The following is a 43,942-nucleotide window of genomic DNA, read 5'->3' as shown; positions in this document are numbered from 1 at the left end:
ATGGCTCCTTAAACAGTATTTTAATAGCTCCAATTGGCATAACCTCGCTAAAGCCACAAAGAAACAAAGAGAATACACTCTTATGAAAGTGTGCGATACTATAGGTCACATTTCATACCAAGCAATCGAAAAGAAACATATCATAGCCGGTGTTGAACGGCGCAAAGAAACACCAGCAATGGCTAGAGACTTTCTACAATCCCTAAATGGGCTTTTTAAATGGGCAATTGAACACGGACTTTTGGAAAGCAACCCTACTTTAGGTATCACAAGACCTCCTCTTAAAAATAAAGAGGGCTTTCCCGTTTGGACAGAAGAAGATGTTGAAAAATATTACCAACGCTGGTCACATGGTACCCATGAACGTGTTTGGATTGATGTTCTTTTATATACGGGTCTGCGTCGTGGTGATGCGGTCCGCATTGGCTGGAAAGACGTCAAAGATAATATCATTCACATCAAAACAGAAAAGAGCCAATTTAAAACAGATGTCTTTCTACCTATTTTACCGGAATTAGCCAAAACGCTTGAAGTTGGTCCTATTGGAGAAGAAACATTCATTTGTGGTAAACGCGGGAAAAAAATACCCAAAAAAAGCTTCGGAATTACATTTTATAATGCTTGTACCCAAGCAGGTATCAAAAAATCAGCGCATGGCTTAAGAAAATTAGCAGCAACACGCGCAGCTAACTCTGGTGCAACAGTATCACAATTGAAAGCACTCTTTGGCTGGACAAATGACAGTATGGCATCTCTTTATACCAAGAGCGCAGATCGCAAAAAACTCTCCCTTGAATCGATACAAAAGCTCCAAAAAAGTTAGGGATAGAGATAAAAAAACATAATAGAATCAATAAGCACCTAATCCCTTACTACAAATATAACTTTTTGATTTAATTATTATTTGTTACCGTTGCTAGAAATAACAATAAATCAAGGGATATAATTTGTTAATAGGCTTGGCGTTATGTCAAAATATCAGCGATGAGATTGCTTTTTGGTTGTTTTAGAAATGAAATAATGAGCTCAAATATTGATGAATGAAACGGGAGGTTTAAATTGAAAATATTAATTCCAGATGACTATCAAAAAGCCACCCTAACATTACAGTCTATTACAAAATTAATGACATCACATGAAGTGCTGGTTATAAATAATTTAGCTAAAGAATGTGATTTAGAAGATAAGCTCAAAGAGATAGATATTCTTATCTTAATCAGAGAGCGGACTATAGTTGATAGAAATCTTCTCCTGAAACTGCCAAATTTAAAATTAATCTGCCAAACAGGCCCTATAGGTTCACATATTGATATAGAAACTTGTAGAGACTTAGGAATTGAAATATTAGACGGTGGTGGAGATCCAACTTCTGCTGCTGAATTTGCGTGGCTCTTAATTATGTCTGCGCGTAGAAAACTCTGTAAATCTGTATCTGATATGAAAAAAGGACGATGGCAAACAACATTTGGCAACCAAATGAAAGGGGCTACTCTTGGAATATTCGGGTTTGGCCGTATTGGTAAAATGGTTGCTCAATATGCTCAAGCTTTTGGCATGTCCATTTTGGTTTATGGGAGCGAGCGTTCAACGCAAGAAGCAAAAAAATTAGGTTATCATTTTACGCATTCAAAAGATGAATTTTTTACACGTCCTGACGTTATATCCGTCCATTTACGTTTAAGCGATAAAACCAGAGAAATCATAAAATTAGATGATCTATTGAGCATGAAACCTCATGCTATTTTTGTCAACACAGCGCGTTCAGCTTTGGTTGAAAAAGGGGCGATAGAAAAAATACTAAGTTTGGAAAATTCAATTTACTTTGCACTGGATGTTTATGACAGCGAGCCAGTATATGAAAGCAAATTATTGCAATCAGATAGAGTTCTTTGCACACCGCATCTGGGCTATGTAACTGAAGAAAGCTTTGAGAATTATTTTGAAAAAGCTTGCCAAAATATAGCGTCTTTTATAAAGAGCACTTAATGTCGGCTGAGCCAATGTTTGTAAAATTTATCTTATATCGCTAGCAAATTTGCACTACATATAATAGCTTATTTCCTTAAATTAAGCATATTCCTTAGCTTTCATATTAATACCAATCGTATTGACAGATTTTTATGTAATCAGCATAAAATACCTGATTTATTGTTATAATCATTATTAAAAAAGGCTACTTCATTGGGATACACTTTAATTGGAGGGGGGCATAGTGGGCAATAATAAATTTATAGAAAAAAATTATTATAGATGGATTGTATTGCTTGTTGCCACGATCGCTCAAGCATCAGCCTGCTTCTTTGTTCAAGGGATTGGTCCTTTAGCTGAATTTTTTAAGAAGGATTTCTCGCTTAGTGACTCTCAGATAGGTTTGCTATCTTAAGCAGCGCAATTCCTACCTATTATTGGGTTACTTGTAGCTGGCGAATTACTAGACAAGTTTAACGAGCACTATATTATTGGAGTTGGCGCGATCGGCGTTTCTGTCGCTCTTTTGTTGGAAGCAATCGCAGATAACTATATTTCCCTTTTGGTTTGTTTGCTCATTGTAGGAGGATTTTATAGTTCTGCTCAACCCGGTGGCGCTAAATCTGTTTCTTCATGGTTTCCACAATCGCAGCGCGGATTTGCAATGGGAATAAGGCAGGCAGGCCTACCATTAGGTGGGGCATTAGCTGGGATAGTTCTTCCTGCTAGTGCGCTTGTCTATGGCATACAAGGTGCGTTTTTGGTCGGTGCCATCGTTTCTTTTTTAGGTGGATGTATATTTATTATTTTTATCACTCACCAGCAAAAGTTATCACTATCGTTCCAGAAAGCAAGGCAAAAGTTTCGTTCTATGCAAATGTAAGGTCACGTCTTGCGATGTGGCTGCGCCGCATATGAAGAATAATATTTTTTCAAACGTTTCACTTGTGATCGTTTAATATGTTTTAACCATTTTTATAACGATTTATTTTTATAGAATCTATCACCTGTCTCTAGATAAAAGTGCTTATTTATTTTTTGTTTCACAGGCTTCTGGTGCCTTAGGAAGAATTATTTTAGCAGCGTGGAGTGATCATTGTAGAAAAGGACGATTTTTTCCTGTCTTGTTTTGCATGATTGCAATCGTTTTTGGATTTTTAATATTAATTTTGAGCATGAGTGGATCGATAATTTATTTAACTATTTTATCTGCTTGGTTAGTTTTTGGAGGAATGGGATAGTATGGCCCTTGGGTTGCTTATATTGTAGACTCTTCGCCGAAAGAAAGCGTTGGCTTTTCTCTGGATTTAGGAATGTCTATAAATCAAATCGCAATCATTACTGCTCCACGATTATTTGGATTAATCCAAAATTTTACAGAAACTTATTTACTAACATGGCTGATTTTAATTATTGTTTTTTCACTTTTCTTAATAAGAAAGTAGGGAAATATAATTGGGGAGGAAATTATAATGATAAATGAAAATACTTTTGAGTTGAGCAATATCGAAAGAGACAAACTTTGGGAGGCTTTAGACCATGTTATTTATGATCCATACGGGTGGTATTGAATATTCGGTTGAGCTAAAAAATAGCATTTTCGCTGCTACCCCATAGAATATTAACAATTCTTATGAACCAAAAGGTGTCTATTACTCCCAGACCATATCTAATCTTTGAAAATCTTCCAATTGATAGACAAATTAATACGTCACCTAATCCTTATAATTTAGATGAGTCTTGTAAAAGTGGCTATATTAGCGAAAATTTAATTATGATGTTTTCTTTATTGATCGGAGAGCCTTATTCAATTAAGTTTGAAGGCGAACATATAGTAAATAACCTAGTTCCTTTAGAGGATAATAAAAAAGATTATACAGGATTAGGATCTGAAGTTGAATTAGATTTTTATACAGAAAATGCTGCACTAAAATTTATAACGAGTTTAAATTTATCTCCTAAAGGGGATAATTTTATCTGGTGTTCGCAATGGTGTTGATGGCCCGTTAACGAGAATATCTGATACACGTCTAGCTTTAAAACTTTTAAGTGAGGAGGATTTGAGGAGCTTAAGGGATAATTTATATATAATTAATGTTCCCTATAGATGGAGAAAAAATGGGGTAACCTCTACAAGTAAAGTGCCCCTAGTTCAAGGGGACGGTGAATTCCCAGATATCAGCGCTGTTTTTTATCCAGGCATGTTAGAGCCACAGTCAAAAAAGCCAAGAAAGCTTCAGATCATTTTTATGAAGCTATTAAGGCTGTATCTTTTGGAATTGATGTACAACCCATAAGATTATTATACATTGATAACAGAATGGCTCTACACTCTAGAGATAAATTTTATGGATCATTTGATCGTTATGAAAATCCAATGCGGTGGATTCAAAGAGTGTTTGTGTCTGCAGATTTATGGAATCATAGATATGTAGAACAAATAAAAGAAAGAGTATTTGATTTTCAATGCTAATGTCCTGATAATGATATAATGGTGAGTATTATTCTGATTTATATATATTGACTACATATCTCATATGTATAGATTCCTCCCGCATAATCAGGTGAGGCTACTACCTGATTATAGGCTATGGTGGCCAATTGATTTTCTATGACTGCATTTGCTTTTTGTTATATTTGCCCTTCTTTTCAAGTCGCTAGGGGATTCTCCTATCAAGCCCTTGAAAGAGTGATTTGGAGTAATTTCATAATGCGAAACCAAAACATAGTGACAAACTTTTCTATTGTTTTCACAAATATGACGGTTTGCATGGTTGCACCCTTCAAGCAGTGTGGCTTTTTTTCTTGCACGATGAAATCATTCATATATGAGACAACATAATTAATTTATAACAGATAATTCAATGTATTATCTAAAAAATGCAACGAAATAGCTATTAATGTGAACATATGAATTAAAAAAACAAACATCGCGTACAAATAAATTCAAACATAATTGTGCACACGACTTATAACATTTTTTAGATGAACAAATAATAATACACCCCATGTCTTTAAACAAAGAATGAAAATCATAAAATGAGCTCTAAGGATAATAAGAACTCTCCACAAAGAAGTGACAGAGATGAAGACTCCAAAGACTTCATCATCACCATCCTTCAGCATTTTGTTAACATATTCATTTTATACAAGAATCTTTCCCGCGGAAGAAATAGCATTTGCAATAGCTTCTTCGCTTGCCTCATCGGGTAATAACATCTCATTATGAGCACATCCCGATGGGATCATAGGAAAACAGTTTTCTAAATGATAAACACGACAATCAAAAAGAACAGGCTTATCACAGTCAATCATCTGCTGAATTTTATCATCAAGTTCATCGGGTTTTGAACAATGAATTCCCACGGCTCCATAAGCTTGTGCCAATTTCACAAAGTCAGGCATAGATTCCGTATAAGAATGAGAAAGACGATTACCATGCAGCAATTGCTGCCACTGGCGGACCATTCCCATATACTGATTATTTAAAATGAAAATTTTCACCGGTGTGTCATGCTGAATAGCTGTTGCAAGCTCTTGAATATTCATCTGAATGGAGGCATCACCAGAAATACACACAACAAGCGCATCAGGATGCGCTATTTGAACACCTATAGCAGCAGGTAAACCATACCCCATCGTTCCAAGACCACCAGAAGTCATCCAATGTTTTGGTTCATCAAAATGATAATACTGCGCTGCCCACATCTGATGCTGCCCGACATCCGTTGTAATATAAGCATTCGCATCTTTGGTAAAAGCATACAGCCGTTCAAGAGCATATTGCGGCATAATGACATCTTTTTTCTCCGCATATGCCAATGAATTACGAGCCTTCCAACGGTTAATTTGCGTCCACCACGCCTCACGGACTTCACTGTTAAACGCTGGTTGCTGTATCTTTAAGAGTTGCGTCATATCTCCTAAAACACAAGCCACATCACCAATAATTGGAACTTCTGCTTTTACAATTTTATTGATAGAAGAAGGGTCAATATCAATATGAATAATACGCGCATGAGGTGCAAATGCATCAAGGCGCCCGGTGATACGATCATCAAATCGTGCTCCAACAGCTAACATGACATCACAATCATGCATGGCCATATTAGCCTCATAGGTTCCATGCATTCCAAGCATTCCAAGCCAATTTTTACCGGAAGCAGGATAAGCACCAAGTCCCATTAATGTTGAAGTAATCGGAAAATCCCCCAATTGAACCAAATTACGTAAAAGCTGTATAGCTTTCATCCCCGATGAAATAACACCACCACCAGAATAAATAATAGGGCGTTTTGCCTCAACTAAAAGAGAAACGGCAGATTCAATAGCCTTAGTATTCCCTTTCAACGATGGAAAAGAATGTAAAGACTCCTGAACTTGAGGTGCTCTATAAAATCCTGAAGCAAATTGAACATCCTTAGGAATATCAATCAAAACCGGCCCAGGACGACCTGATTGAGCAAGAAAAAAAGCTTCATGAATAATAGCCGCAAGATCATTGACATTTTTAACCAGCCAATTACGCTTCGTACAAGGCTTTGTAATTCCAACTGTATCAGCCTCTTGAAAAGCATTTGTTCCAATCACCGTTGTTGACACCTGCCCAGAAAAACAAATAAGAGGTATCGAATCCATAAGAGCATCTTGCAAAGGTGTAACAGCATTCGTTGCCCCTGGACCAGAAGTTACAAGCATAACCCCTACCTTCCCTGTGCTGCGTGCATAGCCTTCAGCTGCATGCCCTGCGGCTTGTTCATGGCGCACCAAAATATGCTGGAGTGTATCTTGGTGATAAAGAACATCAAAAATAGGCAAAACAGCCCCACCAGGATAACCAAAAATATGTTCAACGCCTTGATCTATAAGAGCTTGAACCACTATTTCAGCGCCCGACATTATTTTTCCATCTGCACTCTCTTGCTTTCTTGGATCATTTCTCATTTTTCCCACTCACCTACTTTATAGGACAATAAAAAAGCCCCTAACGGAGCCCATAAAAAAAGCCCCCAAAGGAGCCCATTACACAACACATACTGTATGATTACCCCCATTATTCCAACGTATAAAATATATAAAAAATTCCTTGTAGAGAGATTTCTAATTCCATTGATACCATTCGTCAATAAAAAATTATATTTTCTAAAAAATTTCTTTTTCACGAATTATCTTTTATCTTTCGATAAGTTTCTTTGCAAAGCTCTAACTCTTTTATCAAAAAGTAAGCATCCATTCTTCATCAAATTGATTACGAAACCATGTCATTTGTCTTTTTGCATATCTCCTCGTTTGTATTTTCACCGCTTCAAGAGCACTCTCAAAGCTTCTATATCCATCCAAATAAGCCATAAACTCAGGTATACCAATAGCCTTCATTGCTGGTAATGAAGGGGAAAGTTTAAGTTTTTTCATAGCCACCACTTCTTCTAAAGCTCCTCTTTCAATCATAGAATCCAAGCGTTTATGAATACGTTCATAAAGCAGAGGACGTGGTGGCATGAGAAGAATTTTTTCGGTCAAATTTGGCGCAATGAGAGGTGTTGTTTTTTGTTTCTGCCACCAACTGAGCGACTTACCGGTTGCATCATAAACTTCCAAAGCACGTACAATACGCTGCCTATCATGCGAAGAAATTTTTTCAGCAACAACAGCATCAATCTGCAACAACTGGCGATAAAGACTTTCAGGTCCCTCTTTATCAAGCAGCAAACGCCACTTCTGCCGCACAACATCTGGAACATGAGGGACTTCCGAAATCCCCTCTAAAAGAGCACGAAAATAAAGTCCTGTTCCACCAACAAAAATAACTGATCTTAAAGAAAAAGTAGCCAATAGCTTCTCGACATCACACAACCATTGCCCTACTGAATAGTTCAAAGTAGGACTCACATGACCATAAAGATAATGGGGAACAATCGCGGTGTCAGCCTCCCTCGGCCGTGCCGTTAAAATATTTAAAACATCATAAACCTGCATTGAATCAGTATTAATAATGAGAGCATTTTTTTCTTGAGCCATTTGCAAGGCAAGTTCTGACTTCCCACTTGCCGTTGGCCCTGCTATTAATGTAACTGTTCTCTGTGTCATGAATAGCAATTTCTCCCAATCAATAACTTATTGCAACATGCAGACACCCCCAAAGCCTTCCTGTATTTTCTCTCCATTATCATAGAGTAAATACTTCAAACAAAAATACGAACACAAATTCCCCTTAAGACAAAGCCCCTTATGAAACTTATAAAAAAGAAAAAATGGACTTAATAACAACACCAAAGGAATTTCCAAGCATTTTTTGCTATCATAATTCAATAACAAACCACAGCTATAATAATTCTGTCCGTTAAGGCCATTAAAAATATACTCTCTGTCATCATTTATGAAAATAATACTAAGTTTAATCTATACAATCAAATAGCTTTATTTTTTCCTATAAAAATAGCATGCTACGCCGGTTTATAATAAGAGCCTCATAAAGTATCATATCAATACCATTTACTTGCGCATCACAAGCAGAGATAAAAATGGACTTAAGAAAGGTGTACCAATATCTCTTATGCAGCATTTCAAAGTCTAGGCTGTTACAATATTGAGAACTGAAAAATACTATGATGACACCAATTTATACTTTGATATTCAGCATAAAGATATAATGATTTCCAATGGATTTTATATTGCACACCCCATACTCTCTATCGTGAAATGAGCTTGAGAAATATTGGACATCACATGGCTGACTTGCAAAATATCCCACACACTAAGGCTGATAAAAAACAAAAAATAATTTTTTAAGGATCAATCCATTAGGAGCGTTACGAACCGTAACTCTCCATCTGGACGCGCTACAATAAATAGAGCATTTTTGCGTCCAGCTTCACGTAATTTATGAATACGTTTTTTAGCCTCATCAATTGTTGTGATAGAACTCTGATTGATATCAACAATCACTTCACCAACGCGAATACGCTTTTTATCCGCTGCACTATTTTGTGCAACAGATGTCACCACTAGTCCTCGAAGTTTATCTGAAATTGAATAACGATGACGCAAATCCTCTGTCAGTTCAGATAACGTCATTCCCATAAATTGCATTGTCGCGTTTTTCGACAGATCTTGATTTTTTTTATCATCAACTTCTTCTGTATCTTCATTTGGATCTGTTTCAATCAAACGTCCAAGCTTAACTTTTACTGTTGCTTCTTGCCCATTGCGTAAAATAGTAACGTCCACCACTTTTCCTTCTGAACTTTCTGCAACTAAACGCGGCAAATCACGTGCATGCTTAATTTTGGAATTACCAAAGGAAAGAATAACATCTCCAGTTTGTAACTGGCTATTATCTACATTATTTTCTTCCGTCTGTTCTATTTTACCAGCTACCAATGCTCCCACAGCATTGTCCAATTTTAAACTTTTTGCAATATCCTCTGTTACCGGCTGAATACGAATAGCCAACCAACCACGCCTTATTTCTCCAAAATCACGCAATTGATTAATAACAGAAAGAGCCATATCCGATGGAATAGCAAATCCAATACCGATAGATCCTCCCGAAGGTGAAACAATTGCTGTATTAATGCCAATGACTTCACCATTTCTATCAAATAACGGCCCACCAGAATTTCCCCGATTAATTGCTGCATCTGTTTGAATAAAATTATCATAGGGACCAGCATTAAGATCACGGTTACGTGCAGAAATAATACCAACCGTCACACTTCCACCAAAACCATAAGGATTACCAATAGCCATAACCCAGTCACCAATACGTGCTTTTTCTGAGTCACCAAAACGCACAGCTTTTAATTTTTTACTTCCTGCATCGACTTGAAGCAACGCCAAATCAGTTTTGCTATCCTTTCCAAGAAGCTTTGCCTTTAGTTTTGTACCATCCGTAAAATTAACTTCAATATCATCAGCATCTACAATAACATGATAATTTGTAACAATAATCCCTTTTTGCGCATCAATCACAAAACCAGAGCCTAAAGAACGCACCTTTTGAAATTGACTATCTTTTTGACCATCCTTGGGTGTAAAAAAATCACTGAAATATTCCTCCAGCAATGAATCTTTTGGGATAACGGGTACCGAGGTGTTTGCATCCTGTTCTGTTCCTTCAACAGTCTGCGCCGTGGAAATATTCACAACTGTTTCCAAAAGCTCAGAAGCTAAATCAGGAATAGAAAGCAATGCCTTGCTTGTCTCGGCTCCCCAAGACAAACTCACTGATCCTGATAGAAACAAAGTCACACAAAAAACAACTCTTGTGATAAAAAACTTTAAAAACGTATTTTTACTCACGATACTTCTATCCATGACATGCCTTTAATCAAAGATGCAAAGAGCCCCACTAAATTTATCTACGTAAAACCAGCACGGCTCGATACTCTCTACCACTTTTACCATAAAAGAAAATGGTCACAGATCATTCTTTTCATGCAAAATCTCGTATCTGCAATCCATTATTTTATCTATTCTCTCCCGATTTTGGATCAGTTTTACTGAGGCCAGTATTCATTGTCGGTAAGAATGCTTTATTTGCCTGCGGCGGATTACGAAAATAGAAAAAGAAATCCTCATTTGGAGAAATTACCATCGGTGTTTTCTCTAAATTCTTGTATTGTTCCATCGCCAACCAAAAATCGTAAAAAGACGGATTAGCCTCCCTCGCATTCAATAAAAGACGAATACTTTCAGCTTGACCTTCACCACGGGTAATTTCAGCATCACGCTTTGCAGCTGCTACAATTTCTTCATATTCACGATTAGCTTCTGCCACAATACGATCTCGCTCCTGCTGACCACGAGCCCGGATATTTTCCGCAGCAGCTTCACGTTCAGCTGCCATTTGCCGATAGACATCTTCTGAAACAGCATCAGTCAAATCGGTTTTACGAATACGCACATCAACAATGGTAATACCCAACGAGCCTGCATCTACAGAAAATTGCTTCTGTACTTCAGCCATCATCGCGCCTCGTTCATCCGATAAGGCTGCTTTAAATTCTCGCTTACCATAAACAGCACGCAAAGCGTCAATAAACCGTGGTGCAAGGTTTTCACGTGCCGCAATTTGTGGACGCCCAGAAGCAATGCGCTGTAAAAACAACTTAGGATCTGTAATACGGTAAATAAAGAACGCATCCACCTCATAATACGCACCACCACGAACCTGTACAGATTGTGTAGGAACATCGTAACGCAATAACCGATTATCAACAATGATCATCTTATCGATAAAGGGCGCCTTGAAATAGATTCCAGGATTAGATTCTACCTGAACAATTTGTCCAAAACGCTTAATTGCTACTTGTTGACGAGGATAGACGATAAATACGGACATCCACAAAATCATCAAAACAAACACTATAGCACTAAAAACAAACAAAAAGCGAGATTGCTGCATAATTAATCTCCTCCAGAAATACGAGAATCTAAGAGTAACGCAGGACGCGCTGCTGTTGCCTTTACTTTTTCCGATGACTTGCTACGCAACAATTCATTCAAAGGTAAATAAGGCACCGCTGGAGAATTTGCCTGATCAAGAACCAGCTTATTTGGTGAAGAAAGAATCCGCCCCATCGTCTCCATATAGAGACGGTAGCGAGCAGCTTCTGGTGAAATCGCAGCCTCTCGAGCTATCGCCTGAAAACGTTCAGCACGCCCTGTTGCCTCTTCAACCATTTGTGCCTTTTCACCTTTTGCGATTTCCCGTGTGCGTGAAGCTTCACCATTTGCTAAACCAATTTTCGTAAAACGCACACGATTCCCCTCTTCAATCATTCTTCCACGTTCCTGCTCCGCCTGCTGAACAGAATTAAACGCAGCAGCAACCTTTGTCGGAGGAGCAGCTTCACTGATAGAAACACGGCTTATTTCGACACCAAGTTGATATTTATCCACAGTCAACTGGATAATCTTTCTAACGTCATTAGCAACTTCTTCTTTCTTGTCACGTAAAACATCATCAACCGGCCGCGAACCAATGACCTCACGCATTGCACTCTCAGCAACTTGGCGGACAGTTCCCTCTTGATCATTCACATTGAATAAAAACTGACTAGGGTATGAAATCCGATAATAAACGGAAAAATTAACATTAACGATATTTTGATCACTCGAAAGCATTAAACCATCACTTTGTTGCGCCTGACCGGGCTTCCCACCAATCGCGATTGTTTTTTCCGTTAAAGGGACTTTCATATAGGTCTCAATTGGCCAAAAATGAAAATGCAACCCATCACCAATAATGCCTTCTTTAGGGATGCCAAAGCGCAACTCTACCGCTTGTTCATTTTGCTGAACAATATAAATTGACTGGTATAGCCAAAAAAACACAATAAGCAGAAGGAATAAAACAGAAAAACTGCTTCTCCCGAATTGTTTAAACTGATCCTGCCCTTTGCGCAAAATTTCATTAAGATTAGGACCATTTTCGCCACCATTACCGCCACCAGAACCAAAGAGATTCTTAGCTGGTGTTTTTTTGTCACCACTGTTTTTATCGCCACTCCACGGGCCACCACCATTTTGATTTGTCCAGGGCATTATCACCTCTTTAACTGATTACCACTACTCGAACACCAACCATTTGCTTGATCTTATAGGGTGTCTCTTACCTCATTACAATACAACTGATAAACCCTTCCACTTCATATTACAAAAAATTATTTCCGCTCATAAACAACAAAACGTGTCGGATGACTATCTTTATCCCCTTTTGGAATATCTTGTGTTTGCACAATAGTCCACTTTTCTTTATCAAAAACAGGAAAAAAACTATCACCTTCTATAGAAGCTAAAACTTCTGTAAGAAATATTTTATCAGCCATATGCAACCCTTGTTGAAAAATTGCACCACCACCAATAATAAAAATTTCCTCTACATCATTTTGAGAAGCAACGCTTGTTGCAAGAGAACAAGCTTGCGATAAAGAGTGAGCAACAACAGCCCCCTCAGCACAAAAGGTACAATCACGCGTAATGACGATATTTGTACGCCCTGGTAAAGGTCTCCTAATAGAATCCCAAGTTTTTCTTCCCATAATAATGGGCTTACGCAACGTCAAAGCTTTAAAGCGTTGCAAATCCGTCGATAAATGCCACGGCATGGCACCTTCACGACCGATAACACCATTTTCTGCAACAGCAGCAATTAAACAAATGGAAATCGTCATATTGCTACCGGCGCTTTAATATGGGGTTGTGCTTCATAATTAAGCAACTCAAAATCCTCAAATTGAAAAGAAAAAAGATCTGTTACCGCTGGATTTATGCGCATACATGGCAAAGCATTTGGTATACGAGACAATTGATATTTTGCCTGTTCAAAATGATTAGAATAAAGATGAGCATCTCCCAGAGTATGAATAAAATCGCCTACTTTAAGACCGCTTACTTGCGCAATCATCATCGTTAGCAATGCGTAGGATGCAATATTGAATGGAACACCTAAGAAAATATCCGCCGAACGCTGATAAAGTTGACAAGATAATTTCCCCTCCGCAATGTAAAATTGAAAAAGACAATGACACGGAGGCAACGCCATTTCCTCTATTAATGCAGGATTCCAAGCTGATACAATCAAGCGACGAGAATCTGGCGTTTCCTTAATCATCGTTAAAAGATTGTTAATTTGATCAATATGGCGTCCATCAGGAGCGGGCCAAGAACGCCACTGATAACCATAAACAGGACCAAGATTTCCCTTTTCATCAGCCCACTCGTCCCAAATTGACACACCATGCTCTTTCAACCAAGCGATATTTGTATCGCCTTTAAGAAACCACAAAAGTTCATAAATAATTGAACGTAAGTGTAGTTTCTTTGTTGTCAACAACGGAAATCCTGCTTGTAAATCAAAGCGCATCTGATACCCAAAGATAGATCGCGTTCCAACACCCGTTCGATCTGTCCGATCAATACCCTGATTTAAAACATGAGATAAAAGAGCAAGATATGATTTCATGAGGGTATTATGTCCGATTCTTCTTATTATAGAAAATAAAAACTGTAAAATCCGTACAAACATAATTCAAATCTTTTTCCAAAAACATCTTACACAAGAAATTATCATGATCTGACTAAATTTTTGATGCAAAAGATAAAATACTATAGACAGCTTCTAAAAAAATGACATAAATGAACAAAGATGGATGAACATCAAATAAAGGGATCGACTATGGAAAAACAAGAAGCTTTAAAACCACATGATACAAGAAAACGTATCTGGGCTATCGTGTCCAGTGCATCAGGTAATCTAGTAGAATGGTATGACTTTTATGTTTATTCCTTTACATCTATTTATTTTGCATCACAATTCTTTCCCTCAGATGGCAATGACGTTACGCAACTTTTAAAAGCGGCGGGTGTTTTTGCTATTGGTTTTCTTATGCGCCCAATCGGCGGATGGCTTTTTGGCTTCATTGCCGATCGTTACGGACGCAAACGCTCAATGCTTATCTCTGTTTTTATGATGTGTGGTGGTTCGTTCTTAATCGCCCTACTTCCTACCTATGAAACCATTGGAATGGCAGCAGGAATTCTTTTACTTTTACTCAGAATGCTTCAGGGGCTTTCTGTCGGTGGTGAATATGGTACAACAGCAACTTATATGAGCGAAGTCGCCCTCAAAAATCGCCGCGGATTTTTTAGCTCTTTCCAATATACCACACTGATTGGAGGTCAACTTCTAGCCAGTCTCGTTATATTCATTTTAGCGCTTTATCTCACCGAAGATCAGCTAAAAGCGTGGGGCTGGCGTATTCCATTTGCCATTGGTGGATGCGGCGCAATTGTTGCGATTTATCTACGCCGCACACTCCATGAGACAACGACCAAAGAAAGTCGTTCTAGTGCACAAGCTGGTAGTATTAGGGGACTTCTGAGCAACCACCGAAAAGCTTTCTTTCTGGTTATTGGCTTTACAGCTGGAGGATCGCTCACATTCTACACCTATACGACTTACATGCAGAAATATCTGATCACAACCACTGGCTTTGATAAACATACAGCCACAACAATCATGACAGCTGCACTCTTTGTTTTCATGTTACTCCAACCCCTCTTTGGTGCTCTTGCAGATAAAATTGGAACAAGAACTTCACTCCTTATTTGGAGTGTCTTATCTATTATCTTTACCATTCCTGGACTTAATATGATTGGTAGTACTGATAGTACATGGATTGCTTTATCAGTCATTACTGGAATGCTCTGCATTATGAGCTTTTATACATCTATCTCTGGCATTGTAAAATCAGAAATGTTTCCCGCTTCAGTACGAGCAATAGGAGTTGGGCTCTCTTATGCTATTGCCAACGCACTGTTTGGCGGTTCTGCTGAATATGTCGCGCTTGGATTAAAAGATCTTGGATATGAATCTGTCTTCTATTTTTATATAACCGGCATGATGATTATTGCATTCATTGCTGTTCTCTTAATGCCAGATGCTCGCAAAAAAGGGTATTTACAAGGAGACGATATTCATTAACCTTTAATGTTAACAAACAAGGATTTTAATAAAAAAGCCCAGAGTACTGGGCTTTTTTATATCCTTTCCGATAGAAGTTTAAAGCTCACAATTTTTTATCCCTTCAAACACTCTAAAGAAGCAATGTTCCCTCCTGCACACGCCGCTTATAAAAATAAATGGCTTCATATTATTATGTAATAAATACTTCTTTAGCTGAATTTAATTCACTGAAGATAAAAAACGTTTGATTTATTTTAATATTCCCATGCCCACTCAAAATCGAAGAAAAGTGATTATCTTTCAAGAAATTTTATCAATAATAAAGATTACACTCATGATTTTGTTTAATACGTTCTTAATAGTACCCCCTCATGCAAAACAAATCCTTTCATGAAAAATAGAAAATACCATTTTATTATGAATTCGCACACTTTTTTGAGAAACATTTCTCAATGCACCCAACTCCATTTCACAACGGCACCCGTGAATGACATAACGTAAAAGCCCCGTAAAGTATAAACATGGGCATCACTCTCTTTACACTTAATAAAAGTGCAAGCCGCTATCATTATACTATTGAGGAATTCTTAATATTGTACTCCCCCTTAACACTTAAGATCATTCCTAAAAAGTATTTTAACTGATACACCAACCTCGCATGAAATAGTCAATAACATCATTTTACGAAACAACATCAAGCATATAAACTAAAGAGTATCATATCTTCATAAACACTCTGCATATGCAAATAATTCACAATCAAACAAAAAATAATATTTCCTTAAGGATAGTAAAAAGCGTATGATTTACGCAATGTAACAACACCATGAGCCCAAAACACCACTGATAGCTCTAGAAAAAATCTTTATGTTTCCCTAAAAAATTATCATGATACAATGGCGTTTTTATAATGCACATCGTAAATAGCTTTAAAAAGAAGAAAAGTTATAAATCTAAAAGGGGAATACTTCATGAATAATCAAACAACTTTAGATCCACATGATACAAGGAAACGTATTTTTGCTATCATATCCAGCGCATCAGGAAATCTGGTAGAATGGTACGACTTTTATGCTTACTCCTTTGCATCGGTTTATTTTGCATCACAATTTTTTCCTGAAGATGAAGATATTGTTACACAACTGTTAAAAACGGCAGGAATCTTTTTTATTGGCTTTCTTATGCGTCCAATTGGAGCATGGCTCTTTGGATACATTGCGGATCGTTATGGACGTAAACGCTCAATGCTTATTTCTGTTTTTATGATGTGTGGTGGCTCTTTTCTCATTGCCATACTTCCCACTTATAAAACCTTGGGAATAACAGCAGCATTTCTTCTCCTTTTAGTCCGTATGTTTCAAGGGCTTTCCGTTGGCGGTGAATATGGTACAGCAGCAACGTATATGAGTGAAGTTGCGCCCAAAAATCGTCGTGGTCTCTTTGCTTCTTTTCAATATGCAACAACGATCTCAGGTCAACTTCTGGCAAGTTTTATAATATTTATTTTAGCCATTTACCTTAACGAGGATCAGTTAAAAGCATGGGGATGGCGTATTCCCTTTGTCATTGGTGGCTTTGGAGCAATCGTTGCAATTTATCTGCGTAGCTTGCTTCATGAAACAACAACCCTCAAAAGCCGCTCTGAACAACACGCTGGTAGTCTTAAAGAACTTTTTCGTAATCATAAAAAAGCTTTCTTTTTGGTTGTTGGCTTTACAGCTGGTGGATCTCTCACATTTTATACATACACCACTTATATGCAAAAATATCTGATCACAACCACTGGTTTTGATAAACAAACCGCAACAACGATAATGACTGCCGCCCTCTTTGTTTTTGTGCTACTCCAACCCCTTTTTGGTTCCCTAGCCGATAAAATTGGAGCAAGAGCTTCACTCATTAGTTGGGGGGCATTATCCATTATCTGCACCATTCCTGTACTTAAAATGATCGGTAATGCCCATAATCCATGGACAGCACTCTTAATCATTATTGGAATACTCTGTGTTATGAGTTTTTATACGTCCATTGCTGGTATCATAAAAGCAGAATTGTTCCCTGCTTCAATCCGAGCAATTGGTGTTGGATTTGCTTTTGCCATTGGCAACGCACTCTTTGGCGGTTCTGCTGAATATGTAGCGCTTGGATTAAAAAATATGGGATACGAATCTGTTTTCTTTTTTTACATCGTTGGTATGATGGTCATTGCACTCATCTCTATTCTTCTTATGCCCGATATAGATAAAGGAGGATATCTCGATAAAGACGATAGACTTCATTAAACTTATTTTCTGGATAAAAAAAGCCCAAGAAATTGGGCTTTTTTTGATCTCCTCTCCACCCTAGTAAAGAACGAAAAGCCCGCCCCGCATTCGTCTTACAAACAACTCAGTTTCTTTTAAATTGTCTATAGTTACTGCCCTCTTTATGTAATTTACTTGATAAGATTCTATGGGCAGCCCTACCCTAAATATTTATCACGATATCTAAAAAACACCTCATACGGAAAACCTTATCTGAGGCTTACCTCACCCTCCTAAATGATGATGTGTTATGATACAATAAGATAATTAAGGACACAAAATCCCCTTTTACATTACTTAAGCTTTTTGAAATATTTTCAGTTTTGGGGCTTTCTGCTCATAAAGACCATCTCTTCTATAATCTTCCGGTATGCCAATAATTGCATTCTTCTCATAAAGTTTAAAGGTATCTTGATCTACTTTTCAATGTCCTCTCCCTTTAAATGCAACGTGATAACTTTTTATTCTATAACACAAGTAAAAATCTTAAAACGAATGACAACATAACTCTAATAAATCATCTTAAAGAGTTTCCCTAAGAAATTGTTATAATACCATTGAATTTTTCTGGAAATCATAAACAATTATGTTTAGAAAATATGAACTATAAATCCAAAAGGGGAACAATTCATGAAAAATGAAACAACTTCAGCATCACAGGATGCAAGAAAACGTGTTTTTGCTATTATAGCAAGCGCATCAGGAAATCTCGTAGAATGGTATGATTTTTACGTTTACTCATTTGCATCAATTTATTTTGCATCACAATTCTTTCCCTCCGATGGTGATACGATTACGCCACTGTTAAAAACCGCAGGTGTGTTTTTTATTGGCTTTCTTATGCGCCCTATTGGAGCTTGGTTTTTAGGGTTTGTCGCCGATCGTTATGGACGTAAACGCTCGATGCTTATATCCATTTTTATGATGTGTGGTGGCTCTTTTTTCATCGCCATACTTCCCACCTATGAAACCTTAGGAGTAACATCAGCAATCCTTTTACTTTTAGCTCGGATGATGCAAGGACTTTCAGCGGGTGGTGAATATGGTACAGCAGCCACTTATATGAGCGAAGTTGCTCTCAAAAAACATCGTGGGCTTTTTGCTTCTTTCCAATCAGCCACCCTTATTACAGGTCAACTTCTTGCCAGCTTCATTATATTTATTCTAGCATCTTATCTCTCTGAAGATCAGTTAAAAGCATGGGGATGGCGCATTCCTTTTGTGATTGGTGGTTTCGGGGCAGTGATTGCGATTTATCTGCGTCGTTCTCTCCACGAAACAACCACGAAAGAAAGCCGCTCTCACAAACACTCTGGCAGTCTTAAGGAACTTCTCACCAAGCATACAAAAGCCGTTGTCGTAATTGCATGCTTTGCATCAGGAGGATCACTCACATTTTACACCTTTACGACTTATATGCAAAAATATCTGATCACAACCACCGGCTTTGATAAACATACCGCAACAACGATTATGACAGCTGTACTATTTATTTTCATCCTATTCCAACCCATAGCTGGTATCATAGCCGATAAAATTGGAACAAAAACTTTACTTATCATTTGGAGTGTACTCTCTGTCATCTTTACATTTCCTGGACTCTGGATAATCGGTAATACGCATAGTATATGGGTTGCCTTTTCCGTCATTATTGGCTTGCTCTTCATTATGAGCATGTATACATCCATCTCTGGTGTCGTCAAATCAGCAATGTTTCCCTCTTCAATACGCGCATTAGGCGTTAGCATCTCTCATGCCATTGGCAACGCCTTATTTGGTGGTTCTGCTGAATACGTTGCGCTTGGATTAAAAAAGTACGGTCATGAATCTCTCTTTTATTTTTATATAACCGTCGTGATGATCATGGCATTCATTGCTCTTCTCTTTGTCCCGAGTATGCGTAAAGGAGGCTACCTCCAAGAGGATGAAAAACATTAACCCTTTTTATCAACGAAAAAGCCCAAGAAATTGGGCTTTTTTTTATCATTATCACAAATTTAATATTGTTTAAATTTTATGAAGTGCATTAAGGTGCTTAGCAACTAGATAATAAAAAGTCACACGACTTTTTCTACGCTCTCCAGACATCATCTCAGCCACTTTTGAAACAGCCATTTTAGCACTCTTCTCATCGGCTTCTAAAACATCTTGAACCCATTTTTCAACACGTTCTAACTCTTTTAGATCCGATGTAGCAACAAGCGCTGCATCCTGCTTTTTCATCACTAAAGCTAAACGACGGCTAAGTCGTTCTACTGCTGCTTCATCGGGATTTGAATCATATAGTTTAATATCTGCTAGATTATTTGTCATTTTGCATCATCTCCTCTCCAAAAATGAGCGGACTATACTTTACAGCCGCATCATATAGCTCCATAAATAATTAGAGGATTAAAAATATTAACAACCCCCCTTTTCCTAAGACTGTTCTTCATCTATATTTAGAGGGCTGGTTCACCAGCTATGGTAATAAATGGACGGTGAAATAAACCTATTGGACCCGGGGGCGGTACCCGGCGCCTCCACCAAAATATAAGAAACCAAAATTATATTTTGGTGGGGGCGAAATAGGATCGACAAGGGTGTAAAGATCGCTCTTTTACTCGGCATTGTACCACCGTTATCGGGCTAAATGAGTAGTTGCAAATGACAACTATGCGGAAGCACGTCTCGCCGCTTAAGGTGGTGTGAATGTTTCAATTTAAGTCTTAAACCGTCGCAGGTTTAAGCGGGGTTCGGAGGCACCTGGCAACAGAAGCCTTCACTTTTTTAAATGTTGTTGATTGATCTTTCAGACATTATCAGACATTATTTACCATAGAGTTTCGTATTTATTCGATTTATTGAGGTGCATCGTAGAAAAAATCTGCTAATTTAAAATATATTCTGTCACACAATATCAATACGCCCCATTCTGCTACGTGAAATAAAAGGAATAAACTTCGATGGTTAAAGATCAAATCCGTTACGATATTCTCGTTCAGGATGCGCTTCGTGGAGTTATCCGTAAAGTTTTATCGGAAGTTGCCAAAGCAGGTCTTCCGGGAAATCATCATTTTTTTATAACTTTTTTGACAAATGCCCCAGGCGTTAAAATTTCTCCTCGGCTAAAAAATCGCTATCCCGAGCAAATGACAATCGTCTTACAACATCAATTTAGAGATCTCAGTGTTTCAGAAACAGCTTTCGAAGTAACCCTCTCTTTCAGGGAAATAACCGAAAAGCTCGTGATTCCTTTTACTTCCATTCAGGTCTTTTATGATCCTGTAGCAGCATTTGAAGCAGCATTTGATCTGCCCTCAAATCTGACCTCTGGAGAAAGTGAAAATTCAGAAAATACCTCAACTACGCCTATTACCTTATCAAACAAACAAAAAAAAGAAAATACGCTTACAAAAGAACAAAATCTCAGTACAAATAAAGAACCTTCAAATAACGATGCAAAACAAAATCAAAGTGCTGATGTTGTCTCTTTAGATTCCTTTCGGAAAAAATAATTTTTCTCATGACTGAATTGATTAATCTTCGCCAATTTCGAAAACAAAAAAAACGTACAGAAAAATCTCTTTGTGCTGAGCAAAATCGTTATCGTTTTGGACGAACAAAAACTGAAAAAAATTTTGAGCAGCAAAAATCTTTAAAAATGCAAAAATTTCTTGATCAAAATCGTTTGCGAAACGACGAATAAAGGTGGAAAAATGCACGAAAATAATTCTATCGATTGGTCAAAAGTCATTCCACGAAAGATATCTGTTCGCGTTGATGGACACGCAACAAGCGTCTCTTTAGAACCACCATTTTTAGATATTCTAAAAGATATAGCCCGCAAAAAAGGACAATCTTTAGCCTTTATTATTACCGATATTGATAGCAAAAGACCACAACAAGTAAATCTTTCGGCTTCGTTACGCGTTTATGCCCTTCAAAGCGTTCTCACCCAAAGCCTTTAATGGTTGTGCTTATTTTTTACGTTCTCTTTCTGTCTGTTCAACTGAAACTGTTGTGACTTTTTAAGAGAAGTTTTTTTAATCTAGAACTTCAATAAAAAAAAGACTACAAAAGAGATATAATGAGTAATTTTTCTGATCATACCATACCTTTCTTTGAAGAAGATTCCCCTCCAGACCATGATAAGAAGAGCTCTGGTTTTTTCTCCCATACTCTAAAAGAACAAAAATCATATAACACAGACTATTTAGAACAACTCAATCCAGAACAGCAACAAGCTGTTATGAATACTGAAGGACCTCTTTTAGTTCTTGCAGGTGCTGGTACAGGAAAAACACGCGTTTTAACAACCCGTATTTCTCACATTTTACGCTCTGGACTCGCCTCACCTCAACAAATACTTGCTGTCACTTTCACCAACAAAGCAGCCCGTGAAATGAAAACACGTATTGGTGAACTTATTGGAGAAGTTGTTGAAGGTATGCCTTGGCTTGGAACCTTTCATTCCACTGGAGCTAAAATTTTACGCCGTCACGCAGAGCTTGTTGATTTAAAAAGAAACTTTACAATTCTCGATAGCGATGATGTTCTTCGACTTTTAAAACAACTTATTCAAGCTGAAGGATTAGACGATAAGCGTTGGCCCGCACGAAACCTTGCCATGATGATTGATTCTTGGAAAAATCAAGGACTTTCACCAACACATATCTCAAAAAGTGATGCTCATTCCTTTGGTAACGGCATGGGACGTGAACTTTATCACAGTTATCAAAATCGATTAAAAGATCTTAATGCTTGTGATTTTGGTGACCTTCTACTTCATTCTATCTCTATCTTCCAACATAATCCAGATATTCTTCGCGAATATCATTCTCAATTTCGTTATATTCTTGTCGATGAATATCAAGATACAAATACAGCACAATATCTTTGGCTTCGGCTTTTGGCCCAACATCCTCAAGGTCAACATGTTAATCTTTGTTGTGTTGGCGATGATGATCAATCCATTTATGGATGGCGTGGTGCAAAAGTCGAAAACATATTACGTTTTGAAAAAGATTTTCCTTCTGCTAAAATTATTCGTCTAGAACGCAATTATCGCTCAACATCTCATATTCTTAAAACCGCCTCCCATCTCATTGCTCATAATGAAGAAAGACTGGGAAAAGTCCTTTTTTCTGCTCACGTAAAGAGTGAGGAAGAAAAGGTAAAAATTCATTCAGCATGGGATTCGGCAGAAGAAGCACGAGCAATTGGAGAAGAAATCGAACGCGCACAACAAACCGGTCATGCATTAAATCATATGGCTATATTGGTACGCGCATCATTTCAAATGCGTGAATTTGAAGATCGCTTTGTAACGCTTGGCCTTAATTATCGCGTTATTGGTGGTCCTCGTTTTTATGAGCGGATGGAAATACGTGATGCCATGGCTTATTTACGCGTTGTTGTCCAACCCACTGATGATTTAGCTTTTGAGCGTGTTATTAATACACCGAAACGCGGCATAGGAGATGCAACCCTGCGCATTCTTTATGAGAGTGCACGTGCACGTGCTGTTCCTCTCTTTTCTGCTGCCGCTGACATCATTGAAACAGATGAATTAAAGCCTAAGGCACGCAGTGCGTTACGAAGCCTCATTGAAAACTTCCGCCGCTGGCAAAATATGCTTCAAGACACTCCTCATAGAGAACTTGCCGAGATCGTCCTTGATGATTCTGGTTATACAACCATGTGGTTAGAAGATCGCTCACCAGAGGCTCCTACAAGACTAGAAAATCTTAAAGAAATGATTCGTTCCATGGAACAATTTGAAAATCTTCAAAGTTTTTTGGAACATGTTGCACTCGTTATGGAAACGGAAAATAATGAAAATATGGATGCAGTCAACATCATGACACTTCATTCAGCCAAAGGGCTTGAATTTGAAACAATTTTTCTTCCAGGTTGGGAAGAAGGACTCTTTCCCCACCAGCGCTCATTAGATGAAGGTGGACGTTCAGGATTAGAAGAAGAACGGCGCCTTGCTTACGTAGGTCTAACAAGAGCAAAAAAACATTTGCATATATGGTTTGTATCGAATCGAAGAATTCATGGACTTTGGCAACCTGCTCTTCCCTCCCGTTTTCTAGATGAATTACCAGCAGAACATATAGAAGTTGTAGAAATGGAAACATCCTATGGTGGTTATGGAAAATCTTCCTTTCAACATCACGATTCCTTTTATACTGACTATGCAACAGCAAGACAAAAGCGTGCACAAAAAAACAAGAATATTGAAGGGAAAGTTATCTCTCAATCAATCTCTCATGCACCATCAGATTTTTCTGTCAATGATCGGATTTTTCACATAAAATTTGGCTATGGTCATATTACAGCAATAGACGATCATAAATTGACAATAATGTTCGAAAAAGCCGGAGAAAAGCGTGTACTAGACAATTTTGTAAACAAAGCTTAATTACAAGTAAACCACGATCAGTTTTTTCAAGAAACCACTTTGTTTTATTCTGACTATCATTTCCATTTGCGAACAAAGGCTTCAATGGGCAAATTTTGCATATCAGGCAATGCGTTGTGAATTTTATCAAGCGGCCAATCCCACCACGCCATATCTAAAAGGCATTCTATCACATGATTGGGAAAACGCATCCGCAATCGCTTAGCAGGCACCCCAACGACAATCGTATAAGGCATAACATCTTTCGTTATAACAGCGTTCGCGCCAATGATAGCGCCATGACCAATTGTCACTCCAGGCATAATAACCGCACCATGTCCAATCCACACATCATGCCCAATAATAACACGTTTTGCACAACGCCTTTCACGAAAACCACTATCTAATGCCATATAACGAAAATATTCGTTTGGACGATAGGTTATTTTATGCGTTGAAACGCGCTCCATAGGATGCTCCAACGCATTCATCCGTACATGAGATGCAATAGAACAAAAACGCCCAATATCGCTATAAATAGCCTCACTATTACGCTCTAAATAAGAAAAATCTCCAACGGTTACATCCCGTAAAATCACCCGCTCATTAATTTCCACATAGCGCCCTAATTTACAACCATGCAGCCGCGCTGTCGTATGGATACGAGGTTCACTTTCATGAAATCGAAGATCTTTCTCAATATTCATACATCTTTCACCAATGTTTTATCAATAGATATGGAAAGACATACCAATCAAGACAATAAAATCAACCATGAAACAAACATTGCAAAACAAACCTGCCGATGTTACAATTTCTCGATCTATCTAAGAGAGTCAAACTATGAAAAATGTAATACGCATCTTGGGGCTGACAATCATATTTCTTGCAGGTGTTTTTATTTATGATACGCTGACAAATAAGCCTTTAGGTGATAACTTTACTCTCACTGATTCTAATGGAAAAAATATTACTGAGGCTGATGTTCGAAGCAAGCCTTCAATAATTTTTTTCGGCTTCACTATGTGTCCTGAAAGCTGCCCTACCACACTGATGAATCTTGATCGATGGCTTACAGCCCTTGGGCCTGAAGCTGATAAATTAGGTATATGGTTTGTGACTGTTGATCCTGAACGTGACACACCAAAAGTACTCCATGATTATCTCAGTAATTTTAACAATAAAATTGTTGGCATTAGTGGAGATCCTGATAAGGTTCATAAAATGGTCAATTCTTTCAACATCGTTGCTGAAAAAGTTCCTGAAACAGATGGAAACTATACATATAACCATACAGCAGCAATTTTTTTACTTAAAAAAGGTGGAAAATTAGCTGGCGTTATCCGTTATGACACGAAAGAAAGCGATAGCGAATTAAAAGATGAAATCGCCATTGAACGGTTAAAAAAACTCGTCTTAAACTAAAAAAACCGATCAAAAGAAAGAACAGCATGTCGCAACAAATTCGCCTCTATTATACTGCTTCTAAAAATGAAGCAGAACGGTTCTATACCCTTATAGAAACAGCCTTTGACGAAGAAGGTTATCCTCTTGCTCTTACAGAGATAGATGAACAAAATGCTGTATATGAGCTTTCTCTATATGTCGATCAAGACAATCAAGAGAACGCATTAAAACATTTTGCAAGCGTTCTCTCTATAGATTTTGATAAAATTAATATGGAAGTTTTACCCAACATTGATTGGGTACAAAAAAGCCTAGAAGGACTAAAACCTGTGCAAGCTGGTCCTTTTTTCCTTCATGGAAGTCACAACCGAAACGCCATTCCAGCAAATGTTCTCCCTATTGAAATTGAAGCTAATCAAGCTTTTGGCACCGGACATCATGGAACAACAGCCGGTTGTTTAGAAATGATTGCCAAAGTCATGAAACACGAAAATCCAAAAAATGCCCTTGATCTTGGTACTGGGAGCGGTGTACTAGCCATTGGCATAGCAATGCTCAAACCAATTACTGTGCTTGCATCCGATATTGACCCAATTGCTGTTCAAGTTGCACAACACAATATCGAATTCAATGGTGTCAAGGAATATATTACAGCTATTACAGCAACAGATTTTGCCCATGATGCAATTGCATCACGAACCCCTTTTGATCTCATCGTTGCCAATATCCTTGCTAATCCGCTTATTGAACTTGCGCAAGAAGTGGTAAAGGCACTTCAAAAAGGGGGATCACTTATACTCTCTGGAATTCTTGAAGAACAACATGCCCATGTTTTGGAGACTTATATAAAACAAGGAATGAAGCATATCGAAACATACCACCGGCAAGGATGGGTTACGATACATCTGAAATAAAATAAAAGAAAAGGACGTCGTTATGTATCAATCTTTTGAGGCGACAACAAATCCTGCTTATGCAGCAGAACGCATTTCTTGCCTTCGTAAAGAACTCGATCACCTTGGACTCGATGGTTTTCTTGTTCCGCGGTGTGATGAGCATCAAGGAGAGTACGTCCCTCCTCATGCTCAACGCCTTAGCTGGTTAACCGGCTTTACTGGATCAGCTGGGATTGCACTGATTTTAAAAAACAAAGCCATCATATTTACAGATGGGCGATATAAGCTCCAAGTTTGCCAACAAACTGATCCTGATATTTTTAATTATGAAGATCTCATAACTTGTCCTCCCTCACAATGGCTTGAAAAAAATGGTCAAAAACTTTCTATTGGCTTTGATCCATGGCTCCACACGATTGCTGCCACTAATGCATTGAGAAATGCATTAGAAATGAAAGCAGGTGGAAAACTTGTAGAAGTTCAACATAATCCCATTGATTTGCTCTGGCATAATCAACCAAAATTACCACAATCTGCCTTATCAATTCACCCTCTCAAATATGCTGGGTGCGATACAGATGAAAAACTCGCTTTGATTTACAAAGATATACAGCAAACTCATGCAAATGCTTTTATTTTTACAGACCCCTCTTCCATTGCATGGACATTCAATATACGGGGCAATGATGTTTCCAACACGCCTTTTTCCCTTTGTTTTGCTCTCATTCCACTTAACGAAACACCAGCTTTATTCATTGACAGCAAAAAACTTGGTGTAGAACAGAAACAATATCTAGAACGTTATGCAAAATTATATGAACCAGAACAGCTTATTCCCAAGATCAAAGAGTATGTTCAAAAAGGGACAGTGTTTGCCTTAGATCCACAGCTAACATGCGAAAAATTACGAACTGTTATTGAAGAAAAAAATAGCTTTTTTATCACACTTACCGATCCTGCTGCTCTACCACGTGCCATTAAAAATGACACAGAACTCAATGGCGCACGCAAAGCGCATCTACGCGATGGTGTTGCCCTAACCCGTTTTTTTTCTTGGTTAGATAAACAAATACCAGGGTCAATAAGTGAAATTTCTGCTGCTCAAAAATTAGAAGAATTTCGCATAAATACAGCAAAAGAAATGGGAGAAAAACTTAAAGATCTTTCTTTTGATACAATTTCAGCAGCAGGAGAAAATGGTGCCATTATTCATTATCGTGTAACAACGCAAACAAATAAACAACTCAAAGCCGGTGAACTTTACCTCGTTGATTCAGGTGGACAATATCGTGATGGCACGACTGATGTCACACGCACCGTAGCAATTGGGAATATTGGAGAAGAAGAAAAACGCTGTTTTACGCTTGTCCTCAAAGGCATGATTGCTCTTTCAACTATCAGATTTCCAAAAGGCACACGAGGGCAAGACCTTGATGCTCTTGCACGCATTGCATTGTGGAAAGCTGGTTTTGATTATGCCCATGGCACCGGTCATGGTGTTGGATCTTATCTTTCTGTCCATGAAGGACCGCAAAATATTTCTCGCAAAGGGTGCCAAGAACTCATCTCCGGTATGATTCTTTCAAACGAGCCAGGCTATTACCGCGAAGGCGCTTTTGGTATCCGTCTTGAAAATTTGATGATTGTGAAACCAGCACAAAAAATTGATGGCGGAGATATAGAAATGCTCTCATTCGAAACACTCACACATTGCCCCATTGATCGACGGTTAATCCTTCCAGAGCTTTTGACACAAGAAGAACGACAATGGCTCAATGATTACCATGCGCGCGTTTATCAGATGAATGCACCTTACTTAAATGAAGAAGATAAAAAATGGGCAAAAGAAGCAACAATGCCCCTTTAAATGAAGCAACCTATAACTTTTACTCTTTCTACAAAACACAGGATTTTCTCTTTTTAAGGGAAAAATATTTATCTGCGTCAGGAAATATGAAAAATATTTCTACAAGATACTTCAAGTTTTTTGCTGGTATGGTAAACGCTAACCTAGGTGAAGCAAGATGAGATACACCTATACGTGGTAATACTTATCTTGGCGATCTCCATCTAGACATTATTATATCCCTATTTCCTTTATATGGAAACTTTCGTTATATTTTGTAATTTTCCGCGTTATATTTCTATTACGTCATTATAATTGGTTTATTACGGCATTTTGGATTAAATTATACATATTTATTTACAATTTTTACCTTGCTTCACAATGATAGTTTATAAATTTTACTAATAATAACCTTGTATATTCTTCATCATAATAGTTTAAGTTTAATATTTAAGCTCAACGTTAATTATTTTAAATAACGTAATAAATATTAAAATATATGGCGCTCTGTTTTTGCAAAAAACAGCCACTATTATCCCTCTTTTTGATTTCATCCCCCAAAAAATGTAAGAGAGATAATCATACAAACAGCATACGATCTTCTAGAAAACATCCTCTAAACATTATGTTTCTCAATCAGCTGTAGCCAAGCCTCTTCATCGATAACCTCAACACCTAATTCCTCAGCTTTAGCCAATTTGGAGCCCGCTCCAGGTCCTGCAACAAGAAGATCTGTTTTTTTAGAAAGTGAACCAGATGTTTTAGCCCCCAATCGCTCTGCCAATGCTTTTGCTTCATCACGTGACATATGCGCCAAAGTTCCTGTAAAAACAATGATCTTCTCCGCTATTGGTGAAGAATCTGCTATGATAGGCTCCTCATCAAGAGGAGTTACTTCTTCAAGCAAAACAGATAAAATCTCACGGTTATGCTCTTCTTGATAAAAATCAACAATTGCGCTCCCTACCTGTGGTCCAATTCCTTCGATATTGGTAAGCTCTATCCAAGCCTCATTTCCTTCTTCATTTTCCTTATCACATGGCATAAATGCTTCCATAGCCGCAGTCTCAAAAGCTGTATAATTTTTATAAGCACGTGCAAGGCGGCGTGCATTCACTTCGCCAACATGACGAATCCCCAATGCAAACAAAAAACGGCTCAAAGGAATTTCTCGGCGCGCATTAATGGCATCATACAATTTCCGCACTGAAACAGTACCAAAACCTTCCATATTTTCCAAACGTATCAAAGACTTTTCTTGGCGCCGTTGTAAAGTAAAAATATCGGCTGGTGTATGAATACAAAGCGCCTCATCTTGAACATGGAAAAAAAACTCTACCTGTTTTTTACCCAAGCCTTCAATATCAAAAGCATTGCGTGAAACAAAATGACGAATACGTTCAATTGCTTGTGCAGGACAAATAAGCCCCCCTGTACAGCGACGCACGGCTTCTCCCACTTCACGAACAGCATGACTCCCACAAGCTGGACACAAATGAGGAAAAATAAAAACAGCAGCATCTTTCGGGCGTTTTTCAATGATAACATCAATAACTTGAGGGATCACATCACCAGCACGTTGTACAATCACGCTATCACCTACACGGATATCACGTCCTTCACGAATGGGCTCTCCTTTATGACCAATTCCCTTAATATAATCCTCATTATGCAAACTAGCATTGGTCACCACCACTCCACCAACAGTAATAGGCGTAAGACGTGCAACAGGTGTCAAAGCTCCCGTGCGACCAACTTGAATGTCAATATCTTCCAAAAGCGCTATCGCTTTTTCTGCTGGAAATTTATGGGCGATAGCCCAACGCGGCGAACGAGAAACAAACCCCAAACGCTTTTGGAGCATCAAATCATTAACCTTATAAACAATACCATCAATATCATAGCTTAAAGAATGACGGCATTCTTCGATATCGTGATAATACGAAATAATTTCTTTTACTGTCTTAAAGACTTTTGTTAATGGATTGATAAAAAAGCCATATTCTTTTAGCTTTTTCATCATCTCCATTTGACTTTCTGCCAATATTTCACTCACCTCACCACAAGCATAAGCAAAAAATTGAAGTTTTCTGCTAGCGGTTATCCGTGAATCAAGCTGACGGAGTGAACCAGCCGCCGCATTTCGAGGATTGGCAAAGGTTAACTTGCCCTTCTCTTGTTGGCTGATATTCAGCGCTTGGAAATCTTCCCGCCCCATATAAACTTCACCACGCACCTCAATGATATCAGGAAAATCACCTTGCAAAACTTGTGGGATATCAGCAATTGTTCGGGCATTTGCCGTCACATTTTCACCGACAGTTCCATCCCCACGCGTTGCCGCACGCACAAGCCGCCCCTTTTCGTAGCGTAAAGACAAAGATAAACCATCAATTTTTGGCTCCGCTGTTATTTCCAACACTTGTGTTTCTGGAAGCCGTAAAAAACGACGAATACGCTCAACAAATTCAGTAACATCTTCAGAGCTAAACGCATTATCAAGTGAAAGCATAGGCTGTGCATGAACAGATTTTTCAAATTTTTCAGAAATTGGTGCTCCAATTTTATGTGAAGGAGAATCAATACGTATAAGCTCTGGAAAAAGAGCTTCAATTTCTGCATTACGACGACGTAAAGCATCATATTCTGCATCAGAAATTTCAGGCTGATCATCACGATTATAAAGCACATCATGACGTGCAATCTCTTTTGCCAACCACTCTAATTCACGTTCTGCTTCAACAGCTGTGAGATTTTTATATGCATCTTTGTTCATAAAATCTATTCCACATTACAAGCGCTGCCACAAGGGCCTCCCACGCCTCCTCATCAAGTGAATCTCAATAAATATAAGCTTTCTAGTATTTTTATCGCTGACTAATTACCTTTATGCTAGAAGCTTTTGAGCCGCTGCACGCGCTTCTTCAGTAATCTGTTCTCCAGCCAACATACGGGCAATTTCTTCTGCACGCTCATGTTCTTTCATTTTATGAATCGCAGTAACAAAGCGTCCTTTATCATGACTCTCAATTTTTGAAATAAGAAAATGACCATGCGCTTTCGATGCAACCTGTGGAGCATGCGTAATAGCAAAAACTTGGACATGTTCTGATAAGCGTTGCAACCGATGCCCAATAGCCGCTGCAACAGCCCCCCCAACGCCTGTATCAATTTCATCAAAAATCAGCGTCGGTGCTGATCCTCGATCAGATAAAACAACTTTTAATGCCAGCAAAAAACGAGATAATTCACCGCCAGAAGCCACACTAAGCATCGGCCCAGCACGTGTTCCAGGATTTGTTCGCACCCAATATTCAATACGATCACATCCCTCTGCACTCCGCTTTTCCATATCACTTTGCATTTCAACAATAAATTCAGCCCTCTCTAATTTCAATGCCGGCAACTCAGCCATAACACTTTCAGATAAATGCTTTGCTGTCTCCCGACGCTTTATTGTTAAGGCTTGCGCCAATGTATCATAATTTTTCTTTGCCTGCTCTGCCTCATCTTCAAAACATGTCAATATAGTCTGAGCCTCTTCAAAATCAGCGAGTTCTGCGTCCATTTTATCGCGTAACTGAATCAATTCATCCGCAGAAACTTGATATTTACGAGCAAAACCCCGAAGAGAAAAAAGACGCTCTTCTATCCGTTCCAATTCATCAGGTTCAAAATCTAATGCTCGTATTGCCGTCTCAATACCTTCTTGTGCTGTTGCAAGTGCATGCAATGCCTCATCAATAGATTTCACCACTGGTGCAATAAGTTCTTGCGCCTCAGGAATTTTCCGCTCCAAACGCCTCACCAAATTAGAAAGCACTGGGATTGGTGATTTTTGACCCGTTAAAAGATCATCCGCTTCTTTAATATCTGTCGCTATTTTTTCTAATTTAAGCATATCAGCACGACGAAGAGAAAGAGCTTCCTCTTCACCAACTTTAAAATCAAGCTTTTCAAGCTCTTCTACACACGCACGAAGATAATCAACCTCCCGTACAGCACTCTCTACTTTAAGACGCTGCCGTTGCAAACGCTCCTCAAATTCACGCCATGTGTGATAACACTGACGCAAATTTTCCACTTCATTTTCAAGACCACCAAAGGCATCTAATAATTGGCGATGTGTAGCAACATCAACAAGCGCACGATCATCATGTTGTCCATGGATTTCAACCAGCAAACGGCCAACACTCCGCATCAATGCAACACTAGACGCCTGATCATTGATAAAAACACGGCTACGTCCATCACTTGATTGCACACGTCGTAAAATAATATCACCCTCATCATCAAGACCATTCTCACGAATAAGTTGACGTGCAGGATGTGAAACAGACACATCAAAAACAGCTGTGACCTGCCCGCGGTCAGCCCCATGACGCACAAGCGAAGCATCACCCCGCCCCCCTAGAGCAAGTGATAAAGCATCAAGGAGAATAGACTTCCCCGCACCCGTTTCTCCAGTTAAAACCGTCAACCCCGCTGTAAAATGAATATCGAGCGTTTCGATCAAAACAATATTATGAATCGAAAGCTGCACCAACATAGAGAATCAACGTACCCTCTTCTTGTCACCACCTAAAGCATTTGAGATCCAAGAAGATTTATGCTCACGTGGTGATATTTTATTCTTCTGCAAGAGATTATAAGAAAATTTATACCACTCACTTTTGGGATAATTACGTCCTAAAATAGCTGCTGCCGTCTGTGCTTCCGACGTTAAGCCGAGAGCAAGATTAACCTCAGTCAAGCGGAAAAGTGCTTCTTCAATTTGATTTGTATCAGAATACTCTTCAACCACGGTACGAAACCGTCTACTTGCCGCAAGATAGCGCCGCCCCTCTTCATAATAACGGCCAATCTGCATTTCTTTACCAGCCAGTTGTTCGCGACCAAAACGGATTTTATCCTTAGCATCCTTGACATACTCAGAATTAGGATAACGCTCTATAAGAAGCTGCATAGCAGCAATAGCACGTTTCGTGTCACGTTGATCACGCGTAACATCAGGAATCCGACGGAAAGAAGAAAGACCAATAATATAGTATGCATAAGCCGAATCAGTCGACCCTGGATAAAGAGTAATATAGCGTTGAGCCATACTAATTGAATCATCATACTTTCCGAGTCGATAATTAGTAAAAGCACCCATGACCAAAGATTTACGTCCCCAGTCTGTATAAGCGTACTGTTTTTCAATCTTCAAAAACTTCTTCGATGCATCCCCAAGCCGCCCACTTTCAAGGCTAGCAAGCGCCTGATTATATAAAACATCTGGTGGCTCTATTTTCAAAACATAAGCAGATGGATCAAGGGTATTTTTCTCTTTAAAGAGGCATCCCGCTAACATACAGGTGCTTCCCAAAAGCACCACCCCCAATATCTTGCGTACAATGTTAGATTTTCTATATGTCATATTTCCAATGCACACATGAGATTTTTTCATAGTTTTTCCGGCCTCCACAGAATATCACCTTGTAGCAAAAACAATTTATCAAAGGTTTTATACCATATCACTTTAAAATCCACATAACCAATTTAGCAGTTTAGGTCAATCATCCCCTTAAAAATCAAATAAACGATAAAAAAATCTTGCCAATTTTTTTACTTTTTCTCTAAAAAGCTTTTTTCATAATATGATTCGTCTGCCAAAACAGCCTTCACCAATTGCGCATTAATTCTATGCCCACTACAATAAGAACGAAATAATCCAATAAAAGGTGCCCCAAGCAAAGCAGCATCACCAATCGCATCAAGCATCTTGTGCCGAACACATTCATTCTCCCAATAAGGACCATCGGGATTTAAAATTTTATCATTAAGGTCGATAACAAGAGAATTTTCCAAAGAAGCGCCTCTCGCCTTTCCAGAAAGCCTTAATTCTTCCACGTCTTTGATAAAACCAAAAGTGCGCGCACGTGACAAATCATCCCTAAACCCTCGAGTGGTAAGATCAAAACTGAAATGTTGCTTACCAATAGCAGAAGAAGGAAAAGAGATCGTTATATCAAAACGACGTCCATCGAATGGCAAAAGCTCTGCAACACCATGAGCTCCTTCAACCCGCACCGGCTTTTTTATAATGAAATAAGAACGCAACGCATTTTGCTTTACAATACCAACATCTTCAAAAGCTTGGCAATATAGCCACGCTGAACCATCCAAAATAGGAATCTCATTATGTGATACTTCAATAACAAGATTATCCAAATTATAAGCAGCAATTGCCGCCATCAAATGTTCAATTGTTTCAACCCTTACATCTCCATCTCCAAGTACTGTTGATAATTCAGTTTTTCCTGTTTGCGATGCATGGGCTTGAAATACTTTCTCTGTTCCGTCTAATCCACAACGCTTAAAAACAATACCACACCCAACATCCGCTGGACAAACCTTTACCACTGATAAACAGCCACTATGAACGCCAATCCCCTTAAATGTTACTGCTTTTTTAAGAGTAGACTGATATTTTGGTACTAAATTCATCATATCATTTTATTAAATTGCTTGTACATCTTTTAACAAAATTTATAAAACTATAAAAAATATTCATAGTAAATAATAAAAAAAAACCGCTTATTGTAAGCGGTCTTTTTAAAACAAAGTATTTTATCCAAAAAACAGTAATATATTTTACTGTATAATTTTTGACTGAGCATTAAAGAAATAATAAAATTTCTTACTTTACCTCATTTTTCATCAATTAATTTGCCTGACGACGTAAAAATGCTGGTATTTCCAACTGATCTTCTTCACTTATAAAAGTACGCTGATCTTGTGGTACCTGAGGATGCAGCTCACCAGAACGACGTGGAACATAAACAGAAGCATCTTGAGAAAGCGTCTGAGAATTTTTATTGTAAACATGAGAATCTTTCTGCTGAGACGATCTAACAGCAGGCTCCAGCCTCGCTTCTGGCTCAGCTTCTTCACGATGTGTCAAGCTCTGTTTCAAACGCTGCCAAAGATTACGAGGACCTTGATCAGTCACAAATGTTCTTTGACTTTGTCCATGAGCAACAGGTGGAAAATCCTTTAACTCAGGCATACGCATTGGAGCGCGCGCTTGCATTTGTTGCATTTGTTTTGGTTGCACTGGCTTTTCTTTTTGCTTCACAAGCCCTGTCATCTCATCAAGAACATGCGCTGTTGCCTCCATACTCACAGGAGCCGTCATCGCCTGTTGAGAACCACGGCTTACTTGCATACGAGGCACATTGGATCTCTGTTCCTGAACAGCATTTGAACCATACGCAACAGCATTCGTGGCACTTCGTGTCGTCATTGCTTCTGCAGGTTGTGCAAAAATTTGACTTTTGGGACGGAACTGTTCTCCGGTTGATTTACCCTTCTCTATTTCAAGTGATTCGATCACTTCTACCATTGACTCAGAACGCAGAGGCGATGATTGAACATGAAAAGAACTGTGTGACGTTCCAGGATCGCTCTTGCGTATTGAAGAAGCAGGCCTTTGAATCTGAGGATGAGAGGACTGAACCACATCACTAACTTCACGATCAATACCGGTGGCAACCACAGAAACACGAATAACACCTTCCAATGACTCATCATCAATAGCGCCAAAGATCACATTCGCATCAGCATCTACTTCTTCACGAATACGATTAGCAGCTTCATCAACCTCAAAGAGAGTCATATCACGACCACCCGTAATAGAAATCAATAAACCACGCGCCCCACGCATAGAGGTATCATCCAACAATGGATTTGCAATAGCAGCTTCAGCCGCAGCCAAAGCACGCCCATCACCAGATGCCTCACCCGTTCCCATCATGGCTCGACCCATTTCGTGCATAACAGAACGAACATCAGCAAAATCAAGGTTAATCAAACCCTCTTTAATCATCAAATCCGTAATGGAAGCAACACCAGAATAAAGCACTTGGTCAGCCATAGCAAAAGCATCAGCAAACGTTGTCTTATCATTTGCAATACGGAAAAGATTTTGATTGGGAATAACAATCAATGTATCGACAGACTTTTGTAATTCTTCAATACCTGCCTCTGCCGTTTTCATACGACGTGCGCCTTCAAACTGAAACGGCTTTGTCACAACACCAACAGTCAAAATACCTTTTTCACGCGCTGCGCGAGCAACAACGGGAGCAGCCCCTGTTCCAGTTCCTCCTCCCATACCAGCAGTAATGAAAACCATATGAGAGTCTGCAAGATGATCAATAATTTCATCAATACATTCCTCCGCCGCCGCTTGTCCAACTTCAGGCAAAGCCCCAGCACCCAAACCTTCTGTCACAGCTGCCCCAAGTTGGATAACACGTTCAGCCTTTGACATAGCCAAAGCCTGTGCATCCGTATTTGCAACAACAAAGTCAACTCCCTGAAGACCAGCATTTATCATATTATTCACGGCATTCCCGCCACCACCTCCAACACCAAAAACGGTAATGCGTGGCTTCAATTCCGCGATATCTGGCCGATGCAGATTAATCGTCATTTTCTTTTCCTTCTCATAAGACACCGCAAGCCAAAGCGATGAAATTTATCCAACTAGACTTAACTAAAAACTCTCACGCAACCACTGACCAACACGCTGAAAATATCCACGCGTGCCCATCGATAAATGATTTCCTGCCGCCTGCATTGTTTTTTCTTCAAAACCCACCAATTGCGGATAAATTAACAACCCAACAGCAGATGTAAACGCCGCCCCTTTTGCAAGAGAAGGAAGCCTCGAAATACCTAAAGGCCGCCCGATACGAACATTTCTTCCTAATATAGTACGTGCCATTTCTGGCAATCCTGTTAACTGGCTTGCTCCCCCAGTCAAAATAACACGTTTACCAATGATGTGACCAAAACCAGAACGATTTAAACAATCACGGACCATTTCTAAAATTTCTTCAACACGCGCACGAATGATACGCCCAAGAACCGCGCGAGGATATTGAGTTCCACGCTGTTCACTCCCAATTTCTGCTACATTAATCATTTGCCGCTCATCAGCACTTGTTAAAAGTGCTGAACCATAAACAACTTTTAAACGTTCCGCCTCTGTTAAAGACATAGAAAATCCGCGCGCAACATCAAGAGTGACATGATGCCCCCCAACAGCAAAAGCATCTGCATGAATAAATTTCCCCTCAAAAAACACTGAAAATGTTGTTGTTCCACCACCAAAATCAATACATGCAGCCCCTAAACGCGCCTCATCATTCATCAAGACAGCAAGACCACTTGCAAAGGGAGTAGCAACCATTGCTTCAACACTCAAATGTGCACGATTAATACAAGTTTCCAAATTACGCAAAGAGGCTGTTTCTGCTGTTACCACATGCACGTCGACACCAAATGTTTCCCCTGCCATGCCAATAGGATCAAAAATTCCTTTATCTCCATCCAATACATACGAAACTGGAACTGAGTGCATAACATGACGTTCAGCATCAAAGGCTTTACGCGAAACATCTGAAAAGGCCATACGCATATCACGCTTGGTGACTTCACGACCATTCAAATGAACCTTTCCATTAATCAAAGCACTTTGTAATCGACTTGAGGAAAAATTCACAATCACTGAATCCACCACCAAACCCGCCATTTTTTCTGCCGCATCAACAGCCAATCTTATTGATTGTTCTGCTGCAAACATATCCATGACAACACCAGATTTAATACCACGTGAACGCTGCACTCCAAAGCCTAGAATTTCCGTAGAATGTGTACGACCATGTAAATAGTGCGCATGCTTCAAAGGACGCAAACAAGCAATAAGACAAACAATCTTACTTGAACCGACATCAAGTACCGTTAAAAAACGTGTTTTACGCCCCTTCAAATGATGTGATCTGAGTAGCATCATAGGCTTCCTGCCTTTCGCGCTTTTAAAATACGTTCTTCTTCTGCTACAGTAGCATGATAACGCTCCAACGTTTCATCTGATAAAGAAACAGTAATTCGATCAGCAAGACGTAAATCAACACTGAGAATATCGCGAGATAAAAGATCTTGCATTATACCGGACGAAAAAAGAGAAGAAAGCCTTTCAAGAGCACCATTTTCAGGCAACATAACGCGCATTCCATTATTCAAAACAAGATCCCAACGTCTATCACCTACCCGCACAAAAGCACGAATACGATCATATACTTCCGGATAGACTGACAGCGCTTGAATAAACACTTTAGCAGCATTTTGTGCACCCTGCCCAACCACAAGAGGTAAATCCCGAACAATTTCTCCTTTAAAAGGCACAATGACACGACCTGTATTATCAACAATATCCATTATGCCATCATGTTGCCAAATGGCATAGGGTTCACGCTCCACGATGGAAATGCGCATTCTATTGGGATAAATTTTCTGAACATTAGCCGATTGCACCCAAGCCTGTTTTTCCAACAGAGAACGCGCTCTTTCAACATCAAAAGTGAATATAGAAGGCGCAACATCAAGTTTTAAAATTTTAAAAATATCCTGCTTTGCCAAGCGCTTATTACCGCTTATATCGACATGAGTGACCACAAAACTACTATCCAATATGATCGTATTTACGATCACAGCCATCTGACCACTTGATGAAAGTCCATAAAAAGCCGTAACAAAGAAAAACCACACAACAGCAAAAGAGCCGAAATGGCGTGGAATATGAATATTGACAAAAACAAACTCAAACATAAACCGAAGAAAACGACGATAAAGACGTGGCAAAGCCGGCACTGAAAGCACCTTCATCGGAACATTTGTTTTATTAACATTCAACGCATACATGATGCGTCCTCCACCATCCATTGAACAATATCGCCGTAAGTACGGCCGCTCGCTTTTGCAATATCAGGAAGAAGAGACGTCGAGGTCATACCTGGTTGCGTATTAATTTCAAGCCAAACCAATTCTCCCGTTTTTTCATCAAAACGAAAATCAGAACGGCTAACACCTCGACACCCTATCGCCTGATGGGCTGCTAAAGACATTCTTTGCACACTTTGGTAAATATTTAGTGAAAGTTGTGCAGGACAAATGTGAAGAGAACCACCCGTTTTATATTTTGAGTCATAATCGTAGAATGGAAAGTGTTTATCGGGAAGAATTTCACACACATCCAGCACTTCATTCCCCAAAACAGCACAAGTCAATTCACGACCAGGAATATATTTTTCAATCATCACCTCATCGGCATACCCCCACTCAGCTCCCCCAATATTATGCGGCGGTGCAGCTTCATTTCCTTGAACAATGACAACACCAAAACTTGATCCTTCACACACAGGTTTAATTACATAAGGAGGCTCCATGGGATGCGTTCGGCCCAAAGCAAAGCGGCTCATGATACGAGAAGGAGCAACACAAACCCCAACATTTGCAACGATAATTTTTGCACGTCCCTTATCCATTGCCAAAGCAGATGCCATCACGCCAGAATGAGTATAAGGAATTTTTAAATATTCAAGAATCCCCTGAATCCGACCATCTTCACCAAATGGACCATGCAATGCATTGAAGGCAATATCGGGCTGCAACTGTTCAAGAACAGAAGCAATATGAGCATCAACATCCACGCGGCTCACGCGATACCCCTGCACCTCTAAAACATCAGCACACGCCGCCCCTGAAGATAAACTTATAGACCGTTCAGAAGAAAAACCTCCCATTAACACAGCTATATGTTTATCTTTCATAATAAATCACCCTCTTTCGCATACTATATGTAGCCTATATAGAATACATCAGCACTACATACAGGAAAAACAAAGTTTATCCTTGCGAATCAATAACCTAGCATTTTGCATAATGAATCAGACTCAAAAGCCTGATGCAAGAGATTCTTTGTTAATTTATTGATTCTTAATAGAAATTTTTTATTATCTCTTTGAAATGACTCAATTTTTTATTTTCACTTTTTAGTGAACAATAAATCAATGAAATGGATCAAAAGGAGAAACACTTCGACCACGCTCAAATTGACCAATACGCTCTATTTCCCATTGTAAAAGGTGGGCTGAATTTGCAAAAACACGCGCACGCACTGTTTCTCCCAATGCTTCAAGATCATATCCTGTTGCTTGCCCTGTATTAATCATAAAATTACAGTGCATTTCACTCATTTGAGCGCCACCAATCTGTAAACCACGACACCCTGCTTCATCAATCACGCGCCACGCGGATGTATTCTCAGGATTTTTGAAAGTTGATCCCCCTGTTTTTTCGCGAATAGGTTGCACTGTTTCTCTGTGGAGGGCAACTTCATCCATAGCAGCACGAATATCATCTTTATTGCCGAGTTTTCCTTCTAATAAAGCAGCCGTAAAAATAAAATCTTTAGGAATATCACAATGGCGATAGGAATAATGCATATCTTTCACACTCAAGATATGACGTTGCCCTTTACGATCCAGCGCATAGACCTCGACAACACGCGCTGCGGTTTCAACACCATTCGCACCCGCATTCATTTTGAGAGCTCCCCCAAGACCTCCAGGAATACCATGATAAAAATGAAAACCTGCAATCTCAGCTTCTAAAGCGGCAGCAGCTAAATGTTTATCCGCCGTACCAGCACCAACTAAAAAGCCTTTTGGAGAAACTTGTTTCACTTGCCCAAATTTTTTTGGCGAAAGACGAATCACAACACCAGGAACCCCCCCATCACGCACCAGAAGATTAGAACCAATACCGACAATTGTTACAGGAACAAATTCAGGCAAATTTTGAAGAAAGAGAGCCAAATCTTCTTCATCAACAGGCTGATAAAAAAGCTCTGCCAACCCGCCCGTGCGAAACCACGTTACCTTACGCATCTCAACATTAGGTGTAAGCTTTCCTCTCACGCCACCCAACAGTGGTTGCAATTGCGCCAATAGCGCCTCACCATCAATGTGCTGAAAATTTATCATGACCATCCAATACCGCTAACTGATGAGGCAACGCACAAGCCCATTGTGTGATATTGCCAGCACCAAGAAAAACAACATAATCCTCTGCCTGAGCAAATTTTGAGACAAGAGACACAACATCTTCCAAACCATGTATCAAGCGCACATCACGATGACCCGCCATTTTAATATGCTCTACCAATTCTTGAGAACCAAATCCTACAATAGGCTCTTCACCAGCCGCATAAACGGGCGTAATCAACACTGTATCTGCATCATTAAAACAAGCAGCAAAATCATCAAATAAATGATACAAACGCGAATACCGATGGGGTTGTGCAATCGCAATAACACGCCCTTTTGCACTCTCACGTGCAGCACGCAAAACTGCCTTTATTTCAACAGGATGATGTCCATAATCATCAAATATTTCAATGCCACGCCAACTTCCTGTTCGCGTAAAACGCCGTTTTACTCCGCCAAATTCTGCTAAGCCCCTTTTTATAGCTTCATTTGAAATACCAAGTTCATGTGCAATAGCAATCGCCGCCGTTGCATTGGCAACATTATGCTGCCCTGCCATGGGCAAAAGCAAATTTTTCAACTCAATCTTTCTTCCTGTTTTGCGTGAGCGAACAAGAACATCAAAATGCGTTTTTTGACCATCCATCGAAAGATTAAGAAAACGAACATCCGCTTGTGGATTTGCACCATAAGTGATCACCCAACGATCATCAATACGGCCCGCCAATGACTGAACCTCTGGATGATCAAGACACAAAACAGCAAAACCATAAAAAGGAACATTTTCTATGAATTGCCGAAAAGCCTCACGCACAGCATCAAAACTTCCATAATGATCCAAATGCTCAGCGTCAATATTAGTAATAACAGCAATATCAGCAGGCAGCTTTAAAAATGTACCATCACTTTCATCAGCTTCAACAATCATCCAATCGCCATCTCCTGTACGAGAATTCGTACCATAAGCATTAATAATACCGCCATTAATCACCACTGGATCAAAATGACCAGCATCAAGAAGGGCTGCGACCATTGATGTGGTTGTTGTTTTACCATGTGTACCACCCACCGCAATTGCACGCCGAAACCGCATCAGCTCCGCCAGCATTTCTGCACGTCTGACAAGCGGCAAATGTCTTTCCTTTGCAGCAATATACTCAGGATTTGTTTTTTTAACGGCAGTAGAAAAAACAACAACCTCTGCATTCCCTAAGTTTTCAGCACAATGACCTATATGAACGTTAATTCCTTTTTTCCGCAAACGTTCAACATTTGCACTTTCAACTTGATCTGACCCTTGAACTTTATAGCCAAGATTATAAAAAACCTCCGCAATTCCACTCATACCGATCCCCCCGATTCCGATAAAATGGATAACGCCTATATCAAGTGGCATTTTCATTAAAAAGCTCCTCTTTTATATCTGACAACAATCGCCCTGCAATTAAGGATTCAGCCATATCAGCAAGGCGACGGGTTGCATGAGGTTGTCCAACTTTTTTTGCAGCAAGCGCTTGTTTTTCCAATAAATGGGGCGCACAACAAGCGTGCATTAAAAGAGAAGAAAGCTTTTGTGCATTTAAATCTTTTTCTGATATAATTTGCGCTCCCCCCACACGAGCAAGCAAAGCTGCATTGGCAGCCTGATCATGATCTAAAGCATGGGGATAGGGAACAAGCAGAGCAGGTCTACCAATCACCGCTATCTCACAAACGGACGAAGCCCCAGCGCGCGACAAAATAAAATGAGCATGTGCCATACGTTCAGCCATATCATCAAAGAAAGGAGCAACTTCTGCTTGTACCCCCATATCACGATAGATTTTGATCAACCTTCCTGCTTCACCGCGGACTTGCTGTACAATTCGTAAACGTTTACGGTTCTTATCATCAAATAAAGCAATAGCTTCTGGAACAATATGTGAAAAAGCAGAAGCCCCTTGGCTACCTCCAAAAATCAAAAAATTAAATGGCTTTTCTCCCTCTGAAGAATGATAAGGAATTTTGGCCGCCTTCAACACAGCCTCACGGACAGGATTCCCCGTCAAAAGTATTTTATGAGCATAAGCGCCATTTGGTGACAACAAACCACCAGCGATTGCACGCACAAAAATTGCCAACATCCGATTGGCACGCCCCATAACAGCATTTTGTTCATGAATAAATGTCACACGCCTCGTTAAAGCCGCAATAAAAAGAGGAGGAAAGCTCGGATACCCCCCAAATCCTCCAACAAGAACAGGACGTAATTTATAAAACAACGCCAACGATTGCCCCATACCCCTTAGCAAAGACCAAAACGTCTTTATCAGAGCAAAAGGATGGCGTCGTGTAAATGTTGCCGATGAAACGATATGAATATGCTCTTCATCAAAACACCGAACAAAAGAGCGTGCTCTTTCATCTGTTATTAAATGAACATCATATCCACGCTGCCTTAATTCAACAGAAAGGGCTTCAGCAGGAAAAAGATGTCCACCTGTACCACCAGCCACCAAAATAATAACTTTTTTATCATTCATAAGGGGTATCCAAGACAGAAGAGGAAGAAAAAGCTGAAAGGCGCGCTTCTGGCCAACGACGTGTTAAACTAAGCAAAATGCCCATTGAAAACGCAATCGCCACCATCGAAGAACCACCATAAGAAATAAAAGGCAATGTCATACCTTTTGGAGGAATTAAGTGAAGATTAACGGCCATATTAATAGCTGATTGAAAGCCAATCATCATTGCTATGCCAGTAATACCAAGACGTATAAAGGAATCACGTGTATTCATGGCTATA

General features: G+C 39.2%; 36 protein-coding genes and 1 other RNA gene (1 of these 37 running past the window's edge). 16 read left to right on the top strand and 21 right to left on the bottom strand.

What is annotated here, in order from left to right; genetic code table 11:
* The 5 genes from ACFIQE_RS03095 to ACFIQE_RS03075 all read left to right on the top strand — a co-directional run.
* The coding region (locus tag ACFIQE_RS03095; protein ID WP_375707256.1) for a tyrosine-type recombinase/integrase at positions 1 to 823 on the top strand (823 nt) is incomplete at its 5' end.
* A gap of 236 nt (positions 824 to 1,059) precedes the next feature.
* Positions 1,060 to 1,986, top strand: coding sequence for a D-2-hydroxyacid dehydrogenase family protein (locus ACFIQE_RS03090; RefSeq protein ID WP_375707255.1), 927 nt, complete (start codon positions 1,060 to 1,062; stop codon positions 1,984 to 1,986).
* 226 nt (positions 1,987 to 2,212) lie between these two features.
* The gene (locus tag ACFIQE_RS03085; protein ID WP_375707254.1) at positions 2,213 to 2,383 is read left to right on the top strand and encodes a hypothetical protein; all 171 of its coding nucleotides are present in this window, start codon (positions 2,213 to 2,215) and stop codon (positions 2,381 to 2,383) included.
* Positions 2,384 to 2,401: 18 nt separating this feature from the next.
* On the top strand, positions 2,402 to 2,851 hold the full coding sequence (locus ACFIQE_RS03080; protein ID WP_375707258.1) for an MFS transporter: 450 nt from the start codon (positions 2,402 to 2,404) through the stop codon (positions 2,849 to 2,851).
* Between the two features lie 750 nt (positions 2,852 to 3,601).
* The gene (locus ACFIQE_RS03075; RefSeq protein ID WP_375706410.1) at positions 3,602 to 3,967 is read left to right on the top strand and encodes a hypothetical protein; all 366 of its coding nucleotides are present in this window, start codon (positions 3,602 to 3,604) and stop codon (positions 3,965 to 3,967) included.
* A gap of 1,145 nt (positions 3,968 to 5,112) precedes the next feature.
* Here ACFIQE_RS03075 and ACFIQE_RS03070 read toward each other — a convergent pair.
* From ACFIQE_RS03070 to ACFIQE_RS03040, 7 genes are all read right to left on the bottom strand, one after another.
* Entirely contained in the window at positions 5,113 to 6,912 is a 1,800-nt protein-coding gene (locus tag ACFIQE_RS03070; RefSeq protein ID WP_375621344.1) for an acetolactate synthase 3 large subunit, read from the bottom strand.
* Positions 6,913 to 7,182: 270 nt separating this feature from the next.
* Positions 7,183 to 8,055: a tRNA (adenosine(37)-N6)-dimethylallyltransferase MiaA gene (gene miaA, locus ACFIQE_RS03065; protein ID WP_375613384.1), complete on the bottom strand. Its 873-nt coding sequence runs from the start codon at positions 8,053 to 8,055 to the stop codon at positions 7,183 to 7,185.
* Positions 8,056 to 8,760: 705 nt separating this feature from the next.
* Entirely contained in the window at positions 8,761 to 10,284 is a 1,524-nt protein-coding gene (locus tag ACFIQE_RS03060; protein ID WP_375629936.1) for a Do family serine endopeptidase, read from the bottom strand.
* 151 nt (positions 10,285 to 10,435) lie between these two features.
* On the bottom strand, positions 10,436 to 11,374 hold the full coding sequence (hflC, locus tag ACFIQE_RS03055) for a protease modulator HflC (protein WP_375606990.1): 939 nt from the start codon (positions 11,372 to 11,374) through the stop codon (positions 10,436 to 10,438).
* Between the two features lie 2 nt (positions 11,375 to 11,376).
* Complete coding sequence (hflK, locus tag ACFIQE_RS03050; RefSeq protein WP_375612019.1) at positions 11,377 to 12,516, bottom strand: FtsH protease activity modulator HflK; 1,140 nt, start codon at positions 12,514 to 12,516, stop codon at positions 11,377 to 11,379.
* Between the two features lie 119 nt (positions 12,517 to 12,635).
* Positions 12,636 to 13,145, bottom strand: a complete 510-nt coding sequence (locus ACFIQE_RS03045) for a dihydrofolate reductase (protein WP_375629938.1) — start codon at positions 13,143 to 13,145, stop codon at positions 12,636 to 12,638.
* Positions 13,142 to 13,936 (bottom strand): thymidylate synthase, encoded by a 795-nt coding sequence (locus ACFIQE_RS03040; RefSeq protein ID WP_273722957.1) that lies wholly within the window; start codon positions 13,934 to 13,936, stop codon positions 13,142 to 13,144. The genes ACFIQE_RS03045 and ACFIQE_RS03040 overlap by 4 nt, the downstream gene beginning before the upstream one ends.
* Before the next feature lie 213 nt (positions 13,937 to 14,149).
* Between ACFIQE_RS03040 and ACFIQE_RS03035 the strand changes: the two genes are divergently transcribed.
* The 3 genes from ACFIQE_RS03035 (at position 14,150) to ACFIQE_RS03025 (ending at position 19,680) form a co-directional block, all read left to right on the top strand.
* Entirely contained in the window at positions 14,150 to 15,457 is a 1,308-nt protein-coding gene (locus ACFIQE_RS03035) for an MFS family transporter (protein ID WP_375621350.1), read from the top strand.
* Between the two features lie 953 nt (positions 15,458 to 16,410).
* Complete coding sequence (locus ACFIQE_RS03030; RefSeq protein WP_375612015.1) at positions 16,411 to 17,721, top strand: MFS family transporter; 1,311 nt, start codon at positions 16,411 to 16,413, stop codon at positions 17,719 to 17,721.
* A 651-nt stretch (positions 17,722 to 18,372) separates the two neighbouring features.
* Positions 18,373 to 19,680 (top strand): MFS transporter, encoded by a 1,308-nt coding sequence (locus ACFIQE_RS03025; RefSeq protein ID WP_375632342.1) that lies wholly within the window; start codon positions 18,373 to 18,375, stop codon positions 19,678 to 19,680.
* Between the two features lie 69 nt (positions 19,681 to 19,749).
* Here ACFIQE_RS03025 and ACFIQE_RS03020 read toward each other — a convergent pair whose 3' ends face one another.
* On the bottom strand, positions 19,750 to 20,055 hold the full coding sequence (locus tag ACFIQE_RS03020) for a DUF2853 family protein (protein ID WP_375652758.1): 306 nt from the start codon (positions 20,053 to 20,055) through the stop codon (positions 19,750 to 19,752).
* Positions 20,056 to 20,151: 96 nt separating this feature from the next.
* Here ACFIQE_RS03020 and ssrA point away from each other — a divergent pair.
* The 5 genes from ssrA (at position 20,152) to ACFIQE_RS02995 (ending at position 24,151) form a co-directional block, all read left to right on the top strand.
* Positions 20,152 to 20,508, top strand: a transfer-messenger RNA (tmRNA) gene (gene ssrA, locus ACFIQE_RS03015).
* Positions 20,509 to 20,687: 179 nt separating this feature from the next.
* Complete coding sequence (locus ACFIQE_RS03010) at positions 20,688 to 21,239, top strand: SspB family protein (RefSeq protein ID WP_375612012.1); 552 nt, start codon at positions 20,688 to 20,690, stop codon at positions 21,237 to 21,239.
* 8 nt (positions 21,240 to 21,247) lie between these two features.
* Positions 21,248 to 21,430: a DUF4169 family protein gene (locus ACFIQE_RS03005; RefSeq protein WP_375612011.1), complete on the top strand. Its 183-nt coding sequence runs from the start codon at positions 21,248 to 21,250 to the stop codon at positions 21,428 to 21,430.
* A gap of 10 nt (positions 21,431 to 21,440) precedes the next feature.
* Positions 21,441 to 21,692 carry a ribbon-helix-helix domain-containing protein gene (locus ACFIQE_RS03000; protein ID WP_375612010.1) on the top strand — a complete coding sequence of 84 codons (252 nt, stop codon included), beginning with the start codon at positions 21,441 to 21,443 and terminating at the stop codon, positions 21,690 to 21,692.
* Positions 21,693 to 21,811: 119 nt separating this feature from the next.
* Positions 21,812 to 24,151 carry an ATP-dependent helicase gene (locus ACFIQE_RS02995; RefSeq protein ID WP_375707253.1) on the top strand — a complete coding sequence of 780 codons (2,340 nt, stop codon included), beginning with the start codon at positions 21,812 to 21,814 and terminating at the stop codon, positions 24,149 to 24,151.
* A gap of 56 nt (positions 24,152 to 24,207) precedes the next feature.
* Here ACFIQE_RS02995 and ACFIQE_RS02990 read toward each other — a convergent pair whose 3' ends face one another.
* Positions 24,208 to 24,837 carry a DapH/DapD/GlmU-related protein gene (locus ACFIQE_RS02990; protein WP_375707252.1) on the bottom strand — a complete coding sequence of 210 codons (630 nt, stop codon included), beginning with the start codon at positions 24,835 to 24,837 and terminating at the stop codon, positions 24,208 to 24,210.
* Between the two features lie 136 nt (positions 24,838 to 24,973).
* Here ACFIQE_RS02990 and ACFIQE_RS02985 point away from each other — a divergent pair, with 136 nt between their 5' ends.
* Genes ACFIQE_RS02985 through ACFIQE_RS02975 form a run of 3 tightly spaced genes read left to right on the top strand, consistent with a single transcriptional unit; the run spans position 24,974 to position 28,300 of the window.
* The gene (locus tag ACFIQE_RS02985; RefSeq protein WP_375621357.1) at positions 24,974 to 25,555 is read left to right on the top strand and encodes an SCO family protein; all 582 of its coding nucleotides are present in this window, start codon (positions 24,974 to 24,976) and stop codon (positions 25,553 to 25,555) included.
* A gap of 26 nt (positions 25,556 to 25,581) precedes the next feature.
* Positions 25,582 to 26,451: a 50S ribosomal protein L11 methyltransferase gene (locus ACFIQE_RS02980; RefSeq protein WP_375621358.1), complete on the top strand. Its 870-nt coding sequence runs from the start codon at positions 25,582 to 25,584 to the stop codon at positions 26,449 to 26,451.
* A gap of 22 nt (positions 26,452 to 26,473) precedes the next feature.
* Positions 26,474 to 28,300, top strand: coding sequence for an aminopeptidase P family protein (locus tag ACFIQE_RS02975; RefSeq protein WP_375707251.1), 1,827 nt, complete (start codon positions 26,474 to 26,476; stop codon positions 28,298 to 28,300).
* Positions 28,301 to 28,895: 595 nt separating this feature from the next.
* Here the strand turns inward: ACFIQE_RS02975 and ligA are convergent.
* From ligA to ACFIQE_RS02915, 12 genes are all read right to left on the bottom strand, one after another.
* Positions 28,896 to 31,055 (bottom strand): NAD-dependent DNA ligase LigA, encoded by a 2,160-nt coding sequence (gene ligA / locus ACFIQE_RS02970; RefSeq protein WP_375621360.1) that lies wholly within the window; start codon positions 31,053 to 31,055, stop codon positions 28,896 to 28,898.
* A 111-nt stretch (positions 31,056 to 31,166) separates the two neighbouring features.
* Entirely contained in the window at positions 31,167 to 32,828 is a 1,662-nt protein-coding gene (gene recN / locus ACFIQE_RS02965; RefSeq protein WP_375621361.1) for a DNA repair protein RecN, read from the bottom strand.
* A gap of 6 nt (positions 32,829 to 32,834) precedes the next feature.
* The gene (locus ACFIQE_RS02960; RefSeq protein ID WP_375621362.1) at positions 32,835 to 33,728 is read right to left on the bottom strand and encodes an outer membrane protein assembly factor BamD; all 894 of its coding nucleotides are present in this window, start codon (positions 33,726 to 33,728) and stop codon (positions 32,835 to 32,837) included.
* Between the two features lie 158 nt (positions 33,729 to 33,886).
* Positions 33,887 to 34,771, bottom strand: coding sequence for a UDP-3-O-acyl-N-acetylglucosamine deacetylase (gene lpxC / locus ACFIQE_RS02955; RefSeq protein ID WP_375621363.1), 885 nt, complete (start codon positions 34,769 to 34,771; stop codon positions 33,887 to 33,889).
* Between the two features lie 214 nt (positions 34,772 to 34,985).
* On the bottom strand, positions 34,986 to 36,758 hold the full coding sequence (gene ftsZ, locus ACFIQE_RS02950) for a cell division protein FtsZ (protein WP_375621364.1): 1,773 nt from the start codon (positions 36,756 to 36,758) through the stop codon (positions 34,986 to 34,988).
* Between the two features lie 63 nt (positions 36,759 to 36,821).
* Positions 36,822 to 38,123 carry a cell division protein FtsA gene (ftsA, locus tag ACFIQE_RS02945; RefSeq protein WP_375621365.1) on the bottom strand — a complete coding sequence of 434 codons (1,302 nt, stop codon included), beginning with the start codon at positions 38,121 to 38,123 and terminating at the stop codon, positions 36,822 to 36,824.
* On the bottom strand, positions 38,120 to 39,031 hold the full coding sequence (locus ACFIQE_RS02940; protein WP_375621366.1) for a cell division protein FtsQ/DivIB: 912 nt from the start codon (positions 39,029 to 39,031) through the stop codon (positions 38,120 to 38,122). Before ACFIQE_RS02940 ends, ftsA begins: the two co-directional genes overlap by 4 nt.
* Positions 39,019 to 39,939: a D-alanine--D-alanine ligase gene (locus ACFIQE_RS02935; protein WP_375611998.1), complete on the bottom strand. Its 921-nt coding sequence runs from the start codon at positions 39,937 to 39,939 to the stop codon at positions 39,019 to 39,021. Before ACFIQE_RS02935 ends, ACFIQE_RS02940 begins: the two co-directional genes overlap by 13 nt.
* Before the next feature lie 237 nt (positions 39,940 to 40,176).
* On the bottom strand, positions 40,177 to 41,154 hold the full coding sequence (gene murB / locus ACFIQE_RS02930) for a UDP-N-acetylmuramate dehydrogenase (protein ID WP_375640841.1): 978 nt from the start codon (positions 41,152 to 41,154) through the stop codon (positions 40,177 to 40,179).
* Positions 41,132 to 42,559, bottom strand: a complete 1,428-nt coding sequence (gene murC / locus ACFIQE_RS02925; RefSeq protein ID WP_375621368.1) for a UDP-N-acetylmuramate--L-alanine ligase — start codon at positions 42,557 to 42,559, stop codon at positions 41,132 to 41,134. The genes murB and murC overlap by 23 nt, the downstream gene beginning before the upstream one ends.
* A complete protein-coding gene (gene murG, locus ACFIQE_RS02920) occupies positions 42,543 to 43,679 on the bottom strand; it encodes an undecaprenyldiphospho-muramoylpentapeptide beta-N-acetylglucosaminyltransferase (protein WP_375621369.1) in 1,137 nt (378 codons plus the stop codon). Before murG ends, murC begins: the two co-directional genes overlap by 17 nt.
* Positions 43,672 to 43,942 carry the final stretch of an FtsW/RodA/SpoVE family cell cycle protein gene (locus tag ACFIQE_RS02915; RefSeq protein ID WP_375621370.1) on the bottom strand. The gene runs 884 nt beyond the window's last position, so only the last 271 of its 1,155 coding nucleotides appear in the window; its start codon lies beyond the right edge, outside the window; the stop codon is at positions 43,672 to 43,674. The genes murG and ACFIQE_RS02915 overlap by 8 nt, the downstream gene beginning before the upstream one ends.

Origin of the sequence: Bartonella sp. AA1HLJMS (assembly GCF_042197445.1) — a bacterium.
Lineage (GTDB): Bacteria > Pseudomonadota > Alphaproteobacteria > Rhizobiales > Rhizobiaceae > Bartonella.
This window is presented reverse-complemented; position numbering and strand designations above follow the sequence as displayed.

Coding starts and splice junctions, on each gene's coding strand:
- ACFIQE_RS03075 (WP_375706410.1), top strand. CDS start 3,602: ATGAACCAAAAGGTGTCTATTACTCCCAGACCATATCTAATCTTTGAA.
- ACFIQE_RS03070 (WP_375621344.1), bottom strand. CDS start 6,912: ATGAGAAATGATCCAAGAAAGCAAGAGAGTGCAGATGGAAAAATAATG.
- miaA (WP_375613384.1), bottom strand. CDS start 8,055: ATGACACAGAGAACAGTTACATTAATAGCAGGGCCAACGGCAAGTGGG.
- ACFIQE_RS03060 (WP_375629936.1), bottom strand. CDS start 10,284: ATGGATAGAAGTATCGTGAGTAAAAATACGTTTTTAAAGTTTTTTATC.
- hflC (WP_375606990.1), bottom strand. CDS start 11,374: ATGCAGCAATCTCGCTTTTTGTTTGTTTTTAGTGCTATAGTGTTTGTT.
- hflK (WP_375612019.1), bottom strand. CDS start 12,516: ATGCCCTGGACAAATCAAAATGGTGGTGGCCCGTGGAGTGGCGATAAA.
- ACFIQE_RS03045 (WP_375629938.1), bottom strand. CDS start 13,145: ATGACGATTTCCATTTGTTTAATTGCTGCTGTTGCAGAAAATGGTGTT.
- ACFIQE_RS03040 (WP_273722957.1), bottom strand. CDS start 13,936: ATGAAATCATATCTTGCTCTTTTATCTCATGTTTTAAATCAGGGTATT.
- ACFIQE_RS03035 (WP_375621350.1), top strand. CDS start 14,150: ATGGAAAAACAAGAAGCTTTAAAACCACATGATACAAGAAAACGTATC.
- ACFIQE_RS03030 (WP_375612015.1), top strand. CDS start 16,411: ATGAATAATCAAACAACTTTAGATCCACATGATACAAGGAAACGTATT.
- ACFIQE_RS03025 (WP_375632342.1), top strand. CDS start 18,373: ATGAAAAATGAAACAACTTCAGCATCACAGGATGCAAGAAAACGTGTT.
- ACFIQE_RS03020 (WP_375652758.1), bottom strand. CDS start 20,055: ATGACAAATAATCTAGCAGATATTAAACTATATGATTCAAATCCCGAT.
- ACFIQE_RS03010 (WP_375612012.1), top strand. CDS start 20,688: ATGGTTAAAGATCAAATCCGTTACGATATTCTCGTTCAGGATGCGCTT.
- ACFIQE_RS03005 (WP_375612011.1), top strand. CDS start 21,248: ATGACTGAATTGATTAATCTTCGCCAATTTCGAAAACAAAAAAAACGT.
- ACFIQE_RS03000 (WP_375612010.1), top strand. CDS start 21,441: ATGCACGAAAATAATTCTATCGATTGGTCAAAAGTCATTCCACGAAAG.
- ACFIQE_RS02995 (WP_375707253.1), top strand. CDS start 21,812: ATGAGTAATTTTTCTGATCATACCATACCTTTCTTTGAAGAAGATTCC.
- ACFIQE_RS02990 (WP_375707252.1), bottom strand. CDS start 24,837: ATGAATATTGAGAAAGATCTTCGATTTCATGAAAGTGAACCTCGTATC.
- ACFIQE_RS02985 (WP_375621357.1), top strand. CDS start 24,974: ATGAAAAATGTAATACGCATCTTGGGGCTGACAATCATATTTCTTGCA.
- ACFIQE_RS02980 (WP_375621358.1), top strand. CDS start 25,582: ATGTCGCAACAAATTCGCCTCTATTATACTGCTTCTAAAAATGAAGCA.
- ACFIQE_RS02975 (WP_375707251.1), top strand. CDS start 26,474: ATGTATCAATCTTTTGAGGCGACAACAAATCCTGCTTATGCAGCAGAA.
- ligA (WP_375621360.1), bottom strand. CDS start 31,055: ATGAACAAAGATGCATATAAAAATCTCACAGCTGTTGAAGCAGAACGT.
- recN (WP_375621361.1), bottom strand. CDS start 32,828: ATGTTGGTGCAGCTTTCGATTCATAATATTGTTTTGATCGAAACGCTC.
- ACFIQE_RS02960 (WP_375621362.1), bottom strand. CDS start 33,728: ATGAAAAAATCTCATGTGTGCATTGGAAATATGACATATAGAAAATCT.
- lpxC (WP_375621363.1), bottom strand. CDS start 34,771: ATGATGAATTTAGTACCAAAATATCAGTCTACTCTTAAAAAAGCAGTA.
- ftsZ (WP_375621364.1), bottom strand. CDS start 36,758: ATGACGATTAATCTGCATCGGCCAGATATCGCGGAATTGAAGCCACGC.
- ftsA (WP_375621365.1), bottom strand. CDS start 38,123: ATGATGCTACTCAGATCACATCATTTGAAGGGGCGTAAAACACGTTTT.
- ACFIQE_RS02940 (WP_375621366.1), bottom strand. CDS start 39,031: ATGTATGCGTTGAATGTTAATAAAACAAATGTTCCGATGAAGGTGCTT.
- ACFIQE_RS02935 (WP_375611998.1), bottom strand. CDS start 39,939: ATGAAAGATAAACATATAGCTGTGTTAATGGGAGGTTTTTCTTCTGAA.
- murB (WP_375640841.1), bottom strand. CDS start 41,154: ATGATAAATTTTCAGCACATTGATGGTGAGGCGCTATTGGCGCAATTG.
- murC (WP_375621368.1), bottom strand. CDS start 42,559: ATGAAAATGCCACTTGATATAGGCGTTATCCATTTTATCGGAATCGGG.
- murG (WP_375621369.1), bottom strand. CDS start 43,679: ATGAATGATAAAAAAGTTATTATTTTGGTGGCTGGTGGTACAGGTGGA.